Source organism: uncultured Marixanthomonas sp. (genome assembly GCF_963974425.1).
Lineage (GTDB): Bacteria > Bacteroidota > Bacteroidia > Flavobacteriales > Flavobacteriaceae > Marixanthomonas.
Map to the genome: position 1 here is coordinate 1 of NZ_CAXBCK010000026.1, position 50510 is coordinate 50510.

Below are 50510 nucleotides of genomic sequence, written 5' to 3' on the forward strand. Positions count from 1 at the left end.
ACGTAACGACTTCTTTTTTGTCTTTTACGCTGCCGTTAGTATTGGCTGTTTTATAAGCTGGCAATATTATGGTTTTTGGGCCGGATTGCCCATTGGTTTAGGTATTTTTGCCTACGGTGTCGCCTATTTTATGGTTCACGATATTTTTATACACCAACGGTTCAAACTTTTTCGGAATGCCAATAATTGGTATGCAAAAGGAATACGTAGAGCACATAAAATGCACCATAAACATTTAGGTAAGGAAGATGGAGAATGTTTTGGTATGCTTTTTCCTCCCTTGCGCTTTTTTAAAAAAAAGTAGTACATGAACAACCTTTATTTATGGCTCGTTTTGGGCTCTTTTAGCATTCCTTTTTTATTTAGTTTTCATCCTCGACTCCAATTTTATAAAAAATGGCGTTCCTTTTTCCCAGCTGTTGCCATCATGATGGTTATTTTTATACCATGGGATAGTATATTTACTGCCAATGGTTTTTGGGGATTTAACGACGCCTACATAACTGGTACTCGCATTTTTCATCTTCCCATAGAAGAATGGCTGTTTTTTATTTGTATTCCCTACGCTTGTATATTTACACATTATGCGCTGCAGGAATTATTTCCAAAATTTTCTTTTTCTGAAAAATTCACTTCTATATTTTATGTATTACTAGCTAGTACTTTAATAATTTTATTATGGTATTATTATGATCATTGGTATACACTTATAAACTTTATCTACGCCCTCATTTTATTAGGTTTGGTTTATAATTATCGAAAAAAGTGGTTGATGGATTTTTTACCTACCTATTTTATCATCTTTATTCCTTTTTTTCTAGTAAACGGAATTTTAACTGGTACCGGGATTGAAGACCAAGTAGTTTGGTATAATAATGCTGAAAATATGGGACTTCGCCTCTTAACCATTCCAATTGAAGATACTATTTACAACTTAGGAATGCTATTGACTGTTTTTGTTTGTACTGAATTATTTGAAAAACATTACAACAAAGCATAACTTTACAAAATATCTTTCAACCTACATTATGAGCAAAAGCAACTATACCGAAGATGATAAAAAATTTATGCAACGCGCCATTGCCTTAGCCGAAAAAGGAATGGATGCAAACGCAGGCGGACCTTTTGGCGCTGTGGTTGTAAGAGATGGTAAAATTATTGCCGAAGGTCACAACAACGTTACTTCTACAAACGATCCTACTGCTCACGCCGAAGTGGTGGCCATTAGAAAAGCGTGTGAAAAATTAGATAGCTTTCAGTTAACAGATTGCATTCTTTATACCTCATGTGAACCTTGCCCCATGTGTTTGGGTGCAATCTATTGGGCTCGCCCTAAAAAAGTGTTCTACGCTTGTAATAGAGAGGATGCAGCTGAGATTAATTTTGACGACCAATTTATCTATGATGAAATTGATAAGGAAATAGAGAATCGAGAGATAGACTTCGTCTGTATGCTTCGGAATGAAGCTGTTAAGGTGTTTGATAAATGGGCTGATAAAAACGACAAAAAAGTTTATTAAAAATTAATTATCCAGCAATCCATCAATAATTTCCTTGGTCTTTTTGCTATCCCAATCGGCCGCGCCAGTCTCTTTTATAACAATTTCTCCTTCTTTTGAGATAAGATAGGTCGTTGGTAGCGTTTGTGAAAATAAAATTTCGGGAGCTTTTGTTTGTTGAATATATACCGGAAATGTATACCCTTTCTTATCCATAAATCGCTGTACAACTTCTGGCTCTTCTGAAGTGACCAAGTAGAAATCAACCCGCTCCCCATATTCATCATACAGATTTTGAAGCGATGGCATTTCAGCAATACAGGGCGGGCACCACGTGGCCCAAAAATTTAATAAAACAACCTTTCCTTCTGAGATAGAAAAATCAACACGTTCCTTTCCCAACGAGCTTAGACTCCAAGTATAATCTTTAAGCTGTTCCCTTTCGTCAGCATCGGTTTCCGAAGGACTAAACGAAATCAATCGCTGCACAAAAACTTGAATAGGCGTTCTGGTTTGGGGTATTATCAACAAAGCAAGTACGATTAGGAAAAGTATATTCCCTTTATTTTTCTTTAAAAAACTTCTCAATTTATCTTAAAATTTTGTTAATATTCGCATTTTGTCTATATTTTATGCGCTTAATCGTTACTTTAGATTTACTATTGTATAACAAACTTAATACCATTTTAAAGATGAACATTAGATATCTTTTAATTTTACTACTTACTTTACCACTTTCGGCACAAGTTGGTATAAATACTACTTCACCTAATGCAGCTTTAGACGTTAATGGTGATATGATTATAAGAACAGTAGATAATGAAATTGACGAATCTATTTTCGCTACTTCAATCTTGGTAACTTCTACTGACGGATTAATAAAAAAAATATCATCAAAACAAGTCTTTGAAAGTAATTTGAAAACAACTATAAAGGGAAATTTTTCAGGTTCTAGCACGAATATAAATATAAGTCTAGGTTCAAATTATGCGATACTCCCTTTTGACAATTTAAATTTTGATACTAATAATGAATTTGACACTTCAACACATACGTATACTGCTAAACAAGATGGTATATATGAAGTGTATGCTCAGATAAACTCCTCTGGCGGATTAGCAATTTCAACTAATTATGGTATTCAAATTCTTAAAGGAACCGAAGTTATTGCACAGGAAAACTTTGCCAATATTAATATTTCTGTATTAATTCTAGATATTAATATAACACCTCCTATTAGGAGTGTTCAAACCTTAGTACAACTTTCTGAAGGAGAAACGATACAGTTTCGACTTTTTACTAATCTACTTAGTGTTAATTTACTTCGTTCAAAATCTGATAGCTATTTCACTATTAAGCAGATACGATAATTTTTTGTTAGCTTCCCAATAAAAAACTCCTTTTGTAATTGAACAAAAGGAGTTTTCTTATTTACTAAATTATTGGTTACGATGCATTCTGCTTTTTAATCAAGTTAAGAGCAGAACCTTCACGATACCATTTTATTTGGGCATCATTATAGGTATGGTTTGCTTTTATCGTGTCTTTGCTTCCGTCTGTATGTACTATTTCTATAGTTAATGGTTTATTAGGTGCAAAGTCTGCAATGTCAACAAAGTTAAACGTATCATCCTCTTGTATTAGATCATAGTCTGCTTCATTGGCAAACGTCAATCCTAACATACCTTGTTTCTTCAGGTTTGTTTCATGAATACGTGCAAACGATTTAACCAATACAGCAGCAACTCCTAAAAAGCGTGGCTCCATAGCCGCGTGCTCACGAGAAGAACCTTCTCCATAATTGTGATCACCCACTACAATCGTTTTAATCCCTTTTTCTTTGTATTCACGTTGTACGTCTGGCACACCGCCATACTCACCATCAATTTGGTTTTTAACAAAGTTTGTCTTTTTGTTATAGGCGTTTATAGCACCAATTAAACAATTGTTTGAAATATTATCTAAGTGACCTCTGTAGCGTAACCACGGTCCTGCCATCGAAATATGGTCGGTAGTACATTTCCCGAATGCCTTAATTAACAACTTCATCCCTTGCATTTCAGAATCTTGAATAGGCTCAAAAGGTGTTAACAATTGAAGACGCTCACTATCTTTAGCAACTTTTATTTCTACACCGCTTCCATCTTTTCTAGGCTCTACATATCCATTTTCTTCTACTTCAAAACCTTCAGGTGGTAATTCAATTCCTCTTGGCTCATCCAATTTTACTTCTTGTCCTTCTTCGTTTACCAAGGTGTCGTTCATTGGGTCAAAATCTAGACGTCCTGAAATAGCGATTGCAGCAACCATTTCTGGCGAACCTACAAAAGCGTGTGTATTTGGATTACCATCGGCACGTTTTGAGAAGTTTCGGTTAAACGAGTGTACAATTGTATTTTTTTCTTCGCCTTTGCGATCACTACGATCCCACTGACCAATACAAGGACCACAAGCATTTGTAAATACAGTGGCTCCAAGATTTTCAAAAACATTTAAAAGTCCGTCACGCTCAGCTGTAAACCTAATTTGTTCACTACCTGGGTTAATACCGAAATCACTCTTCGGTTTTAGTTTTTTATCAATAGCCTGTTGTGCAATGGAAGCCGCTCGTGTTAAATCTTCATACGAAGAGTTTGTACACGACCCGATTAATCCCCAATCTACTTTTATAGGCCAATCGTTTTTCTTTGCTTTTTCTCCTAACTCACCTACTGGCGTCGCTAAATCTGGAGTAAAAGGTCCGTTTAAATGTGGACGTAATTCAGAAAGGTTAATTTCTATTACTTCGTCAAAATACTGCTCAGGGTTTGCATATACTTCGTCATCTCCTGTCAAATGCTCTCTTACTTTGTTTGCTTCATCAGCAATATCCTCACGTTCGGTTGCTCTAAGGAAACGCTCCATAGAGTCATCATAGCCAAATGTAGAAGTCGTAGCGCCTATTTCAGCACCCATATTACAAATAGTTCCTTTTCCAGTACAAGACAAGTTTTTAGCACCAGGTCCAAAATACTCAACAATAGCACCTGTTCCTCCTTTTACGGTAAGAATACCAGCTACTTTAAGAATTACATCTTTTGAAGCTGTCCAACCATTTAATTCGCCTGTAAGTTTTACTCCTATTAACTTCGGAAATTTAAGCTCCCAAGGCATTCCGGCCATCACATCTACCGCATCGGCACCTCCAACACCAATAGCTATCATACCTAATCCACCGGCATTTACTGTATGTGAATCGGTACCAATCATCATTCCTCCTGGGAATGCATAATTTTCCAATACTACTTGGTGAATAATTCCTGCTCCAGGTTTCCAGAAACCAATTCCATACTTGTTGGAAACAGACTCTAAAAAGTCAAAAACCTCGTGACTGCTTTTGTTGGCACTTATTAAATCTTTTTCAGCACCTTGTTTTGCTTGTATCAAGTGATCACAATGTACTGTTGTAGGTACAGCAACTTTATCTTTCCCTGCTTGCATGAATTGAAGCAATGCCATCTGTGCTGTTGCATCTTGACATGCAATACGGTCTGGTGAAAACTCAACGTAGTCTTTTCCACGCTCAAATTTTTCGGAAGGTTTACCGTCCCAAAGGTGGCTGTATAATATTTTTTCAGAAAGAGTTAAAGGTTTCCCGACAATTTCACGCGCTTTATCTACACGTTCTGCCATTTGGGAATACACCTTTTTTATCATGTCAATGTCAAATGCCATAGTTTTATTTTTTTGATTTTTTGAAGTCTTGCGAAATTACAAAATTTCATTATAATTTAAAAATGTTTAACGAACCGCGTTAAACACTGCTTATTTTACAAAGAATTATGGTTTTTGGTATAAATATTTATCAATTACGTAATTTTTGATATACAAAATTATGAATTTGTAAATGCTTTGGTTTTGAAGTAATTTAAAAGCAGAAAAATTGTACTAAAAAAGTTTGATTCTAAATAAGGGGAAAAGGGCGGTTTTGGGTTATTGGGTTATAGGAGTTTGGTTTTCTGGCTAACATTAATATTCCAAAGGCACTTTTCTTGGATAGCGAACACGGATGATATAAATAGCTTCTTTTTCTATTTGATAGGATATTCTGTACGTATGCTTTCCATAAGCCCTGATATCTCCTTTATTATTTTTTCTTAGCGCATCTAATTTATAAATCACAGGATTGGTTGCTAATACGGAAGCAGATTCGTAGATTTCTGTAATAATTCTTGTTGTCGTCTCAATCGATTTAAGATTGCTCTAACAACTCTAAAAAAGCTTGGATCAATTCAGCATCGGCTTGATGCGTCCAAATTACTGTTCTCTCCATTGTTTAATACGTTCTCCTACTTCTTTATGTGTATAAAACTCTCCTCTTTCTATTTGTTCGATAGATACATCTAGTTCTTTATTGTACTGCTCAATGCTTATACGTTCTGAGAATACTTTTTTGTTGTATTTCAACATATTTTTAATTGCTTCAATAAACGTAGGGTCTTTTACATTATCCAATTCCCGGTGTATCCATTTTAAATCTGCCTATAAACCCATAGCTACTGTGTTTTAATTATAACAAATATACAATTTTTGTCTTAAGAGTTACATGCTCCAGAAGGATTTACAAACACAGCTCGCATAAAAAAGTAGTAGTTTAAGATATTACCGTCAATTAAACTTCCAATCATAAATTTCCATCTTTATTATCGTATCTAAATTTTCACGTTGTAAACGGATTTTTAAATTTCCTCTGGTTTTTGTCAAAGAATCCCCAATTTTGATAAACTCGAAAAGCCCTCCATTTTCGTGATCAAAGAGAATGGTTTGTTGATTTTCTTCTTTTTTGACAACAACTTTATGATAGTTATGTTGTTCTGTATCAATAAATTTGTTGACAACTATGCCTTTATAATCATCTTCTTTGTAAAAGTCAGACGCTTTTTTGTCGGTCATCTCCAGAACTTTATTGTAAAACAAAAAGATGATAAGCAATACGGCTGAAAGTAATATCAAAAATAAAATAAATATATATACTTTTTTCATAACACCTATTTTTTAGATTTTTCCCTTGAGACAAATGTTCTTGTAACTTATTGATATTCAATTATCAAGATTATTTTTTTGTTAATAAACACCAGTTCGAGATATTACCAATAATCCCTTTATCGTCTTTTATTATACTTTTTCATAATTTCAAATAGAGTATCGCAATAAAATGATCCCTCTGGTATATAGCCACGGTTTTCTTTTCTTAAAACATCTACATAACCTCTTGCAGGTTTTTTAGGTTCTTTTATTTTCCCTGTTGAAATTAAAAATTTTCTTTTGTTTTGCGTTACCTTAAAATCAAAAAAAGAGTCAGAATAATTCGTTGGTATAAATTCTATGTAATCATTTTTTGAATGTTTACTAATAGCCTGAAATATTTCTTTTATAACCAAGCTATCCGTAATTGTAAAGAAAGTGTTTTTAGATTCATATTCGTTATAAGACTTAACCGTTAAAGAATCGTTCATTAATTCAGTGTCATCGAATAAGAAGTGTTTTTGCTCATTTTTAGTATGGCAACTTGTAAAAATAAATACTACTATAATCAACCAATGTTTTATTTACTTGTTCGGTTTAGCTATTAATTTTAAAGTCTTACCAAGCTAATAAAAATCACTTCTTATACATCAATATCAGCTTAACGATGGCAATAATAGAAGCTACTACTTCAATGAGTGAACCTATGGCGATAAAAATAGTGGCATCGATAAAACCTAGATCCCAATGGAGCATGGTAACAATAGCGCCAAAAGTAATCAAGACCATCCCTATTACAAATAAAACAATAGGAAGTGTAAACTTTTTAAGGTCCATTAAAACAGGCTTGTAATGATTTTTTCGATGGTCAACCCTTCAGCTTCGGCTTTGTAGTTTTTAATCAAGCGGTGGCGTAGAATTCCGATTGCTACTTTTTGAACATCTTCAATGTCTGGAGAAAACTTTCCGTGCAATGCCGCATTGGCTTTTGCTGCCAAAATCAGGTTTTGCGAAGCTCGTGGTCCTGCACCCCAATCAATATAATTTTTCACCAATTCTGGCGCTGCTTGACTGTCAGGACGTGTTTTTCCAACAAGCGTCACCGCATATTCAATAACATTATCGGCAACAGGTATTTTTCGAATAAGCTGTTGATACTCGATAATCTCTTCCGCAGTAAACAACGAATTAACTTCATTTTGAACTCCAGCAGTAGTCGCTTTAACCACCTCTACTTCTTCAGAAAAAGAAGGATAGTCCAAATTTACAGCAAACATAAAACGGTCTAACTGTGCTTCGGGCAATGGGTAGGTTCCCTCCTGTTCGATTGGGTTTTGGGTAGCCAAAACAAAATAAGGTAAATCCAGTTTATAATGTTGTCCTGCAATGGTTACCGCTCGTTCCTGCATCGCTTCTAGCAAAGCTGCTTGGGTTTTGGGCGGCGTACGGTTTATTTCATCGGCCAAAATGATATTGGCGAAAATGGGACCTTTTATAAATTTAAAATTTCGGTCTTTATCTAATATTTCAGAACCTAAAATATCACTCGGCATTAAATCTGGCGTAAATTGAATACGCTTAAATTGTAATCCTAAAGTTTGTGCAACGGTGTTAACCAACAGTGTTTTTGCCAGTCCAGGAACTCCAATCAATAACGCGTGACCTCCTGAAAAAACAGACAGTAATACTTGTTCTACCACTTCGTCTTGCCCAACGATTACCTTGCTTATTTCGGTGCGTAATGCGTTGTACTTAGATACGAGTTGTTTTACTGCTGCTACGTCTGACATGTTGGTCTAGTTATTTATTCGTTTGGTTTATTGCTTACTACTCACTGAAACTACTTCTTCAGCCAATTGCTTGCAAATTCACAATCTTCATAATCTTCGTTTACCTTAACGTAGGTTTCGTCAATTTTTTCATTTTGCCATTTTTCAATGGTTTTTACTTGCTTTTGCTTTAGAGCTAACTCCTTGATTTTTTCGTAATCTTTTGAAAAATTTGCGGTGTGTTCTTCATACCGACGAGTTATAGTAAGAAATTTAAATTTGGTTTTTCCAGTTCGACCTCTATCTGAATATACTTTTGAAATTTCATTAGCTTTTAAGTTGTACACTTGGGCACTTAAAGCTGGATCCATTTTAGTCAATTCAAAACGAGTGTCACTTGATACAGGGTTTACCAATTGTCCTCCACTAAAACGAGTTTCTTTTTCATCGGAATATTTCATAGCAGCGTCAGCGAATGAAAGCTCCCCATTTACCACTTTGGTACGTACACTATCAATTTTAGCTTTTGCTTTATCTACGGTCGCACTTGAGACATCTGGCAACCTTAGGATATGACGTACATCTAGTTCTTGACCTTTAACTTTATCTACCATTAAAATGTGAAAACCAAATTCTGTTTCAAAAGGTTCACTCACTTCACCTTCTTGAAGAGAGAAAGCGGTATCAATAAATTCTTTGGCAAGGGGCGAATTCTTTTTAATTCCTTTATACAACCCTCCTTTTGAACTCGATCCTGGGTCTTTTGAATATAGAACGGCCTTGGTTGCAAAACTGGCCCCATTTTCTACAATATCTCGCCGAATTTCATTAAGCCTGTTAATTACATCTTGTTTGGCTTTTTCGGTGATTTCAGGTTCTATTACAATTTGTGCTACTTCTACTTCGGCACCAAAAACAGGCCTGTCTTCTTCTGGGATAGAAAAGAAAAACTCTCGAACTTCTTCTGGAGTTACTTCAACATCTTCGATAATTTTACGTTGCATTTCTTGAGCTAAGGCAATGGTTTTATTAACCTCAAATAACTCACTTCGCAATTGCCCCATATTATCTTTTCGGTAGTATTCCACTACTTTTTCTTCACTACCCAACTCACTAATCATATAGTCCATTTGCTGAGTAATCTGGTCGTTAATTTGTGCATCGGCAACCACTACACTATCAACTTTGGCGTGATGAGCGTATAGCTTATCTTCCATTAACTTACCTACCAGTTCGCAACGGGTTATATCTTTTATATCAAGTCCTTGTTGTTGCATCTCTAGATAGCCTTTATCAATATCACTATCTAAAATAACATACTCGCCTACAACAGAGCTTACTCCTTCTGCCTTAAATCGTTTAAAAGGTTTTAAGGAATCAGCTTTTTTTGTTGTTACTTTTATTGAGTCTTCAGCTTTGCCTTTTGCAACACCTGTACTGTCCACAGTAACCACTTCTTGTGCTATTGCAAAATTTGCTAATAACAAGAATATTGTCGTCAATACATTAACGCTTTTCATACGTTTCAAAGTTTTTATTTTTAAGTGCATCTTTTGTTATATCTTTTTCTAATTTTTTTATTAACTCTAGCTTTCTTTTGTTTAATATAATTTGTTCTATTGTTGGAGAAACATAAGAAAGTGGGGCTACATCGTTTGTTTTAAGAACGTCTTCAATTTTGACCAAATATACCCCTAATGAATCTTGTACTTGCGTGAAATTTGATTTTTTTAACAATTCAGACTCCTTATCTTTAAGAGCCGGAAATGTTTGCAGTAAAGCATCTTTTTTCACCCAAGTAGAATCATTGAAATTATAGTTTGTAAATTGTATGCTTCTATCTTCCAAATCTTTTCTATCCTCGGCTGTAAATCTTCTAAATTTTTCAGCAACACTATTGGAGTTTGTAAAATCTTTTGAAAGTACAATGTAACGAACTTTTATAAGCTCATCGTTCAATATAAAATTATCCTTATTTTGGGTATAAAAGTTTGTCAATTCATTTTCAGTGATAGTGCTATCCAATTGTTGTGCCACTATTGCATTTTTATAAGCTTCAGCATATAGCTCATTTTTATAATCGTTGACTAACTCTTGGTAATTATCCAAGTTTTCTTGAGATAAGTTTATTTTTGCTTGATCTATTAGCAATTGTTGTGTCGCCCAACGATTAATAAAATTATTTACTAATACTGTACTATCTTCTAGTGATGCATTATCAGGCAGTATACTTTTTATATCTTCTTGATACAAATAGCTCTTGTTAACACGAGCAATAGGGGTTTGCTCGGTATCCTTTTTAAAATAATCGCAAGATACCGCAATCAATAATAATAGAAGTATTCCTATTTTCTTCATTAACCCTGTAATGCTTCTTTAACTTTATTTAATGCCTTTTTCTTAACGATCACATTATATTTTTTATGAAGACTTTCTATCCATTTTGTTTCAAGATAGTTTTGATAATCGCTCAAAACACTTCCCTTTGCCTTGTCTAGAGGCTTAATACCAGCAGGAAGAACAGCACTCACATTAATTACTATATATGAGTCGTTTTGGTGGTATATATCTGACACTCCTTTTTTCCCTTTGAAATCTTTTGGCAACTCGCGTTCCTCTTTTTCAAAAATACCTGTGGTAAGGATTACATTTACTGTATTGTCTTTATTTAATTGGGTTTTTATTTCTTCACCTGTTTTTCCTTTTTTGAAAAGCTTAGAAGCTTCTTGGGCTGTTTTTTCATTGGTTGCTGAAATGATCTCCGCCTCATACCGTTTGTCCCATTTATAATCGTTTTTATGATTATTATAGAATTTCTGAAGTCCTACGGAATCACCTTTGGCTTTGTTCCAAACATTTCTCTCCATGAGATCGAAAATTAACAACCCATCCCGATACTCGCTTATTACCGTTGCATATTGTTCATTCTCATCCTCCAATCTATAACGAAAGTAATCTTTCAATGCTTGGGTTTCAAACTCATCATACATATCGTTAATAATCTTATACTTAGTTTTTGAAAGCTGCATTCTACGTTGGCGTTCACTTATATATTCAGCAAAATCGCTATACATCACATCTCTTTCTCCAATAGTAAAAAGTACTTTATCATGCGATGTACTTAAAGTATCGTATTTCCACTTTCTATTTGTCACACTATCAGTTACAAATTCATTAAAAAATTTGCTGTAGTCGTTATTTTGAGAAAATCCGTATTTTTCTTTTATCTTATTATTAACGGCATGACTCACTATTTTTGAGCGGCTCCCCTCTTTAACGCGTTTTTCAAGATATTCTTTTTCATCTTCAAAGGTTGGTTTGTCTTGTATTGTGTCTAACCGAATTATGTGCCAGCCAAACTCACTTTTTATTGGTTCTGAAACATCGCCTAGATTTTTTAACTTATATGCCTCTTCTTCAAAAGCTTTAGACTTTAAATCCCCCTTTGCAAATGGAGTTAAATCTCCTCCTTTTACAGCAGAGTTTTTATCGTCTGAGTATTGCTTCGCTAAATCTTCAAAAGACTTTCCCTGTTGTAGCATAGCATAAACTTCGTTAATGCGCTCTTCAGGATCGAAAGTTCGAGTTCCAGCATTATCTGAAATCATAATGTGTGAAACACCTCTTTTTGGTTCACGCTCATGACGATCTACCACTTTTATAATATGATAGCCATACTGTGTGCGAATAATATTTGAAATCTCACCTTTTTTTGTATTGTATGCCCCCGTTTCAAATGGATAAACCATAGAAAAGACTGAAAAATAACCTAACTTACCTGCAGTTTCTTTAGCGCCAGGCTCCTCAGAATATTGTTTTGCTAATGTTGAAAAATCTTCGCCATTAACTGCTTTTACGCGAACTTCCTCTATTTTATTATAAGCTTTCAAAGTGTCTTGCGGTACAGCATCATACCCAACGAGTATTAAGATATGGTCTGCGCTAATCATTTCTTTTCCGCGTTCGTAAGCTTCGCGAGCTAGATCTTCAGTCACTTTGTTTTCAAAAATATAATTCCTAGAAAGTTGTTCTTGATATTTTCTAAATTCATTTTTATACGAACGTGTTTCGTCCAGGTTTTGGGCATAAGCTTCGGCAGCTTTCAACTTATAATCAATAAAAAGGTCTAAATAACCATCCACGCTTTTTTGCGATTCGTCCTGCACCAAGTCTAAATTTTTGTTATAAACCCGTTCAAATTCCGAAATATAAACAGGAGATCCATCAATGGTCAACAAAACCTCTTTTTTGTCTTGACCTAAAACAATGGCTGAAACCATTACCATCAAAAACAACACTATGGAATTTTTATTCATTTGTACAGTTATTTTAGTTTATTTTTTATGAAGTGTCGCAAAAGTATAAAAAAGTACTGTTAAACAAGCATGGACATGAAACGTTTTTACAAAACCCTATAGTGTATATATTTTGTTTAAATTTTGTGAAAATTGCGTACTTTAGTATTAATTATTAAAGATTATGAACTATACTGTTGAAGTTATAATTAATCTTCCCCGTGAAGTGGTTATCGAAAAAATGGATAATCCCTACAACCTAAAACATTGGCAAAAAGGATTTATACGCTATGAAGTACTTGAAGGAACGCTAGGCCAAGAAGGAGCTAAAATGAAATTAGAATACAAAATGGGAAAACGGGATATGACATTGATCGAAACTATTTTAAATCGAAATTTTCCACACGAATTTCACGCTACTTATGACGCTAAGGGCGTACATAATATTCAAAAAAATTATTTTGAAGAAATAGATAAGAACCATACTAAATGGATATCGGAAAGTGAGTTCCAATTTTCAGGCTTCGGAATGAAGCTAATGAGTTGGCTTATGCCAGGTGCTTTTAAAAAACAATCTAAAAAATACATGCAGGACTTTAAAAATTTTGCTGAAAAAGATATTTCAGTAGCTACATTAAAATAATGGAACAAGTTAAATTAATATGGGACTTTCGAGGACCGAATGCTTTAAAAATCGCAGAACATCACGTTATACATCTTAAAGAATTTACTACCGCTGAATCTTTGGAGAGCTCCACTTGCGATACGGAACAAATAAGCCCAATGCATTGCACGGCTTTTTTAATAACTCCCAAAGACAACATGAGGTTTATACGAGAACGTTTAAAACCAAATAGAGGACAACTTTATAATCCTTAATTGTAAAACAATACAAGAGTTGTAACACTGTTTTCTTTTTAAAGTCATTAAGGAGAATTTATGTAGTTTTGCGCCAAATAAAATAAAACCATGAAATATTTAAACATTATTTTTCTTTTTATCTGTATTACAGGTTTTTCACAAACAAAAGTTGGAACCATTAATGTAGATTATATTGTTTCACTAATGCCTGAATTAGAAGATGTTAAAAAAGACGTAGAAGCGTATAGCAAAACACTTGATGCTGATCTTCAAAAGAAAGTTACAGACTATAAAGCTAAAATTGAAGCTTATAAAGCGGGGGAAGCCTCCTTTACCGATGTACAAAAACAAACTAAGCAACAAGAATTAGCAGATGCAGAAAACGATATTGCTAAGTTTCAACAAAACGGTAATAAACTTATTGGTATTAAGCGCGATGATAAAATGCGTCCGGTTTATAACAAAGTAGGACAAGCTTTAGATAAAGTTGCCAAGGCAGGCAAATATACCCAAGTATTAACTGCAGATGCGTCGCTTGTGTATTTTGAAGACGAATATGACCTTACACTAGATGTACTTAAAGAATTAGGCATTACTATCCCTGAAAACGGAGAATAAGTTTTCATGCCCTACAAATAAAGGAAGCACTAAATTACCTTGAGTAATTTGGTGCTTCTTTAGTTATGGTTACATCGTGAGGATGGCTTTCATGAATACCTGAAGATGTGATTTTAATGAACTTCCCATTTTCTTTTAAACCTTCAATAGAACTAGCACCGCAATACCCCATACCAGCACGTAATCCGCCTATAAACTGTGTCATGCTTTCTACTAATTCACCTTTGTATGGTACACGACCAACAATCCCTTCTGGTACTAATTTTTTAATATCATCTTCCACATCTTGGAAATACCGGTCTTTAGAGCCTTTTTTCATGGCTTCTACACTACCCATTCCGCGATACGATTTAAATTTTCGTCCTTCGTAAATGATTGTTTCCCCTGGAGACTCTTTTGTTCCCGCTAATAAAGAACCTAACATTACACAGTCTGCTCCAGCTGCTAGTGCTTTAGGAATATCACCGGTATATCGAATACCACCATCTGCAATTACAGGAACGCCGCTTCCTTTTAGTGCTTCAGCAACTTCTAATACAGCTGAAAACTGTGGAAAGCCAACACCTGCAACAACTCGCGTAGTACAAATTGAACCTGGACCTATTCCCACTTTTACTGCATCGGCACCCGCATCGGCCAAATACTTAGCAGCTTCAGGAGTTGCTATATTACCTACAACTACATCTAATTCTGGAAATTTCTTTTTCACTTCTTTTAAAACCATCACCACACCTTTAGTATGCCCGTGAGCTGTATCTATAATTACAGCGTCAACTTGTGCATTTACCAAAGCTTCAGCGCGTTCAACAGCATCTGCGGTAACTCCTAAAGCAGCAGCCACACGTAGCCGTCCATATTGATCTTTATTGGCTGTTGGTTTTTGGGTTAACTTGGTTATATCTCTAAATGTTATTAATCCTAACAAAGTACCGTCGTCTTCAACAACGGGTAGTTTTTCAATTTTGTTTTCTTGAAGAATAATCTCTGCTTCTTTTAAAGATGTTCCTTTTGCTACAGTAACTAAATTTTCAGAAGTCATTACTTCTTCTAACCTACGTTCGTAGTTTTTTTCAAAACGAAGATCTCTATTGGTAACAATTCCTATAAGTTTCCCTTCATCATCAGTAATTGGAATACCCCCAATACTGTATTCTTTCATAGTGGCTTGAGCATCGGCTACCGTAGCGCTCTTTTTTAGGGTTACCGGATCTAGAATCATTCCGCTTTCAGCACGTTTTACTTTACGCACTTCAGCAGCTTGTTGCTCGATAGTCATATTTTTATGTAAGACGCCAATTCCACCTTCGCGTGCTATGGCAATTGCCATGGCGCTTTCGGTAACAGTATCCATTGCTGCGGAAACAATAGGGACGTTTAATGTAATATTTCGAGAAAATTTAGTTTCGATAGAAACTTCTCTTGGAAGCACTTCTGAATACGCTGGTACTAAAAGTACATCGTCATACGTAAGGCCTTCTCCAAGAATTTTGTTGTCGTGTGCGGTCATTGCAATTAAATTTTTATTCCGAAAGAAACCGGAAATTAGTTACCGTTTAATTGCGTGCAAATGTACAATTAAATGTTGACTTCAACGAAGTAATAAAAAGGTTTATTTTAATTCAATCTAAAAACAAAATATACCTAATACTACTATTTAAATTGTTTCTAAAACAATACCGCTGTACTTTTAAGTAACTTAAAAAGAAAACACTATGGCAATTAGACTAGCACATAACTGTATAAACTGTGATAACTTAATGGAAGGCGATGTTTGTTCTGTTCACAAAGTAATGGTAAACACTCATTATACTTGCGATAATTTTGAAATGAAAGCAAAACTGAATGACGAGCGAAATTGTGTAACGTGCTCAAGATACGAGGAAAGCGATTGCGCTAATCCTGATAAAGCCGCACCTGGAATGTTGTGTGCTGCGTGGGCACCGCAACAGGTAAATGCATAACAAAACTAAATTATATTTAATGACCAATACCTTTAAAAACTTTTTTGGAGGTATTGATTATTAAAGTTTTATTTGTAATCCGGCGTACCAAGTTCTTGGTTGACTAGGAATAATACCTGGTCCAGGATACCCAGTTGCCCTTCTTACAAAATAACTGTTATCTAACACATTATTGATTCCCGTTTCAAATTGAAACATTTTATATTTGTAGGATAATGATAGGTCTAATATATCGTACGCCGGAATTTCCCCAATGATACCACTTTGACTTTCAAAATCACGTTCGCTATTTGTTGCATCAGTAAATTGTTTGCTTAAATAGGTGTATTGAAGACTTCCTAAAAAGTTTTTATATCCAAAATTTAAACCTGTTTTAAAGTTTATTGCTGGAATGAATTCCACTTCATTGCCTTTTACATTAGTCTGCTCAGACTTTGTATATTCTGAATGAGTTAAAGCTAAATTTGAAAACAGATTTAATTTTATATTTTTTTCTTCAGAATAAAATGTATTCCAAATATTCCAATCAATAAATGTTTCGATACCATAGGTAATGGCGTCTCCAATATTTCCACGAAACCGCTCTTGTTCAATATCACTTACTTCTCGAAGAATTACTCCTAACCTATCATTATAACCTAAGAAAAACGCTCCTAAATCATAGGACACAAACTTTTGGAATCTACCGCGAATTCCAACATCGGCTGTAAAACCCTCTTCATCAGTAATATTAGGATCTACTGTTAATGAAGGATTAGTAATACGAATGTCGTTAAAGGTGACCGAACGGTAGTTTTGACTTATATTTCCATACAACTCAACACTTTTAAAAGGCTTATAACTCAAGCCAACTCCCAGAAGAACAAAAGATCGATCAAAAGTTCTATTATCTGGTATCGTTTCATTTAAAATTGGATTTCCAGCATTATCAAGGTTTATATTTTTGTATGCACCTACACTTTCAGTTTTAATATATTCAAATCGAAAACCGGGTGTTACAGAAAACGTTTCAGAAAGATTAAAAATATTTTCTCCAAATAAAGCCAAGTTTAAGTTCGGAAACTCAAAATCACTTTGGCGCTCATAATTTGGAAATTCATTTTCAGCAAAGCTGAAGTTAGCATCACTGCCATTGGTCCCCGGACCTTGTTTACTGGTATTTTTAGATTGATAGTACTTTCCTCCTATTAAGAATACATTTTCGGTATTAAAAAGGTCATAATGGGTTAATAAACGAGCTTCGGCGCCCCAATTATTGAAGTTTCCTACTATTAATTCTCTTGGCTCCGTAAGATCATCTTGTTGTGAAACCCGATTTTGACGAAACCCCACCGATTTGCGGGAAGCATCTAATGCAAAAAGGTTTAAGCTAAAATCCGTCTTTTCTGAAAAAGTATGTTCCAACATCAACGAGTACAATTTCCAGTCCACTTCAAACCAGTTTCGGGTTCGATTACTGAACGTGGGGTCTTCTTCAAATTGCGTATCTGTCAATCCTCCAGGCTGTTGCGCTATGTAATATAAGTAACTAAATTCTCCAGTAAGCTTAGTTTTATCGGTAAGTTGATAATCCAAATGCGCATACCCATTATAAGAGTCAAACTGAGAGTTTGGTCTGAAATCGTTTCCTTTTTTGTAGTTAAAATAGGTATAATACCCAAATTTACCTACCTGCCCGCTTAAACTATTAAAACTATTGAAAAGATCGTAAGAGCCGACGGTTTGTCTAGAAACTAGTTCTATTTTTTTATTTCGGTTGGGCTGTTTTAGTTTAAAATTAATTAACCCTCCAAACTGTGTTCCGTATTGTAAAGAAGCCGCTCCTCGCACTACTTGAATTTCTCGTAATGCTTCGGCTGGTGGTGTGTAGTAACTTTCTGGATACCCTAAAACGTCTGCTGAAATATCATATCCATTTTGTCGAGTATTGAAGTTTGCCGTTCGGTTAGGATCTAACCCACGTCCACCAATATTTAATTGCAGTCCCCCGTCATTATTTTCATATATATTCAGCCCCACCACTTGCGAATAGATTTGACGCGCATTCCCCGTTGCGAGGTTAGCTGTTAAGTTGTCTACTTGAATCACTTCACTCTTTTTTCCGGCATAGATAGCAGTACCTTCAACAGGGCGTAATTGTTTTAAAGCAAAAACCCTATCTCTTTGCTTTTTTATAACAACTTCAGAAAGGGTTTCTCCTAAAGGTTCTAATTGAAAAGTAAGGTTTGTATCTTCAGAAACTTCTACCGTTTGTTCCAATAATTGATATTCGTAAGTGAACACGACAAAATAATACGTGCCTTCCGGTACATTATTAAATTGAAATGTTCCATTCTCATCTGTGTTGGTTTCGTTTCCTGTACTAGAAATAAATATTTCAGCATTGGGGATAACTGCATTATCTGCAGTAGTCACTTTTCCTGAAACAGTATATTGTGCGCCAACTGTTAGGGTTGTTAATAAAGCGACGAACGCAACAAGTGTTGTTTTAAAATTATAATCCTTTAATATCATCGTTAAATTCTAAAATCCAAGGTTTGTGTTTAAATGATTCTTTTTGTTGTAATAAATCGACTGTAGGGTCAATAAACGGCTGACTTAACCGTCCGTTAAGAGCTACATAACTTTCTACATACACTTCTAGGTTTTTATGACCTTGCGATGCAAAATGATTTCCTAAAAAGTGTGCATATTCTAAAATGAAATCCGGCTGAAAACTCATTTGTTTTTCTTGAAATGTGTTTAAAAAGTCACTATTATCAACATGAAATTGTTTTCCGGTAACACTATCTTTAACTTTAAATTGAGCGTAACCAGCTTTCTCCATTAACATAACACGCCAAGAAAAGCGATAGCCTTCTTCGGTCCAAAACAATTCGTCGGGATACGCTAAATAGCGCCATGGAATAATTAATTGCAGCACCAATAAAGTGGCGACTATAGCTTTTGAAGCATTCATTCTTTTCTTAAAAAATACCTTTTTAATCTTGTTATCTATTTCAGCTTTATTAATCTTAAAGATTTTTGATACAACCTGAAGTATTTTATGATGAACCGAAGCGTCAAAAAAGATTAATGCGCTCACAATCATAATAAATGGAAACATCCCAATAGGAAATAATACGCGCGTAAGCACGTGGAAAATGATAACCAAAATAAAAGCAAACCAACGTGTACGTTTATATAACAATAAAAATGGTATTGCTAAATCGTATAGAGCGCCGCTCCAACTAAAAGCATAATGCACCCATTCTTGTTGCATAAAATTTCCGAGGAAAGGAATATCATATTTTGATGGTAGCCAAATTTTTAATGGCATTGCTTTTAGCAACCAATCACTGTTTAATTTTGCCAATCCAGCATAAAAATATACAATGACGAGCATTACTTTTATTGAATCAACTGTCCAATTTGGAATGTAGAAAGAAGATTTTTTAAGGTTTTTGGCATCAAATGAAAAATAACTGTTAGCCGGTAAAAAAATCATTAAAAAACTTACACAACTAATAAAATAATAATGGTTTAGATAGGTGGTTTTATCCATCAACTCTATATACGTAAAACTTAAAAAGAAAGCTATAATAGCCATTCTATACTTAAAGCCTACAGCCACCATCAAGGCCGAAAACGCACAAATAGCAAATAAAATATAAGTATAATTACCAAGTGGTTGTACCCACTCAAAACCGTAATATGAAAAATGAAATTTAGGGGTTATGTATAATTTTTCAATCCATCCATTTGACCAAAACCGGATGATACTCACAAACATCATCACACCAAAAAAAACACGAAAGACCGCTAGAGGTGCGGCCTGTGTTTGTTTCGTGAAATATGTTTTTATTATTGTGTTCATTCACTAATCGCCATCGGCGTCTACGTAATCAACACTAATATCCATTGCTTGCAGCATATCTACTTTCATTAAAATCACATTTCGCTGCAATTCGTTGTAAGCAGTAAGCATTTTTGTATTATCATTTTCTATTTGAAGTGCGAAGTCATTATTTAATCCCTCTAAGTTACTTGTAGCAGTTTCAAACTGAGAAGTTATTAAAGCACCTAGATTTTCTCCGTTTTTAATAGTGTTTAAAAACGCTAAATAGGTTTTAAAACTTTCTCCTGTAGAAGAAGCTCCAAATTTCTTTCCTTCAAAAAAGTTTTGAGTTGCCTGTAAGGCTTCTAATGCTAATATTTTTGAAATGTCTTTTTTATAAAAAGCTTCTACTTTTTCAGGAAGCGGATCATTAGAGAAAACTCCAGCCGGAATTCCAATTTTTCCTGCTCTAAGTGCTTTTTCGTAATAGAAAACATAATCGTTTGCTAGTTTATCTACCGAACCTGATGCAGAAGAACTTGTGTTGTCAACAAACGTATCTCGGTAGCCGTTATTCCAGTCACTTAAGACTGTTTCGGTTAAGGTTGAAATAGTTTCGGCTAATGTATTTAAATACACTTTATAATCTTCAGCGTTTTCATTAATAGTGTAAAAAGCAACTATTTCTTCATCTGAAGAAGCTAAACCATTTATTAAATAATCTATTGCTGGAAATCCTTGCGCATCGATAGTAGAAGGCAATGATAAATCATAGGTTCCGGTAGCGATTAAATCATCAATTTCTGAAGCATTGGTAGGATATACATTTATTCGGTTACGATAATTTAAAGCTTCAGCTTTGCCGATTTCAAACATAGAAACATGTTGAAAAGCCACGTAAGCCTCTTCCCAAGTTTCGCGCAATTGCTGTAGTGTTCCAATTGTAGGGTTTTCAGTAAAAGTAGTCGTAGCTGTAACTAAGCTATTTGTTTCCGTATTAAAAGCAGTATAAGAAGGCACAATAATATTATCGGCCCAATTAACTAATAAAGCTTGACGGTCAAAGTTATCATTGTTTTCTTCTTCTGTTGCTGTGCTATCATCGCTAGAACACGCCACTAAAAGGAGAATAAAGCTTAGGGTAAATAACGCTCTTTTAATCATCTTTTTCTTTTTCATTTTTCGGTTTGCAAAAGTAGCAAAAACAATCGGCTTAATTTATAAACCGATTGTTTTGCTTTAAATAACCTTTTAGTTTGCAGCTTGTTCTACAGTAAAATCAAAAGCCATTGCAATTGTTTCTGAAATACTATCTAAAGTTTCAGGAGTTACATCCCAAAAACCATTTCCTTCTAGTAATTGAGTTTTAAAAGTTTCTAATTCAGAAGAAGAAACGTATGGCGCTCCTGTATTTGGGTTATTCGTAAAACGAAGGCTGTACATAAAACCATACCCTTCAGAAAGGTCGTGAAAAGCTGCGCCCATATTATTCTCTGCTATTGCTTGCTTTCCAGCTTGTAAATAGTAAACCGCACGCACTGCAATGATGGTCGAAATCCCTTCTTTAATCATAGTAACCTGCTCATCTCTTAATTCATAATCACCTGCTACTATTGCAGCACGACCTGTTTTAAAAGCTTCAAAAATATTTTGAGCTATCCCCGCAAAGTCTTCATCATTATTAACAACCCCTAAATAATTAAACAATAAATGGTCGTCACTTACCCCTAAAGCACTATTTGGGTCCGCAGTTGGAATGGAAGGATCTCCATAAAGGTATCCATAAGCTTCATCCCATTTATGCTCCATAGTTGTATAATTATTATCACCATCAAGCATTAAATTATCATTATCCTCTCTATTGGAAGCTTCATCTAATACAGCAGTTGATAGATAATTATTTAACATTTGATCTGCCAATAAAGCACCCATTATTCCTTTAGCAAAAGCTTGGTTTAATTCCAATCCTTTACCAGTAACATACCTTGCGGAAGAGCCATCGGCAATTTGACCTGCAACACCTGCTGTAGCTGCAGCATTTTCATTAGGAAATACTTCATTTACTTGTTGAGAAATAAAAGATTCAAAGTCGGCTTTTATTTCTGCACTTTCTGCAACGTTTGCTGAAAAATAATCTACTGAAGCTGCTGTTTTGCTTTTTATATTTTTTCCTGATGTATTCAATTCTGAATTATCAAAATCGTTAGCACCTTCTACGTGAGCAAACATGTTTAAAAGAGATTCTTCGGTTGCTGAATCAAAATCTTTAAAAGAACCTATTAACTCTGCTGTCATCTGTAAGCGAGTGGTTTGGCCAGAATACTGAACTGTGGTTTCTCCTCCTCGTTCAAAGACATAATTTGTAGGAACTTCGATATCTTGTTGAACATCACCAGCTTCATCATCAGATGAACAGGAAGCCAATACAAGACTCATAATAATTGTGGGGTAAAATAATCTTTTCATTAAACTCTATTTAGACTTGTTATAAATAATTGGTTTTTCGAAATGCAAATATAAATGAGAGAAAGCATCCCAACAACTTTATTTAGATTAAATTTAAATAAAAGCTTATAAGTTTTATTGAAAAAATAGAAATTAACTACTTAGAGGAAACCTGTAATTGGCTTTTATATTGAAGGCGGACTAGTGCTGCCCATTGTAGAATCAAATTTTGCTCTGTTTCGGTTAAATTACCATGAACCCAAGTGTATTCATTTAAAGGCATTTCTCCCTCTTCAACCATCTCAATCAATTCTTCCATTTTATGGTCTTTTTTCTTGATAGAATACGAATCCCAAACAGAAACATTGAAATGGCCTTTTCCATGTTCAATATGCTCATCTAACCAAAAGGAAAATGGAGCTATTTCAGAATACCAAGGATATTGAGTTTGATTACTATGGCAATCGTAACAGTTTTCTTTTAATAATAAAGCTACCTCAGCAGAAGGCTTTGTTTCTTTTTCAAAAAAGATCACACTCTCATAGCCATCATTGTTCTTTTCTGGACGGACAAATTGAATGATTACTAGAGCCACTAATAATACAATAAGAATGTACTTTACTATTTTCATAGGCTATAAAAATTAAGCCGTAAAACTAAGAATTTCTTTATAATATTCGCAAAATATTCAAAATTAAGTGGTTAAATAGATTTTAAATAGCTGATTAATGATTTTCTGATATCGAAAGCCAGTTCATTTTCCTCTGGCTCGTATATTTTTACAACACCTCCATTGTTTTCGGTTAAAAACGGAATGTCTAACCCTTTTAAAAGAAAATCACTTAATGCAATTGTATATGTTTTTTTGTAATTAATAGTTTTTCCTCCTATTAACCAATCTCCTGATGTGTTTTGTGAAATTTTATAGCGTTGAAGATAAGCTCCGTTTCCACGTTGTGATTTTCCGTAGTCTAACACTTCTTTTAGTAACTCACCTTTCATATCTACTTTTAAAACGCTGCCTCCAAAAGGCAAGACTCTAAAAACATCCACACTAGTTAAACTACCAGAAAGCATATCGTCCACTCGAAAAGAGCCTCCATTAACCAATGCTGCATCTACTTTATAATTATATGCAAAGGCCATAGATTCTGTTACTTTATCACCTAAATTGGTTTGTATACTTCTGTTTGCACTATCTGTTCCGTCTAAGGGCGTCTTTGGCCTGTAAATAACTTCATTGGTGTTAGATACTACTTTTGAAAGTTCTGTATCCAATACTTCATTCCATTTTTTAACTAACCTATCTACATTAGACTGTAACGGCACTTTCTCATCTAAATACATAATCTTAGAGTTTACATATAATACTTGTGTACGAAGATTATAAACTAATGTATGTATGTACATGGAAATAGCATTGGCGTCCGCTTTAGCAATAACTGTATTACCTTCTCTTTCTAAATTACTTACGTGCTCATGACCACCCATTATCAATGGAATTCCTGGTAATTCTTTAGCTAATTCATGGTCTTGGTCTATCGTTAAATGGGTTAACCCTATTACAAAATCTACTTTTGGATACACCAAATCGTGAGCCCGCTTAGCTTGCTTATAAATATTACCATAATGGACGTATTCTTTAGGGTTTGAATCTAAGGTCAAACCAATAAAACCAAATCGTACTTCATTCCCTAAAGAGTCTTTTACAAAAAGGGTTTTATAGTCTGAAATAGGCTCTTTTCCCATTTCTAATTTTGTTTCAAAAGGGCGTTTTGTGCCATCTGGTGTCACATGGAGTACATTTGAAGAAACCCAAGGGAATGTAGACTCATCAAGACGTTTTTGTAATTCTTCTTCGGTAAGATCAAATTCATGATTCCCAAAAGTCACCAAATCAAAGTCCATAGCATTCATTACTTCAACCATTTGCTTACCCTTAATTGGTTCTCCATCTTTTTTTAAATTACCCAGCAAGGATGGATTTAAAAAATCTCCCGCCATAAATAAAAAAGTATTTGGATTTCGCTCTTTAATAGAATCTCGAACATAAGCAACACGAGCCATACCGCCGTATTTACCACCTTGCAATGGTGCTATCTCATAAACATCATTAATCTGTAAGAACTTAATGGTCACAATTCCTTTTCCGAAGAAAGGCTCTTCCTGTATAGGCTCTAAAATATTGCAGCCAACCAATAAGAAAAATGCAAAAAAAGGCATTACTAGTAATCGTTTTTTCATGCTAATGATATTTATTAAATATTTTAGTTGCTTCATTATAGGCACTTTCAAATGCCATTGGGTTTACATTGCAATCAGCTTTTATAGTAGTGAAATAACTTAACATCTTCTCAGTTGGCATATTTCCTGTTAATTCATCTTTGGCCATTGGGCACCCCCCAAAACCTTGTATAGCACCGTCAAATCTAAAACAACCAGCTTTGTATGCAGCATCTATTTTTTCATGCCACAACGCGGGGGTTGTATGTAAATGAGCTCCAAACTCAATATGGGGATAATGAGGGATTAAATTTGAAAACAAATAGTCAATGATATCGGGTGTTGAGGAACCTACCGTATCGCTTAATGATAAGATTTTAACACCCATGGCTGATAATTTTTCGGTCCAATCTGCTACAATCTCAACATTCCAAGGGTCTCCGTAGGGATTACCGAAACCCATTGATAAATAAGCAACTACTTGTTTATCGTTTGCATTGGCCAAATTAAGAATTTCTTTCAAAATATCAAGCGATTGGGCAATAGTTTTATGGGTGTTTCGCATTTGGAAGTTTTCCGAAATGGAAAAAGGATACCCTAAATAATCAATTTCTGGGTGTTTTACTGCATCCTCTGCCCCTCGAACATTGGCAACAATTGACAATAATTTACTATCGGTTTTAGAAAGGTCTAGCTGCGAGAGCACTTCGGCTGTATCCTTCATTTGTGGAATTGCCTTGGGCGAAACAAAACTTCCGAAATCTATAGTATCAAAGCCACACCGCAATAGCGACTGTATATATTGAACCTTACTTTGAGTTGGCACCCAATCCTTTATCCCTTGCATGGCGTCTCTAGGACACTCTATTAGTTTGATTTTTTGCATTACTTCAAAGATAATAGATTTTAAAATGCAATCTCAAGCTTTTTATAATTCTGACTATGGAATTAAAATAAAAATGGCTATACCGATAAAAACTACTACCTGCAACCACTTTAAAACTATACCAACTGATTTATGCTTCAATATATAAGATGAAATACTACCTGCTAGAAAAGCTATTAATCCAAAAACCAAAAATGAAACTACCATAAAAATAATACCTAAAATATAAAATTGACTTACGGTATTTTCAGTTTCATTCCAGAGAAAAGCTGGAAAGAAAGCTAGAAAGAAAATCATTACTTTAGGATTCACCAAATTCATAATAACCCCTTGTTTAAATAGTTGACCATTTGTTTTTGTTGGTGTTCTATTTGTTTTTCCTTCTGAAGCAACAGGAACGGCAATTGTTGCATCACTTTTAAAAACAACGTAAGCTAAATACAGTAAATACAGAGCACCTAGCACCTTAACTCCATAAAATAAAGCTGGGGAAGTTGTAATAATTGCTGAAAGACCAAAAGCTAAAAAAGTAGTATGCACAATACAACCTGTAACCAAACCCGCAGTAGTAGCAATTCCGCTTTTTACTCCATTAACCAACGATTGCGTTAACACATAGATATTGTCTGGTCCTGGTGAAAATGCCAAAGCCACGGTAGCTAATGCAAAAGATAGTAGGTTTTCTATCATAAAGGTTATTGGTCTAAAATAGCCTTGTTTATATCTTTAATCAATTGGGGGCCTTCGTATATAAAACCAGTGTACAACTGTACCAAGCTTGCACCAGCTTCTAGTTTTTCCAAAGCATCTTCAGGGCTATGGATCCCTCCTACTCCAATTATTGGAAAACCTTTCTTACTTTTTTCTGAAAGAAAACGAATCACTTCAGTAGAGCGGTTTGTTAATGGTTTACCACTCAAACCTCCCATTTCGGTTTTGTTTTCTGAAACAAGACCTTCTCTTGAAATAGTTGTATTGGTTGCAATAATCCCATCTATTTTTGTTTCTGAAACAATGTCTATAATATCCAACAATTGTCCGTCTGTCAAATCTGGGGCTATTTTCAACAATATTGGCTTGACTTCAACTCCTCTTAACTTAAAGAATTCTTCTCTTTTTAAAACAAGTGTTTTAAGTAGTTTTGTTAATGGTTCTTTATCTTGTAATGCTCTTAAATTTGGCGTGTTTGGTGAACTTACATTTACCACAAAATAATCTACATAATCAAAGAGAGCCTCAAAGCAGGTTACATAATCATCAACTGCATTTTCATTGGGTGTCACCTTGTTTTTACCTATGTTTCCACCAATAAGTACATGACCTCGCTCAGCCACTGGGTAGTTTTTTTTAAGCTTTTCAACCGCTTCTTTTACCCCACCATTGTTAAATCCCATTCTATTGATAATCGCACTATCTTTCTTTAAACGGAACAACCGTTTTTTAGAGTTTCCTTCTTGGGGTTTTGGGGTAACGGTGCCTATCTCAATAAACCCAAAGCCTAAATTTGAAAGCTCCTTGTACAATTTAGCATCTTTATCAAAACCAGCTGCTAATCCCACTGGATTAGGAAATTTAAGTCCGAAGACCTCCCGCTCCAATCTTTTATCGTTTACTTTATAAGTATTTCGAAAAGCTCCACCAAATCCTATTTTGTGGAAAAAGCGAATCATTTTAAAAGTAAAGTGGTGTACTTTTTCAGGATCAGATTGAAAAAGAATTGGACGGATTATAGATTTGTACATAGATAAAAGGAATATGCGGCAAAAATAGCAAGAAAGAATGTAATGGTTATTTTGATTATGCTTTAATTTGTAATGCAAAAAAGAAAAATTATGATAGATAAACAACACCTTATTGATCGCTTTTTCAGCTACGTTACTGTTGATACGGAAAGTGACCCAGAAAGCGACAGCACGCCTAGCACCGAAAAACAATGGAATCTTGCCAATGCATTGGCCAAAGAGTTAAAACAGATTGGCCTAGAAGACGTTACCATAGACGATAACGCTTATATTATGGCAACCCTACCTTCAAATGTGAATCACGAAGTTCCTACTATCGGGTTTGTATCACATTTTGACACATCGCCAGACTTTACTGGTGCCAATGTGAATCCGCAGATTGTTGAAAATTATGATGGAAAGGACATCGTTTTAAACGCTGATAAGAATATAATTCTCTCACCAGACGAGTTTGATGACCTTCTACTTTATAAAGGGCAAACATTAATCACTACAGATGGTACTACCTTATTAGGTGCAGATGATAAAGCGGGAGTTGCTGAAATTGTTTCAGCTATGGAATATTTAGTAAATCATCCCGAAATAAAACACGGAAAAATACGAGTTGGCTTTACTCCCGATGAAGAAATTGGCCGTGGTGCTCATAAATTTGATGTGGAAAAGTTTGGTGCTGAATGGGCTTACACCATGGACGGTAGCCAAATTGGTGAATTAGAATATGAAAATTTCAATGCTGCTGGAGCCGTTGTAAATGTTAAAGGTAAAATTGTTCATCCTGGAACAGCCAAGGGAAAAATGATTAACAGTATGTACATTGCAACAGATTATATTAACTCATTACCTAGAATGGAAACACCCGAACATACAGAAGGTCGCGAAGGTTTTTTCCATCTACAGAGTGTAAATGGAGAAGTAGACGGCACAAAGCTACAGTATATTATACGGGATCACGATAAAGACCATTTTGAAGCTCGAAAAGAAATGATGGTTAAATTAGCAGATGAAATTAATGCTCAGCACGAAAAAGAATTGATTACGATTGAAATAAAAGATCAATACTTTAATATGCGTGAAAAAATTGAACCTGTAATGCACATAGTTGACCTTGCCGAAGAAGCAATGAAGAAAGCAAGCATTAAACCTATTATTAAACCCATTAGAGGCGGTACAGATGGTTCTCAACTAAGCTTTATGGGCTTGCCTTGCCCCAATATTTTTGCTGGCGGACACAACTTCCACGGTCGTTATGAATATGTACCGGTAGAGAATATGCAAAAGGCTATAGAAGTAATTGTAAACATTGCTCAATTGCTAGCAGAAAAGGAAAAATAAAAAGAAGCAAAAACGACCGTATTTGGGGCTGAGCGGAGTCGAAGCCACAAATAACGTGAACAAACAAAAAACCCCACAACAATTGAAGTTGTGGGGTTTTTATATTCAGTTAAGATAAAACTATTTCTTTTCCTTCTTTGCAGGAGTCTGAGGAGCATTTAACTTTTCGCTCATCTCCATAGAAAGGGCAGAACGCTCAAATTTCATTTTACCAGCACCAGTTTCGATAATACAGGTACCATCATCATTTAAGTCTAAAATTTTACCATGCATTCCGCTTTTGGTGATTACCTTATCCCCTTTTTTAATTTCTTTAGCAAACTTTTTTTCTTGTTTTTGCTTTTTCATTTGCGGACGTATTAAAAAAAGATACATCACTGCAAACAATAAGATAATAGGGAGAAAGCCTTGAATTTGTTCCATAAAAATAGTCTATTCTTTTAATTTATAAATTAGCTTGTTTTAAGCATATTTTGACCTTCACCACCATTGTTAGGCGTTACAAAGGCTTTAATTTTTAAGGTCTCTTTTCCTTTTTCAGTATTAGCAACAATAGTTACAGTTTTACTAACTTGGTTAACACCACTACCATCGTATTTAACTAGAAGTGTTCCATCTTCACCAGGTGCAATTGCTTCTTTTGAATATTCTGGTACAGTACAACCACAGCTACTTGTAGCATTAACTATTACCAAAGGAGCATCGCCAGTGTTAGTGAACTTAAATTCGTGCTCTACTTTCTCGCCTTTAGCAATAGTTCCAAAGTCAAAGTCTGTTTTGTCAAATTTCATTACCGGAAATTTAGATGCATCTGCATCACGGTCTGCAGCTGCTGCTACATTTTCTTCATTTACTTTATCTGAAGCTTTTTCTTTACATGATGTAAATGCAAAAGCAGATAATACAGCTAAAATTAAAATCGATTTTTTCATAGTATATATATATTTTATGTTTAAGCGCCGCTAAAATACTTATTTTTTTACTTCTATTGAAGGCCTCGGCCCATTTTATTAAGCTTCCCTTCTTTAGTATACTCTTTTACCAGTTTATCCAGTATTCCATTAATAAAGCTACTACTTTTAGGTGTTGAGTACTCTTTCGATATTTCAAGACACTCATTAATAGTGGCACGCTCCGGAATAGAAGGAAAATACAGGAATTCAGATATACCTATTTTAAGGATAATCATATCAATATCTGCAATACGATCTTTATCCCAATTTGGTGTTTTGCCGTCTATTTCATTATCTAGCTTTTCATTGTTCAGTACTACTTTCCGAAGTAGTTTTAAAGCAAACTCTCGGTCATCATCATTTTTATACAATGATGGAACCAAAATAGTAGCTACATTTTTTTCTGAAATTTTAGAGAGCATTTTCACCATTGCTGTATTCACCAATGGAAAATCATCCAACCACGTTAAGCGTTTATCTTCCAAATAGTCGTAAAGCTTTTCGTCGGGAGCTACTACTTCTTTATAAAACTTAACAATAAAATCCCTATCCTCTTTAAATGAAACTTCCTTTTTGGAAATATACTCTTGATAAAAATCTTTCTCTTTTAATGCATTGAATATAATATTGATATATTCATTGTCATCTTGCCAATAATTCAGTTTTTTATTCTTCAGTATTTCAGCAAGTTCTGGATTTGCTTCAATTAGCTGAATCACCGTATTATCAACAAAATTACGATTGGGATTTTTTTCTTCGGCTGTTGCCAGATGTTTTTGTTGCGATTTCTGAAGGAAGTTTTCAGCATGATCCTTTACTTCAACCATTAATTGAAGCAGCAAAACATACAAGTCTTGCATTTGATCCATGCTGTACAATAGAAATTTTTCCTGCTTGTCAAGGTCTTGGTGTTCACTTTGAAAAAAAGCGTAAGTTGATTGTAAAACTTTGACTCTAATATGTCTTCTTGTGAGCATATTTTAAAATAAAGAACATTTATAAATAAACAACGCACAAGCTTATTCTTGTGCGTTGCAAATATACTATTTTAATATAGTTAAAAACTACATTTTCTCTTTTCTTGCCGCTATTCTAGCGTTTGCCATATCAAAGGCTGCTTGGTGTGTAGTAACATCTTTACTCTCAGCATTCTTTAATATTTCGAGTGTCGTGTTGAAGATATTTTCGGTCTTACGGATTATCTCTTGACGACCGTAGTTTTCCAACTCGGCATATACATTTATAATACCACCGGCATTAATTAAAAAGTCTGGTGCATAAACGATACCTTTTTCACGTAACTGTAAACCGTGTTTTTGCTCTTCGGCTAACTGGTTGTTAGCTGCTCCTGCAATCACTTTAGCTTTAAGTTGGTTTATGGTTTGGTCGTTTACGGTTGCTCCAAGGGCACAAGGTGCATAAATATCCATTTCTTCTGCATAGATATTATCGCCTTCATAGATAGTTGCACTATACTTATCGCGAACTTCTTCCAAACGTTCTTGGTTAATATCTGTAATATACACTTTAGCTCCCTCGTTAGTAAGGTTTTCTACCAAAGCTTCTCCTACATTTCCAATTCCTTGAACATATACTACACGATCTTCTAATATGTCAGATCCGAAAGCATACTTTGCAGCTGCTTTCATACCCATAAACACACCATACGCAGTAATTGGAGATGGATTTCCTGCTCCACCTAACGTTTCAGAAATACCTGTAACATAAGGTGTCACTGAACGTACAAGATCCATATCGCCTGTTGTCATCCCAATATCTTCCGCTGTTATGTACTTACCACTTAATGAGTGAACAAACTCACCAAAGCGTTTCATTAGTTCTGGTGTTTTTTGCGTTTTAGCATCACCAATAATCACAGCTTTTCCTCCTCCTAAGTTTAACCCAGTAATAGCAGATTTAAAAGTCATACCTCGAGATAGGCGAAGCACATCGTTCAAGGCTTCCCATTCACTCGTGTATTGCCACATTCTAGTACCTCCAAGTGCAGGTCCTAAAACCGTATTGTGGATACCAATTATTGCTTTTAATCCTGTATCTTTGTCGTTGCAAAAAACGATTTGCTCGTGATTGTCGAAAGACATTTGCCCGAAAACAGGGTCTACTTTTTGAAGTTCATTTGTATTTAATACTTCAGTCACCATAATATTTTTGTTTTTTATGCATCCCTTAAAAAGGACGTGCAAAAATACGAGTTTATTGATAATCACACAAAGAATTTATAGCTAAAAGAAGAATTTGTTAATAAATTTCAGACCATTAAATGAAAGAGCTACAATATCTCAATCAATATTTTATAAAATACCGAGGCCGTCTTTTGGCGGGGCTTTTAATTACAATAGCCGCAACTATTTTCACTATTGTTGTCCCAAAAAAAATTGGGGATTCTGTAGATGTGGTTCGTGCTTATATAAATGATGATATTACAGATCTTGCATATGTAAAGAGTGAGTTGCTACAAAACATTCTATTAATTGTTGGCGCCACGTTACTTTCGGCTTTTTTCACGTTCTTAATGCGACAAACAATTATTGTTGTCTCACGGCATGTAGAATACGACCTTAAAAACAGAATATTTCAGCAATACGAACGACTTTCACTGAGTTTTTACAAACAAAATAGAACAGGTGATTTAATGAACCGTATTAGTGAAGATGTGTCTAAGGTGCGCTTATATGTGGGTCCTGCAGTGATGTATAGCACTAGAACAATAACGCTTTTTGTGGTAGCTATAAGCTATATGTTTTACACCGCTCCCGTACTTACAGCATACGCCGTGGCTCCATTACCCATACTTTCAGTGCTTATTTATAAATTAAGTGTTGAAATAAACAAAAAAAGTACAGCTGTTCAACAATACCTATCAAAACTCACCTCCTTTACTCAAGAAAGTTTTAGCGGGGTGGCTGTAATTAAAGCCTACGGAATTGAACCACGAACTAATGAAAATTTTGCTGATTTAGCTGAAGGTAGCCGCGAAAAAAACATAGACCTAGCTAAGGTACAAGCACTTTTTTTCCCGTTGATGATTTTATTGATTGGTGCCAGTAATATTTTGGTGATTTATATAGGTGGACAACGTTTTATAGATGGAAAAATTGAAGTAGGAACGATTGTCGAGTTTTTAATTTATGTAAATATGCTAACGTGGCCCGTAGCGGTTGTAGGCTTTGTAAGCTCGATGATACAACGTGCAGAAGCTTCGCAAAAACGAATTAATGAATTTTTAAGTGAAGAACCAGAGATTACAAATCAAACTGCAAAAGAAACTCCTATTCGCGGAAAAATAGCGTTTGAAAATTTATCTTACACCTATCCAGATACCAATATCACGGCTTTAAAAAATGTTTCATTTACTGTAAATCCAGGAGAAACTCTTTCTATAATTGGGCATACAGGCTCTGGTAAATCGACCATACTTGAGTTGATTGGTCGATTGTATGATGTACAACAAGGCTCATTAAAAATTGACGATATCCCTGTTAAACAACTAAACTTAGATAATTTACGAGGCAGCATTGGTTATGTTCCTCAAGATGCATTTCTATTTAGCGACAGTATTAAAAACAACATTCGCTTTGGTAAAGAAGAGGCCGATGAAGCTGAAGTTATTCAAGCTGCTAAAAGAGCTGCCGTGCACAAAAATATAATAGGTTTTAGTAAAGGATATGATACGGTTTTAGGAGAACGTGGTATTACCCTTAGTGGTGGGCAAAAGCAAAGAGTATCTATAGCCCGTGCAATTATTAAGGATCCACAAATACTATTATTTGATGATTGCCTCTCTGCAGTAGATACTGAAACGGAAGAAGAAATCTTAAATAATTTGCACGAAATTTCCCAAGATAAAACAACGATTATTGTAAGTCACCGAATTTCTTCAGCCAAGAATGCTGACAAAACAATCGTATTAGATGAAGGGAAAATAATTCAGCAAGGCACTCATAATCAACTTATAAAAGAAGAAGGGTACTATAAAGAATTGTATGCAAAACAACTTTCAGAAAAAGAAATGTAATGAATACTTGTCATATATCTATTTTTTTTAGATTTTTGGAAAAACTTAACAAAAATTAAAACTAATGAGCGAGCAGCATACGATGGAGCAAGAAGAAATACAGTCTAAAGTGATGCGAGCGGGAAGACGCACGTATTTTTTTGATGTAAGAGCTACAAAAGCAGGAGATTATTACCTAACAATAACCGAAAGCAAGAAGTTTACAAACGACGATGGATCGTACCATTATAAGAAGCATAAAATTTATTTGTATAAAGAAGATTTTCAAGACTTTAGAGACAATCTTGAGGAAATGACCGATTTTATCATTAATGAGAAAGGTGAAGAAGTAATTAGCGAACGTCACCAAAAAAATTATAAAAAAGATGAGGAAGAAGAAACCAATCAAGTGGATTCTGCAGCCTCTGATTTTACCGATGTAAGTTTTGACGATATATAAACAAACTCAGGTTTAAAAATATATTAAAAGCCGTCCCTACAACAGGGGCGGTTTTATTTTTTAAACTTAAATTTCACTATTTTGCAACCGTGAAAATAGCCATAGTTATACTAAATTGGAATGGAAAGCAACTGCTAGAAACTTTTCTACCTTCTGTATTGTCATTTTCTAAAGAAGCAACAGTTTATGTAGCTGATAATGCCTCGACTGATGATTCAGTTTCATTTCTTACAGAAAACTTTCCTGAAGTTAACATTATACAAAATAATACAAACGGCGGATATGCCAAAGGCTATAACGAAGCTCTTAAAAATCTAGAAGAAGATATTTTTGTATTGCTAAACAGTGACGTAGAAGTAACCCAAAACTGGCTCTCCCCTATTGCAGAAGCTTTTAAAACAACCCCTAACCTTGTCGCTGCACAACCTAAAATACTCGACTATAAAAATAAAGACTATTTTGAATATGCTGGTGCAGCCGGTGGATATATTGACAAACTAGGATATCCTTTTTGTAGGGGCCGTATTTTTAATACTATTGAAAAGGATACAGGTCAATATAATGACGAGAAAACAATTTTTTGGGCCAGTGGCGCCTGCTTGTTTATAAAAAAAGATGTTTTTGAAAAAGCTAATGGTTTTGATGAAGACTTTTTTGCACACCAAGAGGAAATCGATCTTTGTTGGAGGTTGCAAAGTAATGGAGGAGTAATTAAATATATAGGAACTTCAAAAGTATATCATGTGGGTGGTGCAACACTCGCTACTGAGAATCCAAAAAAAACGTTTTATAATTTCAGAAACACCTTACTTATGTTACTTAAAAACATAAAAGGTCCAAAGGTTTTTTTCATACTTTTAATCAGGATGCTTTTAGATGGTTTAGCTGCAATCCAATTTTTAATACAAGGGAAATTTAAGCACATTGGAGCAATTTTTAAAGCACACTTAAGTTTTTACACTCTTTTTTATACTTTTCTGAAAAAGAGAAAATTATACGCTTCTAATTTTAAATATTTCAACAAAAAATCTGTTGTTTGGTCTTATTTTGCCCGAAATAAGCGACGTTTTAACGACCTCTGATAAATTTTACTTAAAGTATTGTTAATCGTTACTACGCTACTCTTGCTTTTAATAATTTTGGGTAACAATTTAAACAAGATAATTATGAAAAAAATATTGATTCTGGCTGCTTGCTCTGGTCTTCTGTTTACTTCGTGTGTTTCAAAAAAGAAATATGCTGACTTACAGGACAAGCATGAAAAAACACAAGATTTATTGAACACTGCAACCGTAAAACTTAACGATTGCCTTTCCGAAAAATCGGGATTAGAAGCATCAAACAACTCTCTAAGAAGCCAAGTAGCATCATTAAATGCTACGAATGGTGATTTAATTAAGCAAATTGGTGACTTTACAGATCTAACAAGAAAAGGTGCTTCAAACTTAGAAAAATCATTAGAAAGTTTAAAAGAGAAAGATCTTACCATACGTAAGTTACAAGATGCCGTTACTCGTCGTGACTCTGTAAACCTTGCATTAGTTCAAAGCTTAAAAGGTGCCATTGGTAACTTAGATGATGAGGACATTGAAATAAGTGTTGAAAAAGGAGTAGTTTTTGTTAATATTTCGGACAAGTTATTGTTCCGAAGTGGAAGCTACCAAATTACTAGTAAAGCCCGTCAGGTACTTGGAAAAGTAGCTACTGTTGTTAAGGCGAAACCAGATTTTGAATTTTTAGTTGAAGGTCACACAGATACTGATCCTATTAGTACAGGATGTATTCAAGATAACTGGGATTTAAGTGTACTTCGTGCTACAGCTGTAGTAAGAACACTACAAGATGACTTTGGCGTTGCTCCAGCTCGTATGACAGCTGGTGGACGTAGTGAGTATGTTCCTTTAGCTGGTAATGACACATCTGATGGTAAATCTAAAAACCGTAGAACGCGAATTGTAGTATTACCTAAAATCGATCAATTTTATAATATGATCGAAGATGGATTAAAAGACCCAAAAATTAACTAAGGTTACAAAATCTTAAAATAATTTAAAACCCGGCAAGTTGCCGGGTTTTTTTAGCTACATTAGTAATAACAATGAAACAAGAAGAAAATATCATTGAAAAATTTTATCAAGCTTTTGAGCATTTAGATGCTGAGCGCATGGTAGAAACATATCACGACGATGTAACTTTTGAAGATCCCGCTTTCGGGATATTACGGGGAGAAAAAGCAAAAAATATGTGGCGCATGTTGTGTAGTTCGCAACAAGGAAAAGATTTTAAAATAAAAACTACGCATATAGAATACACACCTGAAAAAGGAACAGCCCGTTGGGAAGCCTATTATACCTTCGGAAAAAAAGGCAGAAAAGTGCACAATGTTATCAATGCCAAATTTGAATTTAAAGACGGGAAGATTATCAACCATCTAGATAGCTTTAATCTCTATAAATGGTCTAAACAATCTATGGGTGTTACTGGTTTTTTATTAGGCTGGACAGCTTTTTTTAAGAAGAAATTAAATAAACAAACCAACATACGACTCACCGAGTTTGAAGAAAAAAACAATAAGAAATAAAACCATGGAATCAATAACAACCAATTGGACACGAGAAGAATTAAAAGCTTATATCTTATTATATTGTGCGCACGCAGATTTTATTGAAACCAAAGAAGAAGTAGACTATATAAAATCTAAAGTAAGCAATGTCGATTATAAAAAAATTCACAATGAATTTGAGAAAGACAGTGATTATGAAAGTGTTCAAAAAATTGAATACACAATAGAAAAGTACAACTACACCAAAAAGGAAATAGACTCCTTATTCAAGCGCATTAAAGAGCTTTTTTATATAGATGATGAATTCACTGCAGCCGAACAAAGTATTTTTATTGGCCTTAAACATTTATTAGGGGATAATTAAATTTCCAAGCTTCCTTTTCCTTCCCGTATCAATACAGGTTCGTCACCTGTTAAATCAATAACGGTTGAAGGTACGTTATCTCCATAACCACCATCAACCACTACGTCTACTAATTTCTCCCACTTTTCAAAAATAAGCTCAGGATCGGTTGTATACTCTATCACTTCATCTTCATCTTTTATGGATGTTGAAACAATCGGATTTCCTAACTCTCTTACTATAGCACGGGTTATATTATTATTTGGCACCCGTATTCCCACTTCTTTTTTCTTTTTAAAAACAGTAGGAAGATTATTGTTCCCAGGTAGTATAAATGTGTAAGGCCCTGGCAATGCTCGTTTTAAAATTTTAAATGTAGAGGTGTTAATTTGTCGAACGTAATCTGATAGGTTGCTTAAATCTTCACAAACAAAAGAAAAATTAGCCTTTTCAAGCTTTACTCCTTTTAACTGAGCAACCCGTTCTAAAGCCCTATTATCTGTAATATCGCATCCTAATGCGTACACAGTATCACTAGGGTAAATAACCAAACCTCCATCCCTAATTATTTTTACAATTCTTTTTACTTCTTTTGGGTTTGGGTTGTCTTCGTATAATTTGATAAATTCTGCCATAGTACCATTTTTAGGGTATTATAAAAATACTTTTATTCTTCTTATATTCAAAATATTATTAATTATCACATTAAAAAAATTAGATAATAAGTTATATACAATGTCTTAGTAAATTAAGCGTTGTATGTTAGTAATACCTTGAAACAGTTTTTATATGAAGCGAAGCTTTCTTACTACTATCTTTTTAACACTGAGCCTATTTTTCATGGCTTGTAGTGATGAAAACAAACCTACTTTTGAAGATGAACAAACATTGGATGAGGAAACCCAACTAAATGTTTCATACGGCGACAATCCACAACAAAAGTATGATCTCTACCTACCAGAAGGACGTTCTTCTGAAAAAACGAAAGTAATCATACTTATTCACGGTGGGGGCTGGATAGATGGTGATAAGGAAGATATGAGTGAGTATATACCAATTCTGAAAGAAAAGCACCCAGACCACGCCATAGTAAATATAAACTATGTATTAGCAAACCCACCTTCAACACCAGCTTTTCCTAATCAATTTTTAGACTTAGGCCAAGTAATTAATAAATTGACACAAGAAAGTGAAGAACTGGAACTGCTTCCCGAATTTGGCTTAATTGGCGCAAGTGCTGGAGCACATATCGCCTTGCAGTACGATTATGTGTATGATACAGACGATAAAGTAAAAATGGTTTGTGATATTGTAGGTCCAACAGATTTTACTGATCCGTTTTATACTGAAAACCCAAATTTTCAAGTATTACTTAATGCTTTGGTAGATGAATCTGCTTACCCTCAAAATAGTAATATTGCCGAACTTATAAGCCCTGCTTTACAAGTAACTAAAAGTAGCAGTCCTACCATACTTTTTTATGGTGATAAAGATCCTTTAGTTCCCTTAAGTAATGGTGAAAAATTACAGACAATACTATCGGACAATATGATTTCTAATAGTTTTACAGTATATGAAGGAGGGCATGGAGATTGGAGCCAAGCTTCTAATATTGATTTACAAGATCAATTAACATCTTTTATAACAGAATATTTACCTATAGAATAAAAAAGGCTTATGCTTATTAAGAAGAAAGAACTTCCAGTTTGGCGAAGCGGAGCAACAATTTTTTTAGACCTCCATTGTCAAACTGGATTTCTGCTTTAGTATCGGCTCCTTTTCCTTCTATAGAAAGTATTTTTCCTTTTCCAAAACGTACATGTGCTACCATAGTTCCTACATCAAGGCTGGCTGCTTTAGGGTCAAAATTTTTGTCGGTATCACTAGAAACGGGCTTTAACCTTCTTAGTTTTTGTAATTGAGCTTCAGATGGTCCTTTTGGTGGTGTTCCAGCTTTCGGTTTATTAAGTCGTAGTTTACTTTTGTCCACCTCATCGAAAATATCAGCATCAATAAGGGTTTTAAAACGATTTTCAGTTTTTGGAGTCAGGTATTCTAAAAAACTTTCATCAATTTCTTCAATAAATCGACTAGGTTCAGCATCAATCAGTTTTCCCCAACGATATCTAGATTGCGTATAGGTTAAATAAGCTTGTTTCTCTGCCCGTGTTAGAGCTACATAAAACAGTCGGCGCTCCTCCTCCAGTTCGGCACGACTATTCATATTCATACCACTAGGAAACAGATCCTCCTCCATCCCTACAATATAAACGTATGGAAACTCAAGACCTTTTGCTAAATGCACGGTCATAAGCGCTACTTTATCATCATCTCCTTTCTCATTATCTAGATCAGTTGCTAAAGCTACATCTTCAAGAAATTCAGCTAAGGAACCCGTTGTATCTGCTAACTCTTTTTGTTCTTCCACAAAATCGCGCATTCCGTTTAATAGCTCTTCAATATTTTCTATACGCGCTATACCTTCAGGAGTTCCATCTTTTTTCAACTCTTGAAGCAATCCTGTTTTTTTAGCTACATGTTCTGCAACTTGAAATGCATCTTGATTTTTATTAAAAATCTGAAAGCTTTGAATCATCGTTACAAAGTCTTCGAGCTTACCTTGTGTGCCTTTATTAATTTTTAAATTAATCTTATCTAGGTTTTGCATCACTTCGAAAATAGAACGATTGTAATGGTTAGCTGCAACCGTAAGTCTTTCCATAGTAGTCTGCCCTATTCCTCTAGCGGGATAATTAATAACGCGCTTTAAAGCTTCTTCGTCCTTAGGGTTTAAAATAAGACGCAAATAAGCAATTACGTCTTTAATCTCTTTCCGTTGGTAAAAACTAAGTCCGCCGTAAATTCTATAGGGAATATCACGTTTTCGCAATGCATCTTCAATAGCTCTCGATTGTGCATTGGTACGGTATAAAACAGCAAAATTATCATGGTTTAATTGATTATTCATCGCTGTTTCAAAAATGGAACTGGCTACAAAGCGACCTTCATCACCATCGGTCATCGTACGATTTACCTTTATTTTATTTCCTTCATCATTGGCGGTCCAGACTATTTTATCAAGTCGGGTTTTATTTTTTTCAATAATGCTATTAGCTGCATTTACAATGTTTTTTGTAGACCGGTAGTTTTGTTCTAACCGATACATTTTAACATCGTCATAATCCTTCTGAAAATTTAAAATGTTATTAATATTTGCTCCTCTAAAAGCATAAATACTTTGTGCATCATCACCTACCACACAAATGTTTTGAAACCGATCACTCAAAGCCTTTACTATTAGATACTGACTGTGGTTGGTATCTTGGTACTCATCTACTAAGATGTATCGAAACCGGTTTTGGTAATGCATCAACACATCGGGAAAACGAGTAAGTAGTTCGTTTGTTTTTAGTAACAGGTCATCAAAATCCATCGCTCCTGCTTTAAAGCAACGCTCCACATAATTATTATAAATATCTCCTAAACGTGGCATTTTAGCCATAGCGTCGGCTTCCATCAATTCAGCATTATTAAAATAAGCTTTAACGGTTATTAAGCTATTTTTATAAGAAGAAATACGTGAATACACCTGTTTGTATTTATATACATCTTTATCCAGCTGCATTTCTTTAATAACAGCACGAATTACACTGTGTGAATCTTGGGTGTCGTAGATAGTAAAATTTGAAGGGTACCCTAACCGATGTCCTTCGAAGCGTAGAATTTTCGCAAAAACACTATGAAAAGTCCCCATCCACAAGTTTTTAGCTTCACTACTTCCAACAATTTGGGAAATTCGGCCTTTCATTTCTCGTGCTGCTTTATTAGTAAAAGTCAACGACAAAATATTAAAAGGATCGACCCCTTGCGACATTAGATAGGCAATTCGGTATGTAAGTACACGCGTTTTGCCAGAACCGGCACCGGCAATAACAATCATGGCACCATCTTTTTGTAATACTGGCGCACGCTGTGCTTCATTTAACTGTTGAAGATATTCTTGCAAATCTATTTGTTTTTCTGAAATTTTCCGAAGCTGAAAAATACTTAAAATCAATTAAAACCATACGCGCTTTTCCTATAATTTATAAACAAAAGGGTCTCTTGTCTTTTCTGCAAAAACAAGTATCTTTAGTTTTTAAAAGCATTATAAATTTAGTTGCTTTCATATAACTTCATAAATTATTTTTATTAATGGATTCCATTTTAGAATTTATAAAATCAATTCCTTGGTGGGCTTGGGTACTTGTTGTTTTGGTATTAGTTGCTATAAAGGATATATTTTTCAGTAAAAAACATACCATTCTACACAACTTTCCTCTTGTTGGCCATTTTAGATATATGCTAGAAAGTATTGGCCCTGAACTTAGGCAATATATAGTAGCTAATAATCGAGAAGAACTTCCTTTTAATCGTATTGAGCGAGGCTGGATTTATGCCTCGGCAAAAAATGAAAACAATTATGAAGGGTTTGGTACCGATAGGGACATTTATGAACCTAACTACATTTTTGTAAACAATGCCATGCTTCCCTATAAATTAAAAAAAGGGCATCCAAATGTAAATGACCCCTACTTTTTACCTTGTGCTAAGGTGATGGGGGAAGGAAGAAGAAAAAAACCGTACAGACCAGCATCGGTAATTAATGTTTCGGCTATGAGTTTTGGATCGCTTTCAGCCAGAGCAGTAGAATCTTTAAATCGAGGCTGTGCTTTTGCAAGCGCATATCACAATACGGGAGAAGGAGGCTTGTCTCCTTATCATAAAACAGGAAGCGACGTTGTTTTTCACTTTGGTACTGGTTATTTTGGAGTTAGGGACGAAAATGGAGATTTTTCTATGGAAAAAATGATCCAACTCGTTAACGAAAACCCACAGGTACGCGCCATTGAAGTAAAACTATCGCAAGGTGCAAAACCTGGTAAGGGCGGTGTTTTACCTGGATCAAAAATAACTGCTGAAATTGCTGAAATTCGACACGTACCCATGGGGAAAGATGTAATTTCACCACCATCACATACTGCTTTTGAAGACATTGAAGGGTTAATTGATTTTGTTGAAGATATTGCAGAAGCTACCGGACTTCCAGTTGGAATTAAATCTGCTGTAGGAAAACTGGATGACTGGAAAAAGCTTGCTGAATTGATGGAAAAAACTAATAAAGGTCCCGATTTCATAACAGTTGATGGTGGCGAAGGAGGAACAGGTGCTGCCCCGCCTAGTTTTGCAGATCACGTAGCATTACCTTGGATTTTTGGCTTTGCAGAAGTATATCAAATTTTCAAAAAACATGACCTATGCGATCGTATTGTTTTTATAGGCAGTGGTAAATTAGGTTTTCCTGCTCGTGCAGTAATGGCTTTTTCATTAGGTGTAGATTGTATTAATGTTGCTCGTGAAGCCATGCTCTCTATTGGTTGCATACAAGCACAGCAATGTCATAATAACACTTGTCCCAGTGGAGTGGCTACACAAAATAAGTGGTTGCAACGAGGCATTAATATTGATGATAAATCTGTTAGAACACATTTCTATTTTAAAAATTTCAGAAAAGAATTTCTTGAGATGACACACGCTTGTGGTTACGAACATCCCTGCCAACTCACAATGGACGATGTAGAAATTACCTTAGGTGATCGAAATTTGATGAAAAATCTTGCTCAAACTTTTACGTACGTAAAAAATGTGGTTCCTTTTAATAGTATGCAAGAATTACAGGATAGTCCTCACTTAGGTGGTAATTATCATAGGAAAGAAGAAAAGAAGAATGTAAAAGATATGAAAAAGAAAAACAAGGTTCGGTATTAATTTTTATTTTTATCACCAAAACACCCATCAATGGAAATAGAACAGCTTATAAGTTACGTGGCCTTTTTACTACCAGCTATTGTAGTTGGTATTGTTGCCTATTATTTTTTTAAAGGTCACACTGCTAATGAAGAAGGCCGACGCAGATATTTAATACAAAAAGAAGCCCAAAATAAATTACTCCCTACGCGACTGCAAGCCTACGAACGGCTAACACTTTTACTAGAACGGATTGACCCAAACAAATTGCTAGTAAGGGTAAAACCTTATTCGGAAAGTGTGGAAGATTATGAAAAATTATTAATAAAAAATATTGAACAAGAGTTTGAACATAATATTACTCAACAAATTTATGTTTCTCTGGAGTGTTGGAATTTAATACAAGCTGCAAAAAACGCCACTATTCACGTGATACGACAAGGAGCCATGCATGAGAACGAAAATACAGCAAACACGATGCAAGAGTGGGTATTACGCCATTTTATGGAAGAAGTAACTCCTTCACAAAAAGCTCTTACATATGTTAAAAAGGAAGTTGGAGAGTTATTTTAACCACTTAAGGTTCAAATAGTCCATTCCTAATTGCATACAAGACTAAGCCAATTCTGTTTTTTAAATTAAGTTTTTCATAAATGGAGTCACGGTACCCTTCAATGGTTTTGGGGCTCAAAAACATTTTTTCGGCAATTTCTTTATAGGTCATTTCGGTACAAGCATGTTTTATAAACTCTACTTCCCGTTCTTTTAACTGTACCGCTGTTTCATCTTTAGTTAGCGAACCTATTAACAACTTTGAAATGGTATTGGTATGGTAATATCCTTTCTCGATAACTTGATTAAGGGCTTCTTCCAAAATTTCTTTTTTGGTGTCTTTCATTAAATATCCCTTTGCTCCAGCCCGTAACATTTTTAAAATGGTAGTTTCATTCTCCTCAACCGATAATGCTAATACTTTTACTTGAGGGAACTTATCATTTAAAACCTTAGTAGTTTCGATACCATTCAACAAAGGCATATTAATATCCATTAACACCACATCGGGAATATTACTAGGTATTTTAAGCTTATCTATAAAATCTTGTCCATTTTTGCATAAGTACAACACTTCAAAGTTTTCAAATTCGCGAACCAAACCACCTATTGCCTCGAGCAATAAAGTGTGGTCATCTACAACAACAACTTTGTTTTTCATAGATCTAATTTACGTAAATATTTACCATTCAGAGTATTAAAAACCATCAAGTTTATCCGAATTATATTTATAATTAAGTTTTAAAGCAGTTCCTTTATCTTTTTCTGAAGTAATATTAAGCTCTGCTCCAATCACTTTTGCTCTGTTTTTCATATTTTTCATGCCAATTCCTGAAAAATCGGCATCACTTGCAAAACCAACCCCATTGTCTTGAGCTGAAATTACAAGTTGATCTGCTTTATAATCTACTTCGACATTTAAATTTGAGGCTTTGGAGTGCTTAATAGTATTTGAGAAAAACTCCTGCAAAATCCTAAAGATAATAACCTCTTTTTCACTATCTATTTCATATTGTTTACCAGACACCAAAATGTAAGATTTTATAAATTCCAACCGGTTAAAGCGTTCTATTTCCATACTAAGGGCTTCAACTAGATCAAGGCTTTTTAAAGCTTCGGGGTTTATCAATTTTGAAAGAGTACGCAGCTCGTGAATGCCTTTCCCTATGGTATCTGCCACTTCATCTAAAGTTTCTGGTCGGGTTTTAGCCATCTGTGCCTGTATCTTAGCCAATGTCATCAATTGACCTATGTTGTCATGAAGCTCCCAACTTATGTTTCGTAGTGTTTCTTCACGGATTTCAATCTGGGTTTCCGAAAGTTCTTTCTCAAATGCTTTTTTGGTCCGTTCCTGTTCTTCAAGTAATTTGTTTTTCCGGCGAACAAAAACAGTAAATAGGGTAATTATAACCGCTACTAAAAGCAGTAGAATTAAAACCGAAACTAACCCCGCTATCTCTTTTTGGTCCATACAAAACCTATTATAAAACAACTGTTCATAATAATAATCAAGATACGTTGTACATTGTAAAGTGTTACAAAAACATCTTCATAATTGGAAAAAAATTCCCTTGATATCTTTATAGGAATGTATCCTACATAAAATAATAACAAACCAATACTTATCCAAAAAAGAAGATCTTCCTTTATATATAATATTCTTGAATCTGACAGTATTTCAATATAATATAAAATTATACAAAAAATAACTAAACAAGCTCCTACGATGTAGGCAATCATCTGATTTTCGGAAATAAAATTAGCAGTCAATATATTTATAAACGAAGCTGCCAAGAAGATACCAATACAATATACTATCCATCTTTTGTATGTCTTACTCCTTATAAAACTCCAAAATACATAGTATAAATACAAAAAGTAGATAAAATTATAAACATTATACTGTACTACATTTATACCATACAACCTATAGACATATATTGCAATAATGTCATTTAATATAGTGTATACCAATATCCACGCAAAATATTTTAAAACCGTGTGCTTGTACTTGTCATAAAAAAGGATTGCCGTTATTGCAGCAATCCCTTCAAAAGACAATAATATATATTGAAATACGCTATTGAAAAGTTCATCCACTTTTAATATACTATTTAATTACCACTAAAATCATCACTTCCATGAGGTGGTGGAACCAAGGCTGATTCGTTTAAAATTAAGCTTATATCTTTACCACTACCTCCTTGAAACACTGGATTTAACAGTAACATTTTAGAACCAAAACCAGGAGTCCCCTGTTGTTCTGTACCGTTACCTCTTTTACGTAATTTACTGTTAGACCTTTTTACAATATCTTGAACTGACACAGCTGTACGGTTTCCATTATCATCTACTCGAATAAAGAAACCAAGTTCTTTTCCATTAAAATCGGTAGTTGGTAACAAAAAGAACGAATTATGTCGTGCATATTTTGCATTACCCTCACCATCTTCAGCCGGATAATTAGAAAAATAAAACCGTAGCCCCTTAATTTCTACTTTTGCCATTTTTGCTTCATCTTCTATAAAATCCATGTAATGTTTCATGGTTTCATATGTGTATTGACCATAACGAGTTGGATGAAATTCCTGGGTACTATCTTCCGCTTCTTCAAAATCGGTAATGATAGGAACTCGCCGTTTTGTGTAACTATCGTACATGGTTTTAGCTTGCTGTATAGAGATAACCTGTTTTGGTGGCCCATCGTAGTCAGCTCCGTCATCATCTGTCTTATCTGGCACTCCTTCACAGGCAATTAGACTTCCTGCCATTACTAAAAGGAATAGAAACTTTCTTACAATTTTGTGTGATGTTTTCATAGTTTGATTGTTGTTAGTTTAAATAAAATTAAGTTTAATTCTCTAAAATTAAAAGGCTTGTAAAAGCCTGCTAAAAGTAAAGTTACTATAAAAACCTGTTTATCAGTACTGTATTTTTATTCAAAGAAGAAAAAAGGGGTAAAATCCCCTTGAAGATGGGGTAAAAGCTCTTTTAAAAAACAACTACTCTGTATCCTTTATTTCGTTAAGTTCTTTATTCTTCATTTTGGCATATTTAAACCCGCTTTCCCACCATTGAGTCATTTTTTCTTTGTTAAATATTAGGGAATTAGTGGTTAGCACGGTTGGAGTATAGTATAAATTTATAATTGCGTCATGGTTACCCGCAACAAACTTACCAATACGAATGTTTTGCTTCTCTACCCTATCTAACATAAAAGAGTGCATATTAGTTAATAGCGAAAAGGGATTCTTTGAAGGTAATCGATTATAATATGTCACTTCGGTTTCTAGAATAACTACATCGACTGTTGTAGCTCCTCGATTTATAGCTTCCTCAATAGGAACCATACTCCCAAACCCTCCATCGGCATACTCACAGCCATCTTTCTGTACCAAACTCATAAAAGGTACATAATTACAAGAAACCCAAATCCAATCACAAAAATCATTGTAGTTAAAATCTTTGATAGACTTGTATTCCACTTGGTTTAAAGAAAGATTAGAAACCGTAACCACAACTTCTTTTCCAGATTCTTTTAATTGATTGAATTCTGCTTCAGTAAAGGTCTTTTTAATAAGTTTCCTTAAATTTTGACTCTCCCCAAATGTTTTACTTCCGCGTAGCATATTTCTTAATACACTAAAATGATCAATACCAATTTCCATACTGCCAAACTTCCCTTTTTTAACACGGAAAGGACGGATGCTAAAAATATTATTTTGATTTACAGAAGTATATATCTCTTTAATCTTTTCAATTTTGGAAAGTGCCAAATGAGAAATAAGTAAACTTCCAGTAGAAGTACCCACAAAAATATCGTAATCGTGATGCTGTTCTTCCATTAAGTATTGAGCCACCCCGCCGGCAAATGCTCCTTTACTTCCTCCTCCTGAAATTACTAGTGCGCGCATAAATTTGGTTTACATAAAAGTAGCAATTGCTTTTTATTCTGAAAGTTTTGCTTGTAAAAATTCCTTTTCTTTTTCTGAAACTTCTGGTAAAAACATTTTGAATTGTTCTTTGTATTCTGAATTTTCTAATAAAGCATCCAAAATTGATCTAGCAAACTTTTTAAATCGCCAATTAGGATGTACTGAAGCATTTACAAGGTTTTTCAACACTTCATCTGTATAAATCTGAAGTTCATTACAATACTCTAATGCTTTTTGCCTAACTTCAAAACTATACTGGTTTGATGTGTACCCAATTAATTCTGAAACAAATTGTTGTTTGTTTTCGGCTTCATACCCTTCAGTAACCATTGCTAACACCAACCATAACTGACGCACATTTTTATTCTGAAACCCAACTACTCCTTTCATTTTATTGAGATAATCCGCTTTTTTCTTCGGAAAATTTAACCAAAGGTTATATAAAGCTGCCTCTTGGGTTACATATGATTCATCTTTTAACAGCGATTCATACTCAGCTTGTAATTCTTTTGGAATAGTGCCCAACGTACTTGCTACAGCTTGCCTAACATATAAATTATCACTTTTAAGCGCTTTTTTATACAAAGGCAATGTTTGTACTATAGGTTCTCCCGAAAGTTGGTAAACAGCCTCCTGACCAATAAAATCGTTTGGTGCCGTCAAGGTAAAAGACAATTCATTTTTCTTTTCAGAAAACGGGTTATTACGCAAAGCGGAAATTTCAAAATACGATTTCATAAAACTAGATTGCGATAAATAATCTAGCGCTTGTTCTGCTTTAAAAGCACTTTGTTGCAACCAATCTGCTTCCCATCCTGAAATATCAATTTCAGTCACTTTGTTTACTTCCGCTAAAAAATCATCGGTTGAAACATTTTTGAACTGATACGTTTCTAAATAATTTTTAATCGCGGTTTTAAAAGGCTCATCCCCTATTTTCTGTCTTAAAAGCGTCAACGCCCACGCTCCTTTTTCATAAAACGTTAACGAACTCGCTTTCGGGTTTAACAACTTTTCTCCTTTTCCAGAATCGCTTAATTCCTTCAACTGCTCTGCCGAATTGTACAGTTTCCAATAATAATAGTCATCTCCAAAAACCTTCCGTTCTGCTAATTGCGCAAAATAGGTAGCAAAACCTTCTTGCAGCCAATGGTGGGTGCCGCTCGTTTCGGTAATTAGATTCCCAAACCATTGATGTGCCAATTCGTGTGCATTGACGTTTACGTAGTTTCTATCTGCAAATCCAGTGGAATCGACCACAAAAGCTTCAGAAAAAATGGTCGCGGTTGTATTTTCCATTCCAGCGTACAGAAAATCCCGCACCGGAACTTGCTTATAATTTTGCCACGGATACGGTACGCCAATTTCAGATTCTAGGAAATCAAAAATCTGTTGGGTATAACGATACGTAGGCTCTACTTTATCAGCATCTTCTGGTTTATAATATAATTCAATAGGAACACCGGATTGTGAACTAATCGTTTTCTTATCAAAATCACCAATAGCAAAAGCTACCAAATAGCTCGCCATAGGGTGTTGCATATCAAAATGCCAATACTCCAAACTATCTTTTTGCTTCTTCTCTAAAAGTTTCCCGTTGGCAATCACTGCCTTATTTTTTGAAGCAGCAATCGTAAGATTAAACTCCAGCTTATCATTCATATCATCAATACTTGGCAACCAATTCGATGTATACTTACCTTGTCCTTGCGTCCAAATTTGATTTCCTGTAAAGTACAGCGTCTGCTTTGGAGTTGCGGTGTATGAAAATGTAACATCGTAGGTTTTATCTTTTCTGAAATTTCCCGTGAGCCAAACCTTCTTTTCGGAAGTAGAAACTTGTAATCTTTTTGATTTCACATCAAAAACCTCCATATCGATAGCATCTAAGTACACCGAATCTGTTTTCTGAAGAATTTTAAATTGATACGAAACTGTTCCTTTTACGTTTTCTTCAGAAGCATTCGGAATAATTTCAGCAGTAACTGATACAAAATCAACTAGATCTGTTTGTTGCGCATTTCCGAAAAAACTAATGAGTAATGCAATAAAGGTGATTCTTTTAATCATGAAAAAATAGTATGAGTTTTGATTTTAAAGTAATGGCAAAATACAAATTCCATTGATTATAATGATGATTTTACACCAGTCATGCCGAGAAGGAACGACGAGTGATCGCATTCGAGTAAAATTCTAAGGTTTTCAAATAAAACAATACATGAATAGTAGCATGCAACAAGCAGGGTGTGATCTCTCCTACCGTCGAGATGACTGTAATCATAAATTTGCAAAAGGGTCGAAAACAATTCCCTCCAAATTTGTATTTTCGTGATATGAACGGCGGCTTTCTACAAACTCCAATCGATTATTTAAAAGGCGTAGGACCTAACCGAGCCGATTTGCTCAAAAAAGAATTGGGCATTCATACCTTTCAAGATTTATTAAACCTTTTCCCAAACCGCTATTTAGACCGCACCAAATACTACAAAATAGCAGAGTTACAACGCAACAGTGCCGAAGTGCAAGTGGTAGGAAAAGTAATTCATTTAAAAACCGTTGAACAAAAACGAGGCAAACGATTAGTCGCTACGTTTACAGATGGAAATTCAAAAATGGAATTGGTTTGGTTTCGAGGACACAAATGGATTCGGGAAAATGTAAAAATCAACCTTCCATATGTGATTTTTGGGAAAACAAATTGGTACAACGGTACGTTTTCCATGCCGCATCCAGAAATGGAATTAGTTTCAAAACATAAAGAAGGGGTTCGTTCTGCCATGCAACCCATTTACCCTTCAACCGAAAAACTATCAAAAAGCGGAATTACCAATAAAGTTATCATCGGGTTATTGCAACAATTGTTCACAGAACTGAAAGGAAATTTTTCTGAAACGCTTTCAAAAACCATTCTCGATTCGTTAAAATTAGTATCAAAAAGTACCGCACTTTTAAACATACATTTCCCACAAAGTCCAGAGCTTTTAGCACGCTCTCAATACCGGTTAAAATTTGAAGAATTATTTTACATTCAGCTACAATTACTTCGGAAAAACTTACAACATAAAAGTAAAATTAGAGGCTATCCTTTTGAAGAAATAGGAGAGAATTTTAACACGTTTTACAACCACCATTTACCCTTCGAATTAACCAATGCGCAAAAGCGAGTTGTCAAAGAAATTAGGAATGATTTAGGTAGCAATGCACAAATGAACCGGTTGTTACAAGGAGATGTAGGAAGTGGAAAGACCATTGTTGCGCTCATGTCAATGTTAATAGCTATTGACAACGGTTTTCAAGCCTGCTTAATGGCTCCTACTGAAATTCTGTCAGTCCAACACTATAACGGGTTATTAGAATTATGTAAAAAACTAAACACCAGTATAGAACTGTTAACAGGTTCAACTAAAACTTCAAAACGAAGAGAAATTCATGAAAAACTAAAAAATGGCG

The 50510-nt window shown here is 34.7% G+C and carries 49 protein-coding genes; 18 read left to right on the plus strand and 31 right to left on the minus strand.

What is annotated here, in order from left to right; genetic code table 11:
- The 3 genes from AACZ92_RS09020 to AACZ92_RS09030 all read left to right on the plus strand — a co-directional run.
- Positions 1-304: beta-carotene hydroxylase (locus AACZ92_RS09020; RefSeq protein ID WP_339700027.1), on the plus strand; the 304-nt coding region annotated here is incomplete at its 5' end.
- A gap of 3 nt (positions 305-307) precedes the next feature.
- Complete coding sequence (locus AACZ92_RS09025; protein WP_339700029.1) at positions 308-1000, plus strand: lycopene cyclase domain-containing protein; 693 nt, start codon at positions 308-310, stop codon at positions 998-1000.
- A 28-nt stretch (positions 1001-1028) separates the two neighbouring features.
- Positions 1029-1520 (plus strand): nucleoside deaminase, encoded by a 492-nt coding sequence (locus AACZ92_RS09030; RefSeq protein WP_339700031.1) that lies wholly within the window; start codon positions 1029-1031, stop codon positions 1518-1520.
- A gap of 3 nt (positions 1521-1523) precedes the next feature.
- Here AACZ92_RS09030 and AACZ92_RS09035 read toward each other — a convergent pair whose 3' ends face one another.
- The gene (locus tag AACZ92_RS09035) at positions 1524-2030 is read right to left on the minus strand and encodes a TlpA disulfide reductase family protein (protein WP_339700034.1); all 507 of its coding nucleotides are present in this window, start codon (positions 2028-2030) and stop codon (positions 1524-1526) included.
- Positions 2031-2191: 161 nt separating this feature from the next.
- On the opposite strand from AACZ92_RS09035, the gene AACZ92_RS09040 reads away from it, so the two are divergent.
- Positions 2192-2869: a hypothetical protein gene (locus AACZ92_RS09040; protein WP_339700036.1), complete on the plus strand. Its 678-nt coding sequence runs from the start codon at positions 2192-2194 to the stop codon at positions 2867-2869.
- 76 nt (positions 2870-2945) lie between these two features.
- On the opposite strand, the gene AACZ92_RS09045 is transcribed toward AACZ92_RS09040, so the two are convergent.
- From AACZ92_RS09045 to AACZ92_RS09085, 9 genes are all read right to left on the minus strand, one after another.
- The gene (locus tag AACZ92_RS09045; RefSeq protein WP_339700039.1) at positions 2946-5213 is read right to left on the minus strand and encodes an aconitate hydratase; all 2268 of its coding nucleotides are present in this window, start codon (positions 5211-5213) and stop codon (positions 2946-2948) included.
- Between the two features lie 582 nt (positions 5214-5795).
- Positions 5796-5993, minus strand: a complete 198-nt coding sequence (locus AACZ92_RS09050; RefSeq protein WP_339700042.1) for a hypothetical protein — start codon at positions 5991-5993, stop codon at positions 5796-5798.
- 153 nt (positions 5994-6146) lie between these two features.
- Positions 6147-6521, minus strand: a complete 375-nt coding sequence (locus AACZ92_RS09055) for a hypothetical protein (RefSeq protein WP_339700045.1) — start codon at positions 6519-6521, stop codon at positions 6147-6149.
- A 119-nt stretch (positions 6522-6640) separates the two neighbouring features.
- Positions 6641-6994 (minus strand): hypothetical protein, encoded by a 354-nt coding sequence (locus tag AACZ92_RS09060; RefSeq protein ID WP_339700047.1) that lies wholly within the window; start codon positions 6992-6994, stop codon positions 6641-6643.
- Between the two features lie 145 nt (positions 6995-7139).
- Positions 7140-7340, minus strand: a complete 201-nt coding sequence (locus tag AACZ92_RS09065) for a hypothetical protein (protein ID WP_339700049.1) — start codon at positions 7338-7340, stop codon at positions 7140-7142.
- Positions 7340-8293: a MoxR family ATPase gene (locus tag AACZ92_RS09070; protein WP_339700051.1), complete on the minus strand. Its 954-nt coding sequence runs from the start codon at positions 8291-8293 to the stop codon at positions 7340-7342. Before AACZ92_RS09070 ends, AACZ92_RS09065 begins: the two co-directional genes overlap by 1 nt.
- Before the next feature lie 50 nt (positions 8294-8343).
- Positions 8344-9792, minus strand: a complete 1449-nt coding sequence (locus tag AACZ92_RS09075) for a peptidylprolyl isomerase (protein ID WP_339700054.1) — start codon at positions 9790-9792, stop codon at positions 8344-8346.
- Positions 9779-10630, minus strand: a complete 852-nt coding sequence (locus AACZ92_RS09080) for a peptidyl-prolyl cis-trans isomerase (RefSeq protein ID WP_339700057.1) — start codon at positions 10628-10630, stop codon at positions 9779-9781. The genes AACZ92_RS09075 and AACZ92_RS09080 overlap by 14 nt, the downstream gene beginning before the upstream one ends.
- On the minus strand, positions 10630-12588 hold the full coding sequence (locus AACZ92_RS09085) for a peptidylprolyl isomerase (RefSeq protein ID WP_339700060.1): 1959 nt from the start codon (positions 12586-12588) through the stop codon (positions 10630-10632). Before AACZ92_RS09085 ends, AACZ92_RS09080 begins: the two co-directional genes overlap by 1 nt.
- Before the next feature lie 163 nt (positions 12589-12751).
- Here AACZ92_RS09085 and AACZ92_RS09090 point away from each other — a divergent pair, with 163 nt between their 5' ends.
- A complete protein-coding gene (locus tag AACZ92_RS09090; protein WP_339700063.1) occupies positions 12752-13210 on the plus strand; it encodes an SRPBCC family protein in 459 nt (152 codons plus the stop codon).
- A gap of 326 nt (positions 13211-13536) precedes the next feature.
- Positions 13537-14046 (plus strand): OmpH family outer membrane protein, encoded by a 510-nt coding sequence (locus AACZ92_RS09095; protein WP_339700066.1) that lies wholly within the window; start codon positions 13537-13539, stop codon positions 14044-14046.
- A gap of 34 nt (positions 14047-14080) precedes the next feature.
- Here AACZ92_RS09095 and guaB read toward each other — a convergent pair whose 3' ends face one another.
- Entirely contained in the window at positions 14081-15553 is a 1473-nt protein-coding gene (guaB, locus tag AACZ92_RS09100; protein WP_339700069.1) for an IMP dehydrogenase, read from the minus strand.
- Between the two features lie 205 nt (positions 15554-15758).
- Here guaB and AACZ92_RS09105 point away from each other — a divergent pair, with 205 nt between their 5' ends.
- Positions 15759-16007: a hypothetical protein gene (locus tag AACZ92_RS09105; protein WP_339700072.1), complete on the plus strand. Its 249-nt coding sequence runs from the start codon at positions 15759-15761 to the stop codon at positions 16005-16007.
- Between the two features lie 60 nt (positions 16008-16067).
- Here the strand turns inward: AACZ92_RS09105 and AACZ92_RS09110 are convergent, their stop codons facing one another.
- The 9 genes from AACZ92_RS09110 to AACZ92_RS09150 form a co-directional block, all read right to left on the minus strand.
- Positions 16068-18521, minus strand: a complete 2454-nt coding sequence (locus AACZ92_RS09110) for a TonB-dependent receptor (RefSeq protein ID WP_339700074.1) — start codon at positions 18519-18521, stop codon at positions 16068-16070.
- Complete coding sequence (locus AACZ92_RS09115) at positions 18502-19863, minus strand: HTTM domain-containing protein (RefSeq protein ID WP_339700076.1); 1362 nt, start codon at positions 19861-19863, stop codon at positions 18502-18504. Before AACZ92_RS09115 ends, AACZ92_RS09110 begins: the two co-directional genes overlap by 20 nt.
- A gap of 3 nt (positions 19864-19866) precedes the next feature.
- Positions 19867-21003 carry an imelysin family protein gene (locus AACZ92_RS09120; RefSeq protein ID WP_339700078.1) on the minus strand — a complete coding sequence of 379 codons (1137 nt, stop codon included), beginning with the start codon at positions 21001-21003 and terminating at the stop codon, positions 19867-19869.
- Between the two features lie 72 nt (positions 21004-21075).
- Entirely contained in the window at positions 21076-22290 is a 1215-nt protein-coding gene (locus AACZ92_RS09125) for a DUF4856 domain-containing protein (protein ID WP_339700081.1), read from the minus strand.
- Positions 22291-22426: 136 nt separating this feature from the next.
- Positions 22427-22900: a heme-binding domain-containing protein gene (locus AACZ92_RS09130; RefSeq protein ID WP_339700084.1), complete on the minus strand. Its 474-nt coding sequence runs from the start codon at positions 22898-22900 to the stop codon at positions 22427-22429.
- 71 nt (positions 22901-22971) lie between these two features.
- The gene (locus AACZ92_RS09135) at positions 22972-24513 is read right to left on the minus strand and encodes a bifunctional metallophosphatase/5'-nucleotidase (RefSeq protein WP_339700087.1); all 1542 of its coding nucleotides are present in this window, start codon (positions 24511-24513) and stop codon (positions 22972-22974) included.
- Position 24514: 1 nt separating this feature from the next.
- Positions 24515-25378, minus strand: a complete 864-nt coding sequence (locus AACZ92_RS09140; protein ID WP_339700089.1) for a hydroxymethylglutaryl-CoA lyase — start codon at positions 25376-25378, stop codon at positions 24515-24517.
- A gap of 54 nt (positions 25379-25432) precedes the next feature.
- Positions 25433-26068 (minus strand): LysE family translocator, encoded by a 636-nt coding sequence (locus AACZ92_RS09145; RefSeq protein ID WP_339700091.1) that lies wholly within the window; start codon positions 26066-26068, stop codon positions 25433-25435.
- A 5-nt stretch (positions 26069-26073) separates the two neighbouring features.
- On the minus strand, positions 26074-27120 hold the full coding sequence (locus AACZ92_RS09150; protein WP_339700094.1) for a quinone-dependent dihydroorotate dehydrogenase: 1047 nt from the start codon (positions 27118-27120) through the stop codon (positions 26074-26076).
- A gap of 90 nt (positions 27121-27210) precedes the next feature.
- On the opposite strand from AACZ92_RS09150, the gene pepT reads away from it, so the two are divergent.
- Complete coding sequence (gene pepT / locus AACZ92_RS09155) at positions 27211-28452, plus strand: peptidase T (RefSeq protein WP_339700097.1); 1242 nt, start codon at positions 27211-27213, stop codon at positions 28450-28452.
- A gap of 120 nt (positions 28453-28572) precedes the next feature.
- Here pepT and yajC read toward each other — a convergent pair whose 3' ends face one another.
- From yajC to AACZ92_RS09175, 4 genes are all read right to left on the minus strand, one after another.
- Complete coding sequence (yajC, locus tag AACZ92_RS09160) at positions 28573-28875, minus strand: preprotein translocase subunit YajC (RefSeq protein WP_339700100.1); 303 nt, start codon at positions 28873-28875, stop codon at positions 28573-28575.
- A gap of 29 nt (positions 28876-28904) precedes the next feature.
- Positions 28905-29384, minus strand: a complete 480-nt coding sequence (locus tag AACZ92_RS09165) for a DUF1573 domain-containing protein (protein WP_339700103.1) — start codon at positions 29382-29384, stop codon at positions 28905-28907.
- A 53-nt stretch (positions 29385-29437) separates the two neighbouring features.
- Positions 29438-30382 (minus strand): transcription antitermination factor NusB, encoded by a 945-nt coding sequence (gene nusB / locus AACZ92_RS09170; RefSeq protein ID WP_339700105.1) that lies wholly within the window; start codon positions 30380-30382, stop codon positions 29438-29440.
- Between the two features lie 87 nt (positions 30383-30469).
- The gene (locus AACZ92_RS09175; RefSeq protein ID WP_339700108.1) at positions 30470-31567 is read right to left on the minus strand and encodes a Glu/Leu/Phe/Val dehydrogenase; all 1098 of its coding nucleotides are present in this window, start codon (positions 31565-31567) and stop codon (positions 30470-30472) included.
- Positions 31568-31686: 119 nt separating this feature from the next.
- On the opposite strand from AACZ92_RS09175, the gene AACZ92_RS09180 reads away from it, so the two are divergent.
- From AACZ92_RS09180 to AACZ92_RS09205, 6 genes are all read left to right on the plus strand, one after another.
- On the plus strand, positions 31687-33441 hold the full coding sequence (locus AACZ92_RS09180; protein WP_339700110.1) for an ABC transporter ATP-binding protein: 1755 nt from the start codon (positions 31687-31689) through the stop codon (positions 33439-33441).
- A gap of 64 nt (positions 33442-33505) precedes the next feature.
- A complete protein-coding gene (locus AACZ92_RS09185) occupies positions 33506-33880 on the plus strand; it encodes a PUR family DNA/RNA-binding protein (RefSeq protein ID WP_339700113.1) in 375 nt (124 codons plus the stop codon).
- Positions 33881-33969: 89 nt separating this feature from the next.
- On the plus strand, positions 33970-34962 hold the full coding sequence (locus AACZ92_RS09190; RefSeq protein ID WP_339700116.1) for a glycosyltransferase family 2 protein: 993 nt from the start codon (positions 33970-33972) through the stop codon (positions 34960-34962).
- A gap of 84 nt (positions 34963-35046) precedes the next feature.
- Positions 35047-35907 carry an OmpA family protein gene (locus tag AACZ92_RS09195; protein WP_339700119.1) on the plus strand — a complete coding sequence of 287 codons (861 nt, stop codon included), beginning with the start codon at positions 35047-35049 and terminating at the stop codon, positions 35905-35907.
- 71 nt (positions 35908-35978) lie between these two features.
- Positions 35979-36461: a nuclear transport factor 2 family protein gene (locus AACZ92_RS09200; protein WP_339700122.1), complete on the plus strand. Its 483-nt coding sequence runs from the start codon at positions 35979-35981 to the stop codon at positions 36459-36461.
- A gap of 4 nt (positions 36462-36465) precedes the next feature.
- On the plus strand, positions 36466-36807 hold the full coding sequence (locus AACZ92_RS09205) for a hypothetical protein (RefSeq protein ID WP_339700124.1): 342 nt from the start codon (positions 36466-36468) through the stop codon (positions 36805-36807).
- Here the strand turns inward: AACZ92_RS09205 and AACZ92_RS09210 are convergent.
- On the minus strand, positions 36804-37421 hold the full coding sequence (locus AACZ92_RS09210; protein WP_339700127.1) for an L-threonylcarbamoyladenylate synthase: 618 nt from the start codon (positions 37419-37421) through the stop codon (positions 36804-36806). The genes AACZ92_RS09205 and AACZ92_RS09210 overlap by 4 nt on opposite strands.
- Positions 37422-37575: 154 nt before the next feature.
- Between AACZ92_RS09210 and AACZ92_RS09215 the strand changes: the two genes are divergently transcribed.
- On the plus strand, positions 37576-38454 hold the full coding sequence (locus tag AACZ92_RS09215) for an alpha/beta hydrolase (RefSeq protein ID WP_339700130.1): 879 nt from the start codon (positions 37576-37578) through the stop codon (positions 38452-38454).
- A 16-nt stretch (positions 38455-38470) separates the two neighbouring features.
- Here the strand turns inward: AACZ92_RS09215 and AACZ92_RS09220 are convergent, their stop codons facing one another.
- Positions 38471-40792 (minus strand): UvrD-helicase domain-containing protein, encoded by a 2322-nt coding sequence (locus AACZ92_RS09220; protein ID WP_339700158.1) that lies wholly within the window; start codon positions 40790-40792, stop codon positions 38471-38473.
- A gap of 188 nt (positions 40793-40980) precedes the next feature.
- On the opposite strand from AACZ92_RS09220, the gene AACZ92_RS09225 reads away from it, so the two are divergent.
- Both AACZ92_RS09225 and AACZ92_RS09230 read left to right on the plus strand, forming a co-directional pair.
- Positions 40981-42594, plus strand: a complete 1614-nt coding sequence (locus AACZ92_RS09225; RefSeq protein ID WP_339700133.1) for an FMN-binding glutamate synthase family protein — start codon at positions 40981-40983, stop codon at positions 42592-42594.
- 30 nt (positions 42595-42624) lie between these two features.
- Positions 42625-43146 carry a hypothetical protein gene (locus AACZ92_RS09230; RefSeq protein WP_339700136.1) on the plus strand — a complete coding sequence of 174 codons (522 nt, stop codon included), beginning with the start codon at positions 42625-42627 and terminating at the stop codon, positions 43144-43146.
- A gap of 4 nt (positions 43147-43150) precedes the next feature.
- Here the strand turns inward: AACZ92_RS09230 and AACZ92_RS09235 are convergent, their stop codons facing one another.
- The 5 genes from AACZ92_RS09235 to AACZ92_RS09255 form a co-directional block, all read right to left on the minus strand.
- Positions 43151-43786, minus strand: coding sequence for a response regulator transcription factor (locus tag AACZ92_RS09235; protein WP_339700139.1), 636 nt, complete (start codon positions 43784-43786; stop codon positions 43151-43153).
- Between the two features lie 36 nt (positions 43787-43822).
- Positions 43823-44596: an ATP-binding protein gene (locus AACZ92_RS09240; protein ID WP_339700142.1), complete on the minus strand. Its 774-nt coding sequence runs from the start codon at positions 44594-44596 to the stop codon at positions 43823-43825.
- A 643-nt stretch (positions 44597-45239) separates the two neighbouring features.
- Positions 45240-45944 (minus strand): hypothetical protein, encoded by a 705-nt coding sequence (locus tag AACZ92_RS09245; RefSeq protein WP_339700145.1) that lies wholly within the window; start codon positions 45942-45944, stop codon positions 45240-45242.
- Between the two features lie 183 nt (positions 45945-46127).
- Positions 46128-47039, minus strand: a complete 912-nt coding sequence (locus AACZ92_RS09250) for a patatin-like phospholipase family protein (RefSeq protein ID WP_339700148.1) — start codon at positions 47037-47039, stop codon at positions 46128-46130.
- Positions 47040-47072: 33 nt separating this feature from the next.
- Positions 47073-49130 (minus strand): M1 family aminopeptidase, encoded by a 2058-nt coding sequence (locus AACZ92_RS09255; RefSeq protein WP_339700151.1) that lies wholly within the window; start codon positions 49128-49130, stop codon positions 47073-47075.
- A 263-nt stretch (positions 49131-49393) separates the two neighbouring features.
- On the opposite strand from AACZ92_RS09255, the gene AACZ92_RS09260 reads away from it, so the two are divergent.
- Positions 49394-50510: DEAD/DEAH box helicase (locus AACZ92_RS09260; RefSeq protein ID WP_339700155.1), on the plus strand; the 1117-nt coding region annotated here is incomplete at its 3' end.

Excerpts from the sequence above, each read along its gene's own strand:
- AACZ92_RS09245 (WP_339700145.1), bottom strand. The coding sequence starts at position 45,944 with ATGAAAACATCACACAAAATTGTAAGAAAGTTTCTATTCCTTTTAGTA.
- guaB (WP_339700069.1), bottom strand. The coding sequence starts at position 15,553 with ATGACCGCACACGACAACAAAATTCTTGGAGAAGGCCTTACGTATGAC.
- pepT (WP_339700097.1), top strand. The coding sequence starts at position 27,211 with ATGATAGATAAACAACACCTTATTGATCGCTTTTTCAGCTACGTTACT.
- AACZ92_RS09130 (WP_339700084.1), bottom strand. The coding sequence starts at position 22,900 with ATGAAAATAGTAAAGTACATTCTTATTGTATTATTAGTGGCTCTAGTA.
- AACZ92_RS09075 (WP_339700054.1), bottom strand. The coding sequence starts at position 9,792 with ATGAAAAGCGTTAATGTATTGACGACAATATTCTTGTTATTAGCAAAT.
- AACZ92_RS09215 (WP_339700130.1), top strand. The coding sequence starts at position 37,576 with ATGAAGCGAAGCTTTCTTACTACTATCTTTTTAACACTGAGCCTATTT.
- AACZ92_RS09185 (WP_339700113.1), top strand. The coding sequence starts at position 33,506 with ATGAGCGAGCAGCATACGATGGAGCAAGAAGAAATACAGTCTAAAGTG.
- AACZ92_RS09110 (WP_339700074.1), bottom strand. The coding sequence starts at position 18,521 with ATGATATTAAAGGATTATAATTTTAAAACAACACTTGTTGCGTTCGTC.
- AACZ92_RS09040 (WP_339700036.1), top strand. The coding sequence starts at position 2,192 with ATGAACATTAGATATCTTTTAATTTTACTACTTACTTTACCACTTTCG.
- AACZ92_RS09025 (WP_339700029.1), top strand. The coding sequence starts at position 308 with ATGAACAACCTTTATTTATGGCTCGTTTTGGGCTCTTTTAGCATTCCT.
- AACZ92_RS09060 (WP_339700047.1), bottom strand. The coding sequence starts at position 6,994 with ATGAACGATTCTTTAACGGTTAAGTCTTATAACGAATATGAATCTAAA.
- AACZ92_RS09255 (WP_339700151.1), bottom strand. The coding sequence starts at position 49,130 with ATGATTAAAAGAATCACCTTTATTGCATTACTCATTAGTTTTTTCGGA.
- AACZ92_RS09175 (WP_339700108.1), bottom strand. The coding sequence starts at position 31,567 with ATGGTGACTGAAGTATTAAATACAAATGAACTTCAAAAAGTAGACCCT.
- AACZ92_RS09030 (WP_339700031.1), top strand. The coding sequence starts at position 1,029 with ATGAGCAAAAGCAACTATACCGAAGATGATAAAAAATTTATGCAACGC.
- AACZ92_RS09085 (WP_339700060.1), bottom strand. The coding sequence starts at position 12,588 with ATGAATAAAAATTCCATAGTGTTGTTTTTGATGGTAATGGTTTCAGCC.
- AACZ92_RS09235 (WP_339700139.1), bottom strand. The coding sequence starts at position 43,786 with ATGAAAAACAAAGTTGTTGTTGTAGATGACCACACTTTATTGCTCGAG.
- AACZ92_RS09055 (WP_339700045.1), bottom strand. The coding sequence starts at position 6,521 with ATGAAAAAAGTATATATATTTATTTTATTTTTGATATTACTTTCAGCC.
- AACZ92_RS09210 (WP_339700127.1), bottom strand. The coding sequence starts at position 37,421 with ATGGCAGAATTTATCAAATTATACGAAGACAACCCAAACCCAAAAGAA.
- AACZ92_RS09105 (WP_339700072.1), top strand. The coding sequence starts at position 15,759 with ATGGCAATTAGACTAGCACATAACTGTATAAACTGTGATAACTTAATG.
- yajC (WP_339700100.1), bottom strand. The coding sequence starts at position 28,875 with ATGGAACAAATTCAAGGCTTTCTCCCTATTATCTTATTGTTTGCAGTG.
- AACZ92_RS09200 (WP_339700122.1), top strand. The coding sequence starts at position 35,979 with ATGAAACAAGAAGAAAATATCATTGAAAAATTTTATCAAGCTTTTGAG.
- nusB (WP_339700105.1), bottom strand. The coding sequence starts at position 30,382 with ATGCTCACAAGAAGACATATTAGAGTCAAAGTTTTACAATCAACTTAC.
- AACZ92_RS09080 (WP_339700057.1), bottom strand. The coding sequence starts at position 10,630 with ATGAAGAAAATAGGAATACTTCTATTATTATTGATTGCGGTATCTTGC.
- AACZ92_RS09070 (WP_339700051.1), bottom strand. The coding sequence starts at position 8,293 with ATGTCAGACGTAGCAGCAGTAAAACAACTCGTATCTAAGTACAACGCA.
- AACZ92_RS09195 (WP_339700119.1), top strand. The coding sequence starts at position 35,047 with ATGAAAAAAATATTGATTCTGGCTGCTTGCTCTGGTCTTCTGTTTACT.
- AACZ92_RS09205 (WP_339700124.1), top strand. The coding sequence starts at position 36,466 with ATGGAATCAATAACAACCAATTGGACACGAGAAGAATTAAAAGCTTAT.
- AACZ92_RS09180 (WP_339700110.1), top strand. The coding sequence starts at position 31,687 with ATGAAAGAGCTACAATATCTCAATCAATATTTTATAAAATACCGAGGC.
- AACZ92_RS09125 (WP_339700081.1), bottom strand. The coding sequence starts at position 22,290 with ATGAAAAGATTATTTTACCCCACAATTATTATGAGTCTTGTATTGGCT.
- AACZ92_RS09045 (WP_339700039.1), bottom strand. The coding sequence starts at position 5,213 with ATGGCATTTGACATTGACATGATAAAAAAGGTGTATTCCCAAATGGCA.
- AACZ92_RS09065 (WP_339700049.1), bottom strand. The coding sequence starts at position 7,340 with ATGGACCTTAAAAAGTTTACACTTCCTATTGTTTTATTTGTAATAGGG.
- AACZ92_RS09140 (WP_339700089.1), bottom strand. The coding sequence starts at position 25,378 with ATGCAAAAAATCAAACTAATAGAGTGTCCTAGAGACGCCATGCAAGGG.
- AACZ92_RS09135 (WP_339700087.1), bottom strand. The coding sequence starts at position 24,513 with ATGAAAAAACGATTACTAGTAATGCCTTTTTTTGCATTTTTCTTATTG.
- AACZ92_RS09145 (WP_339700091.1), bottom strand. The coding sequence starts at position 26,068 with ATGATAGAAAACCTACTATCTTTTGCATTAGCTACCGTGGCTTTGGCA.
- AACZ92_RS09115 (WP_339700076.1), bottom strand. The coding sequence starts at position 19,863 with ATGAACACAATAATAAAAACATATTTCACGAAACAAACACAGGCCGCA.
- AACZ92_RS09230 (WP_339700136.1), top strand. The coding sequence starts at position 42,625 with ATGGAAATAGAACAGCTTATAAGTTACGTGGCCTTTTTACTACCAGCT.
- AACZ92_RS09150 (WP_339700094.1), bottom strand. The coding sequence starts at position 27,120 with ATGTACAAATCTATAATCCGTCCAATTCTTTTTCAATCTGATCCTGAA.
- AACZ92_RS09165 (WP_339700103.1), bottom strand. The coding sequence starts at position 29,384 with ATGAAAAAATCGATTTTAATTTTAGCTGTATTATCTGCTTTTGCATTT.
- AACZ92_RS09120 (WP_339700078.1), bottom strand. The coding sequence starts at position 21,003 with ATGAAAAAGAAAAAGATGATTAAAAGAGCGTTATTTACCCTAAGCTTT.
- AACZ92_RS09225 (WP_339700133.1), top strand. The coding sequence starts at position 40,981 with ATGGATTCCATTTTAGAATTTATAAAATCAATTCCTTGGTGGGCTTGG.
- AACZ92_RS09250 (WP_339700148.1), bottom strand. The coding sequence starts at position 47,039 with ATGCGCGCACTAGTAATTTCAGGAGGAGGAAGTAAAGGAGCATTTGCC.
- AACZ92_RS09240 (WP_339700142.1), bottom strand. The coding sequence starts at position 44,596 with ATGGACCAAAAAGAGATAGCGGGGTTAGTTTCGGTTTTAATTCTACTG.
- AACZ92_RS09090 (WP_339700063.1), top strand. The coding sequence starts at position 12,752 with ATGAACTATACTGTTGAAGTTATAATTAATCTTCCCCGTGAAGTGGTT.
- AACZ92_RS09095 (WP_339700066.1), top strand. The coding sequence starts at position 13,537 with ATGAAATATTTAAACATTATTTTTCTTTTTATCTGTATTACAGGTTTT.